The organism is Microbacterium sp. NPDC056052, from assembly GCF_042266785.1.
Classification (GTDB): Bacteria; Actinomycetota; Actinomycetes; order Actinomycetales; family Microbacteriaceae; genus Microbacterium.
In genome coordinates, this window is the sequence record NZ_JBHJWV010000001.1 from 616,191 (window position 1) to 672,337 (window position 56,147).

General features: G+C 69.8%; 54 protein-coding genes and 4 tRNA genes (2 of these 58 cut by a window edge). 33 read left to right on the plus strand and 25 right to left on the minus strand.

Annotated features, from left to right (window positions below; genetic code table 11):
* On the plus strand, positions 1–427 hold the 3' end of the coding sequence (locus ACFC1J_RS03005; RefSeq protein WP_375902322.1) for a PucR family transcriptional regulator. Its footprint begins 1,139 nt before the window's first position; 427 of the gene's 1,566 nt are visible here — the last part of the coding sequence; its start codon lies beyond the left edge, outside the window; it ends in the stop codon at positions 425–427.
* Between the two features lie 101 nt (positions 428–528).
* Here the strand turns inward: ACFC1J_RS03005 and ACFC1J_RS03010 are convergent, their stop codons facing one another.
* Complete coding sequence (locus tag ACFC1J_RS03010) at positions 529–1,014, minus strand: glutathione peroxidase (protein ID WP_375902323.1); 486 nt, start codon at positions 1,012–1,014, stop codon at positions 529–531.
* 94 nt (positions 1,015–1,108) lie between these two features.
* Between ACFC1J_RS03010 and ACFC1J_RS03015 the strand changes: the two genes are divergently transcribed.
* The 15 genes from ACFC1J_RS03015 to ACFC1J_RS03085 all read left to right on the plus strand — a co-directional run bounded on the left by ACFC1J_RS03015 (position 1,109) and on the right by ACFC1J_RS03085 (position 12,811).
* Positions 1,109–1,717 (plus strand): TetR/AcrR family transcriptional regulator, encoded by a 609-nt coding sequence (locus tag ACFC1J_RS03015; protein WP_375902325.1) that lies wholly within the window; start codon positions 1,109–1,111, stop codon positions 1,715–1,717.
* A gap of 288 nt (positions 1,718–2,005) precedes the next feature.
* On the plus strand, positions 2,006–3,190 hold the full coding sequence (gene xerC / locus ACFC1J_RS03020; RefSeq protein ID WP_375902326.1) for a tyrosine recombinase XerC: 1,185 nt from the start codon (positions 2,006–2,008) through the stop codon (positions 3,188–3,190).
* A gap of 316 nt (positions 3,191–3,506) precedes the next feature.
* Entirely contained in the window at positions 3,507–3,719 is a 213-nt protein-coding gene (locus ACFC1J_RS03025) for a helix-turn-helix domain-containing protein (RefSeq protein ID WP_292718759.1), read from the plus strand.
* Between the two features lie 3 nt (positions 3,720–3,722).
* Entirely contained in the window at positions 3,723–4,031 is a 309-nt protein-coding gene (locus ACFC1J_RS03030; RefSeq protein WP_375902328.1) for a hypothetical protein, read from the plus strand.
* A complete protein-coding gene (locus ACFC1J_RS03035) occupies positions 4,028–4,471 on the plus strand; it encodes a hypothetical protein (RefSeq protein ID WP_375902330.1) in 444 nt (147 codons plus the stop codon). The genes ACFC1J_RS03030 and ACFC1J_RS03035 overlap by 4 nt, the downstream gene beginning before the upstream one ends.
* A 480-nt stretch (positions 4,472–4,951) precedes the next feature.
* Positions 4,952–5,488, plus strand: a complete 537-nt coding sequence (locus tag ACFC1J_RS03040) for a hypothetical protein (protein ID WP_375902332.1) — start codon at positions 4,952–4,954, stop codon at positions 5,486–5,488.
* On the plus strand, positions 5,485–5,976 hold the full coding sequence (locus tag ACFC1J_RS03045; RefSeq protein ID WP_375902334.1) for a hypothetical protein: 492 nt from the start codon (positions 5,485–5,487) through the stop codon (positions 5,974–5,976). The genes ACFC1J_RS03040 and ACFC1J_RS03045 overlap by 4 nt, the downstream gene beginning before the upstream one ends.
* Positions 5,973–6,401, plus strand: a complete 429-nt coding sequence (locus ACFC1J_RS03050; RefSeq protein ID WP_375902336.1) for a hypothetical protein — start codon at positions 5,973–5,975, stop codon at positions 6,399–6,401. Before ACFC1J_RS03045 ends, ACFC1J_RS03050 begins: the two co-directional genes overlap by 4 nt.
* 78 nt (positions 6,402–6,479) lie before the next feature.
* Positions 6,480–6,659 carry a hypothetical protein gene (locus ACFC1J_RS03055; protein WP_375902338.1) on the plus strand — a complete coding sequence of 60 codons (180 nt, stop codon included), beginning with the start codon at positions 6,480–6,482 and terminating at the stop codon, positions 6,657–6,659.
* The gene (locus ACFC1J_RS03060) at positions 6,656–6,970 is read left to right on the plus strand and encodes a hypothetical protein (protein ID WP_375902340.1); all 315 of its coding nucleotides are present in this window, start codon (positions 6,656–6,658) and stop codon (positions 6,968–6,970) included. Before ACFC1J_RS03055 ends, ACFC1J_RS03060 begins: the two co-directional genes overlap by 4 nt.
* Before the next feature lie 40 nt (positions 6,971–7,010).
* The gene (locus ACFC1J_RS03065) at positions 7,011–7,313 is read left to right on the plus strand and encodes a hypothetical protein (RefSeq protein WP_375902342.1); all 303 of its coding nucleotides are present in this window, start codon (positions 7,011–7,013) and stop codon (positions 7,311–7,313) included.
* Between the two features lie 27 nt (positions 7,314–7,340).
* Positions 7,341–8,519: a hypothetical protein gene (locus tag ACFC1J_RS03070; protein WP_375902344.1), complete on the plus strand. Its 1,179-nt coding sequence runs from the start codon at positions 7,341–7,343 to the stop codon at positions 8,517–8,519.
* Positions 8,520–8,568: 49 nt separating this feature from the next.
* Entirely contained in the window at positions 8,569–9,117 is a 549-nt protein-coding gene (locus ACFC1J_RS03075; protein WP_375902345.1) for a hypothetical protein, read from the plus strand.
* A 78-nt stretch (positions 9,118–9,195) separates the two neighbouring features.
* A complete protein-coding gene (locus ACFC1J_RS03080) occupies positions 9,196–9,741 on the plus strand; it encodes a hypothetical protein (protein ID WP_375902347.1) in 546 nt (181 codons plus the stop codon).
* Between the two features lie 211 nt (positions 9,742–9,952).
* Positions 9,953–12,811 carry a tape measure protein gene (locus ACFC1J_RS03085; RefSeq protein ID WP_375902349.1) on the plus strand — a complete coding sequence of 953 codons (2,859 nt, stop codon included), beginning with the start codon at positions 9,953–9,955 and terminating at the stop codon, positions 12,809–12,811.
* Positions 12,812–12,984: 173 nt separating this feature from the next.
* Here ACFC1J_RS03085 and ACFC1J_RS03090 read toward each other — a convergent pair.
* The 7 genes from ACFC1J_RS03090 to ACFC1J_RS03120 form a co-directional block, all read right to left on the minus strand.
* Positions 12,985–13,056: transfer RNA gene (locus ACFC1J_RS03090), tRNA-Val, on the minus strand.
* A gap of 30 nt (positions 13,057–13,086) precedes the next feature.
* Positions 13,087–13,157: transfer RNA gene (locus ACFC1J_RS03095), tRNA-Cys, on the minus strand.
* A gap of 48 nt (positions 13,158–13,205) precedes the next feature.
* A tRNA-Gly gene (locus ACFC1J_RS03100) sits at positions 13,206–13,281 on the minus strand.
* Positions 13,282–13,436: 155 nt separating this feature from the next.
* A complete protein-coding gene (locus tag ACFC1J_RS03105; protein ID WP_375902351.1) occupies positions 13,437–14,231 on the minus strand; it encodes an SDR family NAD(P)-dependent oxidoreductase in 795 nt (264 codons plus the stop codon).
* Between the two features lie 95 nt (positions 14,232–14,326).
* Positions 14,327–14,641: an ArsR/SmtB family transcription factor gene (locus ACFC1J_RS03110; protein WP_375902353.1), complete on the minus strand. Its 315-nt coding sequence runs from the start codon at positions 14,639–14,641 to the stop codon at positions 14,327–14,329.
* On the minus strand, positions 14,638–15,111 hold the full coding sequence (locus ACFC1J_RS03115) for an SRPBCC domain-containing protein (RefSeq protein WP_375902355.1): 474 nt from the start codon (positions 15,109–15,111) through the stop codon (positions 14,638–14,640). The genes ACFC1J_RS03110 and ACFC1J_RS03115 overlap by 4 nt, the downstream gene beginning before the upstream one ends.
* Before the next feature lie 127 nt (positions 15,112–15,238).
* Positions 15,239–15,314: transfer RNA gene (locus tag ACFC1J_RS03120), tRNA-Val, on the minus strand.
* 150 nt (positions 15,315–15,464) lie between these two features.
* On the opposite strand from ACFC1J_RS03120, the gene ACFC1J_RS03125 reads away from it, so the two are divergent.
* A complete protein-coding gene (locus ACFC1J_RS03125; protein WP_375902356.1) occupies positions 15,465–17,465 on the plus strand; it encodes an ATP-dependent helicase in 2,001 nt (666 codons plus the stop codon).
* 18 nt (positions 17,466–17,483) lie between these two features.
* Here ACFC1J_RS03125 and ACFC1J_RS03130 read toward each other — a convergent pair whose 3' ends face one another.
* Entirely contained in the window at positions 17,484–18,674 is a 1,191-nt protein-coding gene (locus tag ACFC1J_RS03130; RefSeq protein WP_375902358.1) for an acetate/propionate family kinase, read from the minus strand.
* Positions 18,671–20,809, minus strand: coding sequence for a phosphate acetyltransferase (gene pta / locus ACFC1J_RS03135; protein WP_375902359.1), 2,139 nt, complete (start codon positions 20,807–20,809; stop codon positions 18,671–18,673). Before pta ends, ACFC1J_RS03130 begins: the two co-directional genes overlap by 4 nt.
* A 199-nt stretch (positions 20,810–21,008) precedes the next feature.
* Here pta and ACFC1J_RS03140 point away from each other — a divergent pair, with 199 nt between their 5' ends.
* On the plus strand, positions 21,009–22,166 hold the full coding sequence (locus ACFC1J_RS03140) for a DUF1611 domain-containing protein (protein ID WP_375902361.1): 1,158 nt from the start codon (positions 21,009–21,011) through the stop codon (positions 22,164–22,166).
* A gap of 334 nt (positions 22,167–22,500) precedes the next feature.
* Here the strand turns inward: ACFC1J_RS03140 and ACFC1J_RS03145 are convergent, their stop codons facing one another.
* The 3 genes from ACFC1J_RS03145 to zapE all read right to left on the minus strand — a co-directional run bounded on the left by ACFC1J_RS03145 (position 22,501) and on the right by zapE (position 25,555).
* A complete protein-coding gene (locus tag ACFC1J_RS03145; protein ID WP_375902362.1) occupies positions 22,501–23,094 on the minus strand; it encodes a type II toxin-antitoxin system PemK/MazF family toxin in 594 nt (197 codons plus the stop codon).
* 41 nt (positions 23,095–23,135) lie between these two features.
* Positions 23,136–24,371 carry an ammonium transporter gene (locus tag ACFC1J_RS03150; protein WP_375902363.1) on the minus strand — a complete coding sequence of 412 codons (1,236 nt, stop codon included), beginning with the start codon at positions 24,369–24,371 and terminating at the stop codon, positions 23,136–23,138.
* Between the two features lie 131 nt (positions 24,372–24,502).
* The gene (gene zapE, locus ACFC1J_RS03155; RefSeq protein ID WP_375902365.1) at positions 24,503–25,555 is read right to left on the minus strand and encodes a cell division protein ZapE; all 1,053 of its coding nucleotides are present in this window, start codon (positions 25,553–25,555) and stop codon (positions 24,503–24,505) included.
* A gap of 179 nt (positions 25,556–25,734) precedes the next feature.
* On the opposite strand from zapE, the gene ACFC1J_RS03160 reads away from it, so the two are divergent.
* Positions 25,735–26,628 carry a sulfurtransferase gene (locus ACFC1J_RS03160; protein WP_375902367.1) on the plus strand — a complete coding sequence of 298 codons (894 nt, stop codon included), beginning with the start codon at positions 25,735–25,737 and terminating at the stop codon, positions 26,626–26,628.
* An 18-nt stretch (positions 26,629–26,646) separates the two neighbouring features.
* Positions 26,647–27,096, plus strand: a complete 450-nt coding sequence (locus ACFC1J_RS03165) for a SufE family protein (RefSeq protein ID WP_375902369.1) — start codon at positions 26,647–26,649, stop codon at positions 27,094–27,096.
* 85 nt (positions 27,097–27,181) lie between these two features.
* Here the strand turns inward: ACFC1J_RS03165 and ACFC1J_RS03170 are convergent, their stop codons facing one another.
* Complete coding sequence (locus tag ACFC1J_RS03170) at positions 27,182–28,342, minus strand: alpha/beta hydrolase family protein (protein ID WP_375902371.1); 1,161 nt, start codon at positions 28,340–28,342, stop codon at positions 27,182–27,184.
* Between the two features lie 25 nt (positions 28,343–28,367).
* On the opposite strand from ACFC1J_RS03170, the gene ACFC1J_RS03175 reads away from it, so the two are divergent.
* The 4 genes from ACFC1J_RS03175 to ACFC1J_RS03190 all read left to right on the plus strand — a co-directional run bounded on the left by ACFC1J_RS03175 (position 28,368) and on the right by ACFC1J_RS03190 (position 33,732).
* Positions 28,368–28,949 (plus strand): DUF3000 domain-containing protein, encoded by a 582-nt coding sequence (locus ACFC1J_RS03175; protein WP_375902373.1) that lies wholly within the window; start codon positions 28,368–28,370, stop codon positions 28,947–28,949.
* Positions 28,942–30,138 (plus strand): ribonuclease D, encoded by a 1,197-nt coding sequence (locus tag ACFC1J_RS03180; protein WP_375902375.1) that lies wholly within the window; start codon positions 28,942–28,944, stop codon positions 30,136–30,138. Before ACFC1J_RS03175 ends, ACFC1J_RS03180 begins: the two co-directional genes overlap by 8 nt.
* Before the next feature lie 235 nt (positions 30,139–30,373).
* Complete coding sequence (locus ACFC1J_RS03185) at positions 30,374–31,579, plus strand: thiolase family protein (RefSeq protein ID WP_375902376.1); 1,206 nt, start codon at positions 30,374–30,376, stop codon at positions 31,577–31,579.
* Positions 31,580–31,587: 8 nt separating this feature from the next.
* Positions 31,588–33,732, plus strand: a complete 2,145-nt coding sequence (locus ACFC1J_RS03190) for a 3-hydroxyacyl-CoA dehydrogenase NAD-binding domain-containing protein (RefSeq protein ID WP_375902740.1) — start codon at positions 31,588–31,590, stop codon at positions 33,730–33,732.
* A gap of 152 nt (positions 33,733–33,884) precedes the next feature.
* Here the strand turns inward: ACFC1J_RS03190 and ACFC1J_RS03195 are convergent, their stop codons facing one another.
* From ACFC1J_RS03195 to ACFC1J_RS03205, 3 genes are read right to left on the minus strand one after another with little or no spacing between them, the layout of a single operon-like run.
* Positions 33,885–35,522: a GMC oxidoreductase gene (locus tag ACFC1J_RS03195; RefSeq protein ID WP_375902378.1), complete on the minus strand. Its 1,638-nt coding sequence runs from the start codon at positions 35,520–35,522 to the stop codon at positions 33,885–33,887.
* On the minus strand, positions 35,519–36,406 hold the full coding sequence (locus ACFC1J_RS03200) for a diacylglycerol/lipid kinase family protein (protein WP_375902380.1): 888 nt from the start codon (positions 36,404–36,406) through the stop codon (positions 35,519–35,521). The genes ACFC1J_RS03195 and ACFC1J_RS03200 overlap by 4 nt, the downstream gene beginning before the upstream one ends.
* An 18-nt stretch (positions 36,407–36,424) precedes the next feature.
* Positions 36,425–38,083, minus strand: coding sequence for an FAD-binding oxidoreductase (locus tag ACFC1J_RS03205; protein WP_375902382.1), 1,659 nt, complete (start codon positions 38,081–38,083; stop codon positions 36,425–36,427).
* 71 nt (positions 38,084–38,154) lie between these two features.
* Here ACFC1J_RS03205 and ACFC1J_RS03210 point away from each other — a divergent pair, with 71 nt between their 5' ends.
* The 5 genes from ACFC1J_RS03210 to ACFC1J_RS03230 all read left to right on the plus strand — a co-directional run bounded on the left by ACFC1J_RS03210 (position 38,155) and on the right by ACFC1J_RS03230 (position 42,198).
* Positions 38,155–38,703, plus strand: coding sequence for a TetR/AcrR family transcriptional regulator (locus tag ACFC1J_RS03210; RefSeq protein ID WP_375902384.1), 549 nt, complete (start codon positions 38,155–38,157; stop codon positions 38,701–38,703).
* Positions 38,700–40,226: a glycerol-3-phosphate dehydrogenase/oxidase gene (locus ACFC1J_RS03215; protein WP_375902385.1), complete on the plus strand. Its 1,527-nt coding sequence runs from the start codon at positions 38,700–38,702 to the stop codon at positions 40,224–40,226. Before ACFC1J_RS03210 ends, ACFC1J_RS03215 begins: the two co-directional genes overlap by 4 nt.
* Before the next feature lie 66 nt (positions 40,227–40,292).
* Positions 40,293–40,985, plus strand: a complete 693-nt coding sequence (locus ACFC1J_RS03220) for a TetR family transcriptional regulator (RefSeq protein WP_375902387.1) — start codon at positions 40,293–40,295, stop codon at positions 40,983–40,985.
* Positions 40,982–41,536, plus strand: a complete 555-nt coding sequence (locus ACFC1J_RS03225) for a hypothetical protein (protein ID WP_375902389.1) — start codon at positions 40,982–40,984, stop codon at positions 41,534–41,536. The genes ACFC1J_RS03220 and ACFC1J_RS03225 overlap by 4 nt, the downstream gene beginning before the upstream one ends.
* Positions 41,537–41,631: 95 nt before the next feature.
* Complete coding sequence (locus tag ACFC1J_RS03230; protein WP_375902390.1) at positions 41,632–42,198, plus strand: hypothetical protein; 567 nt, start codon at positions 41,632–41,634, stop codon at positions 42,196–42,198.
* 21 nt (positions 42,199–42,219) lie between these two features.
* Here ACFC1J_RS03230 and dxs read toward each other — a convergent pair whose 3' ends face one another.
* Both dxs and ACFC1J_RS03240 read right to left on the minus strand, forming a co-directional pair.
* Positions 42,220–44,202: a 1-deoxy-D-xylulose-5-phosphate synthase gene (dxs, locus tag ACFC1J_RS03235; protein WP_375902392.1), complete on the minus strand. Its 1,983-nt coding sequence runs from the start codon at positions 44,200–44,202 to the stop codon at positions 42,220–42,222.
* A 61-nt stretch (positions 44,203–44,263) separates the two neighbouring features.
* Positions 44,264–45,568, minus strand: a complete 1,305-nt coding sequence (locus ACFC1J_RS03240; RefSeq protein ID WP_375902394.1) for a citrate/2-methylcitrate synthase — start codon at positions 45,566–45,568, stop codon at positions 44,264–44,266.
* Between the two features lie 129 nt (positions 45,569–45,697).
* On the opposite strand from ACFC1J_RS03240, the gene ACFC1J_RS03245 reads away from it, so the two are divergent.
* Complete coding sequence (locus ACFC1J_RS03245; RefSeq protein ID WP_375902395.1) at positions 45,698–46,858, plus strand: citrate synthase; 1,161 nt, start codon at positions 45,698–45,700, stop codon at positions 46,856–46,858.
* Between the two features lie 210 nt (positions 46,859–47,068).
* Here ACFC1J_RS03245 and acnA read toward each other — a convergent pair whose 3' ends face one another.
* The 4 genes from acnA to dut all read right to left on the minus strand — a co-directional run bounded on the left by acnA (position 47,069) and on the right by dut (position 51,885).
* Positions 47,069–49,888: an aconitate hydratase AcnA gene (gene acnA / locus ACFC1J_RS03250; RefSeq protein ID WP_375902396.1), complete on the minus strand. Its 2,820-nt coding sequence runs from the start codon at positions 49,886–49,888 to the stop codon at positions 47,069–47,071.
* Positions 49,889–50,063: 175 nt separating this feature from the next.
* Complete coding sequence (locus ACFC1J_RS03255) at positions 50,064–50,828, minus strand: DUF3159 domain-containing protein (protein ID WP_375902398.1); 765 nt, start codon at positions 50,826–50,828, stop codon at positions 50,064–50,066.
* On the minus strand, positions 50,825–51,433 hold the full coding sequence (locus ACFC1J_RS03260) for a DUF3710 domain-containing protein (RefSeq protein WP_375902399.1): 609 nt from the start codon (positions 51,431–51,433) through the stop codon (positions 50,825–50,827). Before ACFC1J_RS03260 ends, ACFC1J_RS03255 begins: the two co-directional genes overlap by 4 nt.
* Entirely contained in the window at positions 51,430–51,885 is a 456-nt protein-coding gene (gene dut, locus ACFC1J_RS03265; protein WP_375902401.1) for a dUTP diphosphatase, read from the minus strand. Before dut ends, ACFC1J_RS03260 begins: the two co-directional genes overlap by 4 nt.
* A 12-nt stretch (positions 51,886–51,897) precedes the next feature.
* On the opposite strand from dut, the gene ACFC1J_RS03270 reads away from it, so the two are divergent.
* Positions 51,898–52,395 carry a DUF3093 domain-containing protein gene (locus ACFC1J_RS03270; protein ID WP_375902403.1) on the plus strand — a complete coding sequence of 166 codons (498 nt, stop codon included), beginning with the start codon at positions 51,898–51,900 and terminating at the stop codon, positions 52,393–52,395.
* Between the two features lie 114 nt (positions 52,396–52,509).
* Here ACFC1J_RS03270 and ACFC1J_RS03275 read toward each other — a convergent pair whose 3' ends face one another.
* Positions 52,510–52,803 (minus strand): DUF4193 domain-containing protein, encoded by a 294-nt coding sequence (locus ACFC1J_RS03275; RefSeq protein ID WP_292717846.1) that lies wholly within the window; start codon positions 52,801–52,803, stop codon positions 52,510–52,512.
* A gap of 197 nt (positions 52,804–53,000) precedes the next feature.
* Here ACFC1J_RS03275 and sepH point away from each other — a divergent pair, with 197 nt between their 5' ends.
* Entirely contained in the window at positions 53,001–54,065 is a 1,065-nt protein-coding gene (gene sepH, locus ACFC1J_RS03280) for a septation protein SepH (protein WP_375902405.1), read from the plus strand.
* Positions 54,066–54,119: 54 nt separating this feature from the next.
* On the opposite strand, the gene ACFC1J_RS03285 is transcribed toward sepH, so the two are convergent.
* Positions 54,120–55,247, minus strand: a complete 1,128-nt coding sequence (locus ACFC1J_RS03285) for an alkaline phosphatase family protein (protein ID WP_375902407.1) — start codon at positions 55,245–55,247, stop codon at positions 54,120–54,122.
* An 81-nt stretch (positions 55,248–55,328) separates the two neighbouring features.
* On the opposite strand from ACFC1J_RS03285, the gene ACFC1J_RS03290 reads away from it, so the two are divergent.
* A protein-coding gene (locus tag ACFC1J_RS03290; protein WP_375902409.1) for a DNA topoisomerase (ATP-hydrolyzing) subunit A crosses the window boundary here: on the plus strand, positions 55,329–56,147 show its 5' end (the start). It continues 1,629 nt past the right edge of the window; 819 of the gene's 2,448 nt are visible here — the first part of the coding sequence; its start codon is at positions 55,329–55,331; its stop codon lies beyond the right edge, outside the window.

Genomic DNA, 56,147 nt, shown 5'->3' on the forward strand with positions numbered 1-56,147 from the left:
CGTCGCCGCAGGACGGGCCGTCGCGGAACCAGAGGGGCTCCCGACCAGTGTGAGCGACGCCGTGCACGTCCTCCGCGCGGGGCATACGGGCATCGTCTCCTATGACGACGTATGGCCCGCTCTCGCTGTGGGTCACGCGATGACGGCGCTGCTCCCGTGGGTGCCGGCGCCGCCGATCGAGCTCTCCACCGAGCCGACCGTTCAGGAGCGCGATCTGCTTCGCACTCTGAACGCATGGCTCGACGCGGAGGGCGACATCCCCGCGGCTGCTCGCGCCCTTCGGATCCACCCGAACACAGTGCGACTTCGGCTGACCAAACTCCGCGCGCGGACCGCCCTGGATCTCACCACGCCGGACTCCCGCCTCGTCACGCACCTCTGGGCGCGGGCCGAACTCGCCCGGCTCGAGACTCCGACCTCGTCCTGAGCGCGGAGCCGACCTGCGCCGAATCGAGGCCCGCGCGCCGACAAGAACCCGCCCGTCGCTCCTGGCATGCACCGGCGGTTCCCCGGACGGGGCCCGCAGCGTCAGGCCGGGAGCGATTCCTCGATGAGCGACGTGATCTCGGGGGCGTCCGGCAATGTCGTCGGCCGAAAACGATGCACCGCCCCATCCGGGGTCAGCAGGAACTTCTCGAAGTTCCATTTGACGTTGCCGGCTTTCCCCGTGGCATCCGGGTTCTTGGTCAGTTCGCGGTACAGCGGGTGCGCCGACCGTCCGTTCACACGGACCTTCTCGAACATCGGGAAGGTGACGCCCCACGTCGTCGAGCAGTATTCCGCGATCTTCTCCGCGTCGCTGAGCTCCTGCAGGAACTGATTGCTCGGGAAGCCCAGCACCGTGAATCCCCGGTCCCCATAGGTCCTCTGCAGCTGTTCCAACTGCTCGTACTGCGGGGCCAGGCCGCAGCGCGATGCGACATTCACGATGAGCTTGACAGGAGCGTAGTCGCCGAGCCGCGCCGGCCTCCCGTCGAGCGTGGTCAATCGAATGTCGTTCAGTTCCTCGCTCATGTCCGACCTTTCGTCGATGTAGACTTACTGGTAACTCTATATCGACGCGAGTACGCTCGTAAGCGCCCCGACGAACTCAAAGGAACACGACGACATGACGACCCCGGTCGCAGAAGCTCCCGCAGCCCCCGCACGCGGGATGCGGGAGCGCATCCTGGATGCGGCGAACGAGCTCTTCTATGCGCAGGGGTTCCGGGCAGTGAGTGCGGAGAAGATCGCGGAGCGGGTGGGGATCACGAAGGTGACCTTCTATCGCCATTTCCCGTCGAAGGAGCTGTTGATGATCGCCTACCTCGAGCAGCGCGCTGCTCAGGAACGCGACATCCTGTCCCGACTCATCGACGCCGCTGCGGCCGACCCGACGCACGGGATGCGGCCGGCGCTCGATGCGGTCGCCGCCGGCGACGGAGCAGGCTACAGAGGCTGTCCGTTCATCAACGCGGCCGCGGAGTATTCGGACCCCGCCCACCCTGTCCGCGTCATCGTCGCACGGCATCGCCGATGGCTGGCCGAGAGCTTCGAGCGCTTCCTGCGGTCGCACGGCGTACCCGACGCCGAACTCGCGGACGCCGCGGCCGAATTCATGATCCTTCGCGATGGCGTCGCTGTGAGCTCCTATCTCGACGACCCCGCCGTCGCCCAGAAGGCCCTCTCCACGGCCGCCACCGCGATTCTTCGCGCTCGCGTCCACGCAGCACCATGACTGCCCGTGCACGGGCAGTCACCACGGCTTCCGCGGCGCGAACTGCCGAGACCCCGGTCGCAGCCAATCGACCAACGCAAAAACCCCCGGATGACCGGGGGTTTTTCTGTGCGCGATACTGGGATCGAACCAGTAGCGCCTTCTCGCGCGCACGCGCGCGGATATAGGTGACTCTCCCCCGTGATTACGCCGCTCGCGGTACGCTGTAGGTATCAGGAATGATCATTTGTGATCAAGCGATACGGTGCAGATACGGTGCGCACCGCAAGGCACAGAGGAGACGCCGTTATGACCACCGCCACGACTACGAAGAAGCGCAAGACCCGCGAGGCGTTCGGGCAGATCAAGAGGATGCGCTCGGGGCGGCTCCAGGCGTCCTACATCGGCCCTGACGGAGTCCGCCACTACGCATCTACCACCTTCGACAAGAACGGGCTCACGGCTGCCCGGGAGTTCCTCGCCGGGGTCCGCACCCGCATCGCTGCCGGGACGTGGAAGTCACCGACCGAGGAGAAGGCCGAGCGCGAGCGGCGCGACGTGCTGTTCAGCGTGTTCGCCGAGGACTGGCTGACCAAGCGGCACAATGTGCACGCGGAGCGGTTGAAGGCCACGACCGAGGCCGAGTACCGGCGCCTGATCTCCGGCCCCCTGGCGGCGTTCGCCGACATGGCCATCCCGGCGATCTCCAAGGCCGCCATCATGGACTGGCGTTCAGGACAACTCGATACTGGGCGCGTGACGCAGACTAGCCGCGCCTATTCGCTGCTGCGGTCGATCATGCAGGATGCCGTGGATCGGGAGTTGATCGCCCGGAATCCCTGCCAGATCAAGGGCGCGGGATCCGCCACGTCCAAGAAGTCCGTGAAGCCCCCGACCGCCGACGAACTCGCCATCATCGTCGCCAACCTCCCCGAGCGGTACAAGGCGATGGCGCTGCTCGCTGCGTGGAGCGGGCTCCGCTACGGCGAGTTGACGGAACTCCGCCGTAAGGATGTCCGGATCACTCGGAAGCATGACCACGTCGTGCTGATCACCCTGCACGTGTCGCGGGCCGTGACGCACGTGACCGGCAAGGGCGCCATCGTCGGCAAGCCGAAGACCGCCGCGGGCATCCGCGACGTGAAACTGCCGAACGTCTCCGGGCTGTACGCCACCGTGATCGCGCACCTCGCCAACCAGGTGATCGCGTCGCCCGATGCCCTGTTGTTCCCCTCGGCGGGCGATCCGACTGAGCACATGCGGCAGTCGTCCCTGGCGCGCGTCTGGATGCGCGCACGCGAGAAGGCGGGCCGGAAGGATCTCCCCTGGCACGGGCTCCGGCACTACGCGGCATCGGCATACTCGGCTGCCGGGGCCACGCCGGTCGAAGTCATGGAGCGCCTGGGGCAGGCTTCCCCCGGTATCGCGCTCCGGTACACGCACGGCACGGGCCGCGAGGATGCCCTGCTGGAAAAGATGTCGTCTATCGCCTGACATCCTCCGAACGCCCGTTAGCAATTCCTGCTGGCGGGCGTTCAGCGTTCCCTGCGGACGCGAGGAGAGCATTCAGCCGGTCTGCGGCACGACAGATCACGGAAATCTCACGGCTGTTTCGGCTCGGAAAGAACTCCCTGTTCACAGGGAATATCGTCGCACAACGTATTTGCATTGTGCAGATAGGGACACGCCGTAGCTGTGCGCGCACTTGATCATCGATAGTCATTGGTGCACAATAAGCATCACGAATTAAGCGCTGCTGGTGTCAAGGGCCGGGCGAATTGTCAACATCCCGACGATTCGAGGCCCCTCCATGGCATCCGCCAGCACCACACCCGATGAGCCCGTCTGGCTCTCGATCCCATCCGCCGCTGCCCGTCACGATGTGAGCGTGCTCACGCTCCGGCGCATGATCTCCCGCGGCGAACTCCCCGCTTCGCGCATCGGACCCCGCGGCGGCTACCGCATCCGCGTCTCCGACCTCGACGCCATGATGCGCCCCGTGCGCATCCCCGCGAAGGGCTGAGCCGTGTTGATCTCCACCCGGGAGGCCATCGATGCAGTGACTGCTGCTCTCGCTGCGCGTGGCACGGTCCGCCCCATCGACGGCCCGACCGATCACCACCTGTTCACGGTGCTCCGCGATCTCGATGCTGCCGACGGCGACGTGCTCACGCTGGCGCTCATCGACGTACCCGCCGACCTCATCGAGTCCACGGTGCGCATGCTCCCCTCGCGAACCGCTGCGCGTGCGCTCCAGGCGGCCCGGCTCATCGCTGCACTCGCCGAGATCGAGCGCTACGCGAACGGCGATCCCGGCGAGGTGATCACGGCATGATCCCGACGCGCGAAGAGATCGACGCCTTCCTGCTCGCCGTGATGCGCGACCGCGGGATGCAGTACGGGCACCGCGACATGCGAGTGCTCGATGCCGTGATGTCGCGCCTCGGCGAAGCCGGATTCTGCTGGCACCCGTTCCGCGACATCGCCAACGCTGCCGGAGTCTCGCTCGACGCTCTCGAACGGAGCGTGCGGCGCTGGAGCGGCATGGGCGATGAGCCCCCCGTGCTGGTGCGGATGGAGGCACGATCCGGCCCGCGCGCGGTCCGCCGTCACGTGCTGCTGTACTGCCCGCGGCTGACCGGCATCACGGCACCGGACGGGCTGGGCTTGCTCGAACTCTGCGACCTGCCCGACTGTGAGCCGACGCTGACAATCGCACGTGCCGCGGAAATCGCGCCACGGCTCGGGAGTAGGGAACCCGAGGTGACGCGATGAGCAACCGCGGAACCCTCCCGATGCCCCGCGATCCCTACTCCGGAGCCGTGCCGCGGAAATCGCGCCACGTAGAGGCGACCACCTCGCTCACGCTCAGCGGGCGCCTCTCCGAGGCATCTCACGACCCAGCCGGAGCCGGATCCACGCCGGACGCGAGCGGCGTCCTGACACACCGAATCGACCACGACGCTGCCGCTCCCACATCGCCGCTGCCGCCCTCCGCCCTTCGGGCTCCGGTTGCCGTCGATGAGCCCTGCCGAACTCCCAGCCGCCTCGACCCGATGGAGATCCCGGTGCATCATGCCCGCTCGCTCGCTGACGCTCGCTCGCTCGTACGCGCGAGGCACGGTCGCATCGCCGCGGATTCGCACAGAACGGGCACCAGGGCCACCTAGAACCTCATCCGGGCATCCCGGGAGGTCCACGAAGATCCCAGGCCCGCAGATCGCATTTCTCCGCATCCCCGAAAGGAAACCGACCATGGCCCCCCGAACCCTCAGCACCGCATACGGGGCAGTCCACGACCGCCTGCGCCGCGAGCGCGGTCGTGCATCCGCCCACCCGTGCGCCACGCCAGGATGCGACCGCCCGGCGCGCGACTGGGCATACAACGGATCCGCCCCGTTCGTCATCGGCGACGTGGACGGCGCGCCCCGTACCTGGGGGATGAACGCCGACCAGTACGAACCCCGCTGCCGCCGCTGCCACCTCCGCATGGACCTCGGCGGCACCATCGCCACCTGCCCGAACGGACACGACCGCGCCACACACGGCACCTCCGGCACCGGATGCGCCGAATGCTCCCGAATCCGAGCCCGCAACCGCTACAGGAGGAACCGCATGAACGCTCAGGCACCCGACGTCGCCGCCGCCATCCAGACACTCGACTTCCCCGACCTCGTCGCGTTCCTCGACGGCCTCACGTTCGGGGCGTACGCGGCCCTGGTCCCCCATCTGACCACCACCACCATCCGCCGACTGTTCGACCACTACGCGGCCCTGGAGACGCCCGCATGACCGCCGCGCAAACCACCGAAACGCCCGAGCCGGCTCGTGCTGCGGCCTCAGGCTCCGAAACCCACGGGAACGATGCGCGCGCGCGTGTGCGCGAGCCGTTCAAGCCGGGCAACACGGCTGCGGTGACGCATGGCGCCTACTCGGCGAGCAAGGTCGCGGAGGTGGCCGAGGAGATCGAAGCGGAAGCGATGGACGCATTCCCGCTGCTGAGCCTCGACAAGTTCCGGTGGGCGCGTCGGTCATGGGCTCACGCTGAGGCCCGCTGTCAACTGATCCGCGCCGACCTCGACTCTGTCGGGCTGAAGAACCGTCGTGGCACCTACCGGGCATCGCTGCTCACGCTGCTGCACGCCGAGGAACGTCGCGCGGAGAAGGGCCGCAACGCGCTCGGGCTCTCGCCGGACAGCATCGCCCGCATCGTCATGAACCTGCGTTCGGCTGGGACCGCCGTCCTGAGCCCCGATGAGCAGAAGGAGATCGGGCTGTGAGGCGCCTTCACCGGGCCGCCCACGATCTCGGCGTCAGCGTGGCGCCGCGCTACGACGGGCCGCCCGAGTACACGTCCCCCACGCTGTTCCGCGACGCGCTCGCCGAGCGGAACCGGCTCCCGGCGGCGCTCCGGCGACCGGGCTACTACGGGGAGGATCCGCTGCTGCGGGCCATCGCCCCACTGGTCCGCTCGGAGCCCGGATCGCTCCCCCGCGTCATCGCCCTCGTCGCGTGGTACTTCGAGGATCCGGCGGCTGAGGACTGGCTGATCGACCGGCTCGGCGATGAAGAGGCGGGCTGGCTGTACGACTACGCCGAAAAGGTCGCGCAGGCGCACCTACTGGAGCACGGAGAGGCCGCCGTGCTCGGCGTTACTGATGCAACACCAGGAACCGACGCGGGCGGAGATCCCAATGATCACTGACCACGACGCCCGTGGAAGCCACCACGACACTCCCGTGCACCGCTTCCGCACCGTATCCACCTCCGGAAGGAACGCCCGATGACCACGAACCCGCATGCCGACCTGCTGGTCGCGATGGAGCAGACCGCTATCGCTGCCGAGGCGATGACAGGGCTCCGGCAACAGTTCATCGACCTGGGATGGCCGCCGGAGCAGGCCGGGCAGGCGGTCCTGAACCTGATGGCGCTCGCCGTCGCGCAGGCACAGGGCGCCGCATGAGCCGCCGTCGTGCTCCCCGCCCCATCCCGACCATGGCCGAGGCCGAGACCCGCGCCCGGCTCGCCATCGACGCCCGGCGGACCCGAGACGCCGCCGACCATGCCCGCGCCAACGCCGACCGCGCACGCGCCGCCATGCGGTCCCTGCCGGGCGTGCTGCTCGAACGGCGAGCCGCTGCGGCACGGGCTGAACACGCCGACGCGGCCCGCCGCGCACGGCTAACCCCGGTTCACGAACGCCTCATCGCCGCCGCACGATCCGACGTGCTCGCGGCAGTCCCCGACTCCGTCGAATCGTTCGACTGGTCCTGACCCTGATCCCGACCCCAACCCCCAACCCCGAAGGAATGACATGACCGGCAAGCGCACCAGTAACAGTCCGACGAAGATCCACACCGCTCACGGCGTGAACGGCACCGCCCGCGACCGAGTGCAACGACGGCTGATGGACGCCGTCCGCCAGGACAAGCGCGACACCATCGAACACCCCGACCCCGCCGTCGTGCAGGCCGCGCTCGTACGCTCCCGGCTCATGCCGACGGCGCTTGGCTACGCCTGCCCGCGCTGCGGCACAGAGGCGGGCTCGTACTGCGCGGGGCAGGGTGTCTGCGGCGCCCGCGCCACGCTCGCACGCCGCGCACTCGCCACCGCCTGAGCCCTAACCCCCGATAGGAGACCGACCATGCCCCTGCCGATGTACCGCGGCGAATCCGAGAGCCACATGAACGCCCGCGCCCTCGCCGCGCTGCCGGACCCCGAACCCGACATGCCACCCGCCGACGATGGCGCCAACCGGATCCGCAACGCGGACCCCGCCGCGATCATGCCCGCCCTGCGAGCACTCGGCCAGCGCGCTGAGCGCGAGCGCGAGCAGGCAGCGCGAGAGCAGACCGCGCACCGCGTGCCCGCCGTGGTGCGAAGCGGACGGCTCGCCTCCACCACGTTCGCGATGATGCACCCCATCGGCTGCGCGGACCTCCCCGCCGAGCACATCGCGTGCGGCTACTGCGGCACGCCGACGACCTCGGGCGTGACGTCCAAGCACAACGTGACCGGGCGCATCGTCACGTACGCGGACGGCATGACGCGCGAGGAACCCGCGGGCGGAACCGCCGACTTCGGCACGTGCGACGCCTGCCGCGAGCGACACGACCTTGCCGGAGCTCTGATCGACGCGCACCCGGCAGCGCTGCGCGCCATCGGCTCCCGGTCCATCGCCGTGCACCGGCTCGCTGGGGCTCTCGACGCGCTCGCCGTGCTCGGCGTCGAAACACCCCGCGAGATGACGACCGAGGCGCTGGGCGATCTCATCCGCATCCTGGCGCCCCTCGGCATCGGTGCGCGCTGGTCCGCGCGGTTCTCGCCGATCATCGCCGCCGACGCGGACATGAAGCAGGCAGCGGCGAAGCCGTGGCAGCACGTGCGGCTCGTGCCGCTGCGCGACCTCCGGAAGGCGTACGGGCAATACCTCGCTCACCGGCAGCCGCCCCGGATGATCCCGTGCCCGACCGGCGGATGCATGCTCTGCGGCGTCGCCGCCGTGTTCGCGCGGCGCGTGGATGAGCCGTGGACCGCGGCCAGCCTGAAAGCGAGCGTCGTCCGAGGCCGTAGCGACGCGAGCGGGCACCTGTGCCCCACCTGCTCAGAGGCACGGCGGGAGGCCGGGCACTACGCCCTCGATGCGGCGTACCTCGAAGCCGTGGACCCGACCCACGCGCTGCGCCGCAAGCAACCGGAGCCGCCGCGGTTCGATGACGGGCTCACCGCATGGGTGACAACCGGTCGCGCGCCGAGCGCTGAGCCGTTCGCGTGGACCGACCTCGACCGGATGCGGAAGCTCATGGTCACGAGCGGCTGGTGAGCCCCGATAGGCTCGCGGTCACCCTATGAATCACCTGAGAGGAACTGCCATGACCAACAGCACCGAGACGCCCGCTCCGGGCAAGCCCTGGTATCGACGTGTCCCATGGTGGGGTTGGGTCGCGGGCGTAGCGGCCCTGCTCGTCATCGGAGGGATCTACAACGCGGTGAACCCCAAGGGCGCGGCCACGCCGCAGACCGCCGCGACATCCGCACCGGCGACCGAGGCGCCCGCCCCCACGGCAAGCGTTCCGGCGCCCGCCGTGACCGAGACGAAGCCGGAGCCCACCCCGACGCCGCAGGCGCCCGCGTTCGCGGCGAGCGTGTGGGCGAAGGTCCTGGCCAACTTCTCTGACGGCACTGTCCCGCCGGACAGCCCCCTTGTCGCGGTGACGGGCGTCGAGGACATCTCGTCCGGCACGATCCGCGTGCTCGTGCAGGAGCCGCTGACGAAGCCCGGTCGCGTCGAAGTCGCTCGCCACGTCTTCAACCTCGGCGGCGGGATGGACACCACCGACCTGAAAGTCGTTGTGGTCCGAGACGCGAGCGGCGTGGACTCGAATCACTACCGAAGCGACTTCCCGTATCTGCCGCAGTAGTCCGACCCGCGGCTAGCCCCCGCGCGGCTCGTGAGCCGGAAGCCCCATCCTGACCGCGTATCGGCCAGGATGGGGCCCGTGAAGTTCTCCGACTGGATCTCTCTCATCGCACTCGTCGTGTCGCTCGCAACCGCCGGATGGACCGCGTACAACCGGCTTCGATGGGCGAAGCCGGTTCCGAGAGTGAGCGGCACCCAGTGGATGAGCATCGTGGCGCCTTCGCAGCACAGCACCACAGCGGGATTCAGCATCGACATCACGAACGTCGGCGACCACGCCACGCAGATCACCAAGGCGTATTGGGAAATCGACCGCGGTAACGGCATCGAACTCCGCCTGGTGGCGGGCAGCGTGGCAGGCACGGATTCCCTGTTCGAGGCGCGGAAGGATCCGAGCCTGCGACCGGCCCCAGGATTCCCGTTCACGCTGGAGCGATACCAGAGCAGAGGGTGGGACTACATCGTGTCGATGGACGGGTGGAAAGACCTCCAGAACATCCGCAGAGCCCGCGTCGTAGTCGAGTACACCTCGCGGAAGTCGCACGAGATCATTCGCGGCCCTTGGGAGCCCTCGCAAATCGCCCTCGAAGCGAGGCGGAGCCTGGAGCCGTCGCCCGACGAATAGCGAGAGTTTCGCCGCCCGATGCGGTGCATGTGCGGCGCGCGGGCTTGGCTGCCGCAAGTGAAATCGTGCCTCATCTGGGTGTTTCATTCAGCGCCGAGGCTGGGTAGAAGACAGTACCGCTTCCTCTGGAGGCGCCCCGTTAAGATCGGGACCATACGAAGTGACCTGCTGGTGAAAGGGCCGGGGCTGATCTCTGAAAGAGAGCCCCCGCATGGCAGGAAACGTCGTCGGCGTCGTCACCATTGAGGTAGACGCGGATGCATCGGAAGTCCCCGACAAGGTCAAGAAGTCCGCCACCGGCGGCATGGATGGCGTCGGCGCCGCACTCGGCGCTGCGCTCGGCAAGGGCCTTGCCGCGTCCGCCGTCGTCGCCGGTAGCGCCGTCGCCGGGATCCTCGGCGCGTCCCTGGCCAAGGGATTCAGCCGCCTCGACGCCATCGATCAGGCACAGGCGAAGTTGATCGGCCTCGGCAACTCTGCGGCGGACGTCAAGGCGATCATGAACGCCGCCACGGCGGCCGTGAAAGGCACATCGTTCGGGCTCGGCGAAGCGGCATCGGCGGCGGCACAATTCGCCGCCGCGGGGATCCCCCTGGGCGACATGCAACGGTCCCTCTCGATCCTCGGTTCCACGGCATCCGTCGCGGGCGTCTCGATGAGCGAGATGACCCAGATCTTCGGCAAGGTGGCCGCCACCGGCAAACTCTCCGGCGAAGTCGTCGCGCAGTTGGGCGAGCGCGGCGTGCCGATCCTCTCGATGCTCAGCAAGCAACTCGGCGTGACCACCGAGGACGTCTCCAAGATGGTCTCGTCGGGACAGATCGACTTCCAGACCTTCCAGACGACGCTAGAGGGCGCCCTGGGCCCCGCCGCCCTCGCAATGGGCCAGACGTTCCAGGGCATGCTCTCCAACATCGGCGCGGCGATGGGGCGCATGGGCGCCGCCCTCGAAAAGCCGATCTTCGAGGCACTGAAAAGCGTGCTGCCGTCCGTCATCCACCTGTTCGATGAACTCACCAAGGTGGCTACTCCCATCGGCGAGGCCATCGGGCAGAAGGTCGCCCCGGCGTTCGCGGCGTTCGGGCGGGCGCTGAACTCGATCAACCTCACAGGCTCGCTCTCCGGCGTGCAGGCGTTCGGCGCCGCGCTGGCACCGCTCGCACCGCTCCTCGCCGTGCTCGGCGTGATGGCCGCCGGAGCGCTGTCCAAGATGGCGGTGATCGGCCCCATCCTGCAACCGCTACTCTCGCCGATCACCGCGCTCAGCGCCGCCCTCGGCCCGCTCGGGATCGCGTTCGCTGCTCTCGGCGTGACGCTCGCCGCGGTGAAGCCGGAGACGCTGACCGCCGGATTCACCGCGCTGGTGAACACGCTCCCGGGCATGATCTCCGGCCTGGTCAACGGCGTCGTCTCCGCGGTCGCCACGCTGATCCCGGCGATGGTCTCCAACCTCGTCGGCAACATCCCGATCCTGGTGAGCGGCGTCACCGCGCTGGTCACCGCCATCATCACGACACTCACCGGCGCCCTGCCCGGCGTCATCACCGCGCTGGTGTCGATCCTCCCCGGCATCGTGTCGGCGTTCGCCACGCTGATCCCCAACGTCGTCGGCGCGCTCACCTCCGCGGTGCCGCTGCTCGTCGGCGCCATCGGATCCGCCATCCCCGCAATCATCGGCGCGCTCGCGGGCGCACTGCCTGCGGTGATTCAGGCGGGCGTCGGCATGGTCACCGGCCTGGTGAACGGGATCCTCTCGGTGCTGCCGATGGTCGTCCAGGCGTTCACGACGATGATCCCCCAGATCGTCGCCGCGGTCACCGGCGCCATCCCCGTGCTCGTCAGCGCGCTCACCTCGGCCATCCCGATGCTCGCGCAGGCCGGGATCCAGATGATCACCGGGCTGGTGACCGGGATCACCACGATGATGCCGATGGTCCTCCAAGGGATCATCTCGGCCATCCCGATGCTCATCCAGGCCGTGCTCACGATCATCCCGCAGTTGATCACGGCCATCATCGGCCTGATCCCCGTGGTCGTGCAGGCAGGGATCCAGTTGTTCACCGGCCTGGTGACGGCTCTCGTCACGGCGATCCCGCTGATCATCACGCAACTCGTGACCATGCTCCCCCAGTTGGTCACCTCGCTGGTCTCGATGATCCCGACGCTGATCACGACGGGGCTCCAGTTGTTCCTCTCGCTCGTGCAAGCGATCGTCACCGCGATCCCCCAGATCATCACCGCCGTGGTGAACCTGCTCCCCGACCTCGTCTCGACGCTGCTCGGCATGATCCCGACGCTCATCACCACGGGCATCGACCTGTTCATCTCGCTGGTGACCGCGCTTGCCGAGGCGCTGCCGCAGATCATCTCCGCCGTGGTGGCGATCCTGCCGCAGTTGGTCTCCGCCCTGATCGGCATGATCCCCACGCTGATCAACGCGGGCATCCAACTGTTCATCTCGCTGGTGCAGTCCATCCCCCAGGCGCTCCCCGCGATCCTCAACGCCCTGATCTCGATGGCGCCGCAGTTGGTCTCCGCCATCGTCTCGATGGTCCCGCAGTTGGTCTCCGCGGGCGTCGATCTCATCGGCGGGCTCGTGCAGGGCCTCATGTCCGCCGCGGGCGACGTCGGCGCGGCGCTGCTCCAGATCGCGCAGGATGCCGTCGGCAACTTCCTGTCCTTCCTCGGCATCCACAGCCCCAGCCGCCTGTTCGCGGGCTTCGGCCAAGACACGATGGCGGGCTACGTGAAGGGCGTGGACAAGATGGCGGCGACCGTCTCGGACTCGCTGCTGAACATGGTGAAGCCCATCGCCGCGCGGATGACCGTGGACAACGAAGTGAGCGACGTCCTGAAACCGCTCCGGAACACCGTCAACGTGGACTCGGCCGCGACGACCGCCAACCCGTTCCGCCCGGCTGCGCCACCCGCGGACCCGCGGAGCGGCACCGCTGCGGCCGGTACGACTGTGAACGTGGAGGCGGGCGCCATCGCGATCCACGGCGCCGACGCCTACAAGGCCGCCATCGAGGTCGAAGACCGGTTCGCGGAACTCGGCGCCAAGGGATGATCATGGCTCGCGGCGCCGCATAGACTGGCGCTGTCCTTCGTATCGGCTGAGCCCCTGTCACGTTCATCGTGGCGGGGGCTTCGTCGTCTCCCTGGGAGGCGATGCGGTGCGTATACGGTGCAGGCCACTTCCCCGGATACGAGAAAAGCCCCGTGATCGGGGCTTTTCCTCTGTGCGCGATACTGGGATCGAACCAGTGACCTCTTCCGTGTCAGGGAAGCGCGCTACCGCTGCGCCAATCGCGCCTGTTCAGGCTATTCAGTTTAAAAGAAGCGAGGTGGCGACGGGATTCGAACCCGTGTAAACGGCTTTGCAGGCCGGTGCCTAGCCTCTCGGCCACGCCACCATGTGGATTCGAACCCACATGCCGAAGCCCCCGAAGGGGCTCCTGCACTGGAGCGGATGACGAGACTCGAACTCGCGACCCCAACCTTGGCAAGGTTGTGCGCTACCAACTGCGCTACATCCGCGTTTTGTGTTTCCCCGGTGTCCCGGGCACTTGAAATACATTAGCCGAGGTTCGGGCCTTCGCCAAACCGAGACCCGTTCTCGGGCGTGTCCAGCGGGATTCCGGAGAGGGCACGGGAATCGTGTGCACCATCGGAACGTGCTCCCCCGCTGCGACTCAGTCCACGAGCGCGCCCGCCGACAGGTTCGCGATCGCCCCCGTCATCGACGCGGCGCGGTCGGACGCGGCGAACGCGAGGTACTCCGCCACCTCGCCGAGCACCGGGAGGCTGCCGAGCAGGGTCGACCCGGCGAGCCCCCCGACCCATTCATCCATCGGGACATCGCCGGCAGCGGCGATACGGCCGAACATCTCCCGCGTGTAGGACGTCTCCATCGCGTCGGAGATCGCATGCGGACGCACGCACACCACGCGCACTCCGTCGGGCCCGAGCTCACCGGCGAGTGCCCGGGAGAACCCCTCGAGCCCTGCCGACTGCGCCGCGTTGCCGATCAGTCCACGCCCGGTCAGCCGGGCTCCCGGCGTCGAGATGGTCAGGATGACGCCGCCGCGCTGCGCGATCATGTGCCGTGCCATCGCCTTCGCGGTCACGAAGTTCGTCTGCAGGTACCCCACGACAGGGTGCAGATAGTCATCGAGCGAGGTGTCACCGATCGACAGCCCCTGCACATGGTCGAAGCCGACCGCGTTGAGCGCGACATCGATGCGCCCGACCTCCGCGACGACATCGTCGGCGTGCCGGTCGACGGCAGCCTGATCCATGGCGTCGACGACGGCGACGGATACGTCTCCTCCCTCAGCCCTGGCTGCGGATGCCGCCGCCTCGAGGCGAGGGAGCGACCGGCCGGCCAGGAACAGCCGCGCGCCCTCTCGCGCGAAGACTCTCGCCGCCGCGGCACCGATCGACCCGCCACCGCCGTGGATCACTGCGACCTTGTTCTCGAGCAGCATGATGCCGCCTCCTGTCCCGTGTTGTTGTGCAACGTCAGAATTGCACATCCGGAAGCATTTCTGCAACCTTCTGATTGCAGTAATGGTGCGAAGGGCTACAGCTTCTCGGCGATCTCCTTGATCGCCGCGAGCCGGCTCTCCCACTGACGGCCGATCTCGTCGAGTCGCCGCGCCGTGGCGTTGAGCTCTGCACCGACGACCCGGTAGCGCACCTCGCGTCCCACGCGGACAGGTTCGACCAGGCCGACCTCGGCGAGCACGCTCAGATGCTTCGCGATGGCCTGCCGCGACACGGGGAACCGCGCGGCGAGGGCCGACGCCGAAGCCTCCCCGTCCCCGAGCGCGGCGAGGATGCTCCACCGCGTCTCATCCCCGAGCGCGGCGAAGACCGAGACGAGCGACGGGGTCATTCGTGGGCCCCGAGCAGCGCGACGAGCTTGTCGAGTTCGATGTTCCAGCCTTCGCGGTGGCTCTCGAGGTTCGCGAGCGGATCCGATGTCCGCTCGAAACCGGACTCGACGACAGTGAGCCGCGTCCCCTCCCCCTCGGGCTCCAGCGTGAAGGTGAACACGGTCGAGTTCCCCTCGTCGATCTCGTCCGGCATCCGGCCGAGGGCGTTGTCGTTGCTCCAGCGATAGGTCACCGAGCGCGGCGCATCGATCGACTCGATCCGGATCGGGACGGCGCCGTGATCGTCGAAGGTCATCGTTCCCACACCCGCGCCATCGAGCACGGTGCGACCGAACCAGAGAGAAAGATGCTCCGGGTCGGTGATCGCGCGCCAGACCTTCGCCGTGGGTGCAGCGATGGTGATGCTCCGCGTGACGGAGAACACCCCCTCGTCGGCGACGGCGGGCGGCGTGCGGTCCGCGCTCCCCATGGATATACCTCCTGCGGTGCTCCGGAGAGTCGGCGCAATGACCCTCCTGCAACCCACAGGTTACAGCAGCGGGGGGCGTGACCGCCGAGAACGACGAAAGCCGCTGGTCTCGACCAGGGGCTTTCCGTGGTGGGCGATGCCGGACTCGAACCGACGACCTCTTCCGTGTGAAGGAAGCGCGCTACCAACTGCGCCAATCGCCCCTAGGGGTTTTCCGTGCCAAAGGCACAGGTAAAGAGCATACCCGATCGGCGGGCAGCCCACGGACAGCGCTCGTCGGCCGGGCGTGGCGCATCGCGCATCGTGCTCCCCGAGGAGCGTCGATGTCGGAGGGCGCGGATACCGTCTCATCCGTGAGCAGCGCAGACGCGATCGAAGAGCTGGACGAGATGCAGCGGCGCGCCGTCGAGCACGGCGAGGGGCCGCTCGTCGTCGCCACCGGCGCCGGGACGGGGAAGACCCGCGTGCTCACCAGCAGGGTCGCACGGCTGATCGACACGGGCGTGCCGCCCGAGCGCATACTGCTCCTCACGTTCACCCGGCGCGCGGCCGCCGCGATGACGGCGCGCGCGGCGGCGATGGTCGGCGACACCGCGCTCACCCAGCGCATCGCCGGAGGGACGTTCCACGCCGTGGCGCACCGCGTCGTCGCCGAGTACGCGCAGCATCTGGGGCTGGCCGACATCACGGTGCTCTCACCCGACGACGTCGTCGACCTCCTCGATCTCCTGCGCAGTGAGCACGGCCTGGACGGCACCGATAGGCGGATGCCCACGAGCAGGGCGATGGCCGACATCGCCTCCCGTGCCGTGAGCCTGGAGAAGCCCGGTCGTGAGGTGATCTCGGATCAGTTCCCGTGGGCGCTCGGACATGCCGACGAGATCATGGGGCTCCTCCGCGCCTATGCACAGCGCAAGCGGGCGCGCGGGCTCCTCGACCTGGACGACCTCCTTGTCGCCTGGCGCGCGCTCGTGCGCGATCCCCATGTGGGGGCGAGACTGCGCGCACGGTGGGACTGGGTGCTCGTCGACGAGTATCAGGACGTGAACCGTGTGCAGGCGGACATCGTGCGGGAGCTGACTCCCCACGGTCGCGGGCTGACCGTCGTGGGCGACGATGCACAGGCGATCTACGGCTTCCGCGGCGCCGGCGCCGGGCAGCTGCAGGAGGTCCTCGACGGCCATCCCGATGCCGAGCTCATCCGCCTGGAGCGGAACTTCCGCTCCACCCAGCCGATCCTCGATCTTGCGAACGCCGCACGCCCGGAGGACTTCCCGATCCGGCTCGTCGCGGACCGGGCGGGATCCGCTCCCCGGCCCGAGCTCGTGCGGTGCGAGAACGCCGACGAGGAGGCCCGCACGATCGCCGACCGGATCCTCGCGGTACATGCCGACGGCGTGCCGCTGCGGGAACAGGCCGTGCTGATGCGCACCGGCTCGCACAGTGCGATGCTCGAGGTGGAGCTCAAGGTCCGAGACATCCCCTTCGTCAAGTTCGGCGGCATCGGCTACCTCGAGACCGCACATGTGCGAGACCTCCTGGCCGCGTTCCGGGTCGTGCTCAATCCGGCCGACGAGATCGCGTGGTATCGGCTGCTCACGCGGCACCGCGGCCTCGGGAAGGTCAGCGCGCGGCGACTCGCCGGCATCCTGGCGGATCGGGGCATCGCCGGAGGATCCGAGGCGATCGCCGCGGCGCCCCCGACCGCTCGCGTCGGGCTCGCGACCACGCTCTCCCTGCTCGGCGTCGTCGACGCCGAGTCTCCGGTGTCCGAACTGGTCGAGGCCTGCCATGACGCCATCTCGGGACTGCTGGAGCAGCACTACCCCGATTGGCAGCGCAGGGCCTCCGACGTCCAGGAGATCGCCGAGGCCGCAGGACGCCAGAGCGACCTGCGCACCTTCGTGGGCGAGCAGGCGATCGATCCGGTGACGCGGGCCGGGGACTGGGCCGCGCAGCCGCACCTGGACGAGGACTGGGTGACGCTGTCCACGATCCACTCGGCCAAGGGCCTGGAGTGGTCGCACGTCCACCTTCTCCGAGCCACGGACGGCGCGATGCCGTCCGACATGGCCCTCACCTCCCACTCCGGCCTGGAGGAGGAGCGACGCCTGTTCTACGTCGGGCTCACTCGCGCGCGCGACACCTTGAGCGTCTACGCCCCGGCGACGCTCCCCACGCATCCGACCGCCTTCACCGCCCGTCACGTGCAGGCCAAGCCCAGCCGGTTCCTGACGAGCGAGGCGCTCTCGTGCATGACGGTGCTCGATGCGCGGATCGCCGAGCCGAGCCGGAAGGACGCGGCCTCTGGCCCTCGGGTGAGCCTGGGCGAGCTCGACGCGCTGTTCGCCTGACGCCCGAGTCGTCGCGGTTCAGGCCAGGATCTGCACCGTCTGCCGGGCGATCTCGAGTTCCTCGTTCGTCGGCACCACCAGCACCGTCACCCGGGACGCAGCCGTCGAGATCACGCGGATGCCCGCTCCCGACGCCTCGTTCCGCGCAGGGTCGATCTCGACGCCCGCGAATCCCAGCGTCGCCATCGCCTCGCGCCGCACGAGGGCGTTGTTCTCCCCCACCCCGGCGGTGAACGAGATCACGTCGACGCCGCCGAGCTGCGCGAGGTAGGCGCCGGCGTACGCGCGCAGGCGGTGGATGTACACGTCGAAGGCGAGCGCGGCGGCCTCATCCCCGTCGGCGGCACGGGTGAGGACGTCGCGCATGTCCGAGACGCCCGCGAGCCCCTTGAGTCCGCTGCGGGTGTTCAGCAGCTCGTCGAGATCATGGATCGTCATGTCGGCCCGGCGTGCCAGCGTGAACAGCACCGCGGGGTCGATGTCACCCGAGCGTGTGCCCATCACGAGACCTTCCAGAGGCGTCATGCCCATCGACGTCTCCACCGAACGCCCGCCGCGCACCGCGGCCACAGAGGCGCCGTTGCCGAGGTGGAAGACGATCTGCCGCAGATCCTCGCGCTCACCGCCCACGAACGCGGCAGCCGCCTCCGACACGTACTTGTGCGAGGTGCCGTGGAAGCCGTACCGGCGGATCCGATGCGCCTCGGCCAGCTCACGGTCGATCGCGTAGGTGTACGCCGCAGGGGCGAGGGTCTGGTGGAACGCGGTGTCGAACACCGCGACGTGGGGCACATCAGGGAAGGCGGCCTGCGCGGCACGGATGCCCTGGAGCGCTCCGGGATTGTGCAGCGGCGCGAGCGCCGACAGCTCGTCGATGTTGATCTCGACGAGCGGCGTGATCAGCGTCGGCTCGAAGAAGCGCGCACCGCCGTGCACCACCCTGTGTCCGAGCGCGGCGGGCGGGAACTCCTCGAGCGACGGCCCGTGCGCAGCGAACGCGTCCAGCATCGCCTGGAAGCCGGCCGTGTGATCGGGGATCGGCAGCGTCCGCTCGGTCTCGTCCCCCGCGGCGTCGACGTGCACCGCGCGTCCTTCGGGCTGCCCGATGCGCTCGACGAGTCCCGAGGCGAGGGAGGCGCCGCCGTCGACATCGATGAGCTGGTACTTGAACGAGGACGATCCGCTGTTGATGACCAGGACGATGCTCACGAGGCGCTCCCCTGCTGGGCCTGGATCGCGGTGATCGCGATCGTATTGACGATGTCCTCGACGAGCGCGCCGCGGGAGAGATCGTTGATCGGCTTGTTGAGCCCCTGCAGCACCGGCCCCATGGCGACCGCGCCGGCGGAGCGCTGCACGGCCTTGTACGTGTTGTTGCCGGTGTTCAGATCGGGGAACACGAACACGGTCGCCCGCCCCGCCACCGAAGAGCCGGGAAGCTTCGCCCGGGCGACCGCCGCATCGGCGGCGGCGTCGTACTGGATCGGCCCCTCCACCGGCAACTCCGGCGCGCGCTCGCGCACCAGCTCGGTCGCCGCCCGCACCTTCTCGACCTCGGCTCCGGATCCGGAGTCCCCCGTCGAATACGAGAGCATCGCCACACGGGGATCGATGCCGAACGCGGTCGCCGTCGCAGCGGAGGAGATCGCGATGTCGGCGAGCTGCTCGCTCGTGGGATCCGGGATCACCGCGCAGTCGCCGTAGACGAGGACGCGATCCGCGAGCGCCATCAGGAAGACCGAGGACACCACGGAGACCCCGGGCTTCGTCTTGATGATCTCGAACGCCGGACGGATCGTGTGCGCGGTGGTGTGGGCCGCACCGGACACCATGCCATCCGCGAGGCCGAGGTGCACCATGAGCGTGCCGAAGTACGAGACGTCGGTCACGGTGTCGGCCGCCTGCGCGACGGTGACGCCCTTGTGCGCCCGCAGTCGCGCGTACTCCTCCGCGAACCGCGGCACGAGGACGGGATCCGTCGGAGACACGATGCGCGCCGCGTCCAGATCGACCCCGAGCTCGCGGGCTCGGGCCCGCACCGCGGCCTCCTCGCCGAGGATCACGAGGTCGGCGATCCCGCCCGCGAGGACGGCCCCCGCCGCGCGGAGCACGCGGTCGTCGCCGCCCTCGGGCAGCACGATCGTGCGGCGCTCGGCGCGCGCGCGGTCGAACAGCTCGTACTGGAACATCAGCGGCGTCACGACGTCGGAGCGCGCGACGCCCAGCTGCGCGATGAGCGCCGGCACGTCGACGTTCTGTTCGAACAGCGCGAGGGCCCGGCCCACCCGGTGCGGGGCGTCCACGGAGAGGCGACCCGGGGCGTTCATGATGCGCACGGTCGTGTCGTAGGTGCCGTGATCGGTCGCGATGATCGGCACCCGCGGCCCCAGTCCGTCGAGGAGTCGTTCGATCGGCTCCGGTAGGGCGAACGGGCCGTTCAGCACGATCGCGGCGATCGAGGGGAAGGTTCCCGCCGCCTGCGCCAGCAGCGTGGCCAGCAGCACCTCTTCCCGATCCGCCGGCACGACGACCACGGACGACTCGATCAGCCGAGGCAGCACGTTCACCATCGACATGCCCGCGATCACGACATCGAGCACCTCGCGATCGAGGAGTTCCTCGTCGCCGCGGATCATCCGTCCCTCCAGCGCGGCGCGCACGCCGCTCACGGAGGGGGCGACGAGCGATCGGTCCTCCGGGATCACCCATACGGGCACGTCGTCGGCGGCGCCTGCCGGCCGCTCCGCCAGCACCGCGGAGACCGCCGCGGTGATCTGGTCCCGCTGCGCGGCATCGGCGCGGTTGACAATGATCGCGGACAGCATGGCCCGCTCCTGCACCAGCTCTGCCATGCCGAGTCGGGTGAGCTGGCCCAGCTGCGCGGAAGTGCGCGCCTCGGTGACGCCGAGGCGCTCGCCGTGGCCGGCGGTGTCCCGGCCACCGAGCACGAGCAGCACAGGGGCCCCGAGATTCGCCGCGATCCGCGCGTTGACCCCGAGCTCCGCAGGAGCCGCCACATCCGTATAGTCGCTCCCCAGGATCACGACGGCGTCGCACTGCGCCTCGACCGCCCGATAGCGCTGCAGGATCCGTCCGAGGGCCGCATCGGGATCGGCGTGGAGCTCGTCGTAGCCGACGCCGACGCACTCGGCCGCGCCGAGTCCGACCTCGGTGCGGCTCAGCAGCATCTCCAGCACGTCGTCGGTGCCATCGGTCGTACGCGTGACGGGACGGAACACACCCACCCGGGCCGTCGCCCTGCTCAGTGCGTCGATCACGCCCAGCGCGATCAGCGACTTGCCGGAGTGGCCTTCGATGGACGTGATGAGGATGCTCTTCGCCACGCCCTCAGCTTACGCGCGGTGATCCACGCGCCACGCGCCGTGCGGACCGGCGCCGAGGGAGCGGTTCTCCCAGGCTCCCCTGATATCGTCGCGATGTCGGCGTCTTGCCGGTATCAGGGAAGACTTCTCGTCAACCGACCGGCCGTTTCTCGCCTCTTCGTTCTCCGTCGCCTCCTCTGTCCGATATGAGGAGAATCCCTTGAACGCGCGTCCGACCCTGCCTTTCGCCGACCCCGCATCCACGGGCTGGGGAGCGCCTGCGTCGCTTCCTGTCGGCACCACCGCGATCGTCTACTGCGAGGAGCAGTTCGGCGAACAGGACGGCAAGACCGCGAACGGTCTCGTGCGCCATTCCGAGAAGTACGAGATCCTCAGCATCCTGGACAGCGCGCACGCCGGCGCAGACGCCGGCGTGGTGCTGGACGGCCGCGCCAATGGGATCCCGATACTGGCGACCCTCGCCGAAGCCATCGCGCACGCCGATCGCACCCCCGACTACCTCATCTGCGGCGTCGCCCCCGCGGACGGCCTGCTCTCCCCCGCGCAGCGACTCGTCCTGCTGGACGGGATCGCGCGCGGCATGCACATCATCAACGGGCTGCACGAGTTCCTGAGCGATGACGCGGAGTTCGCGGCCGCCGCTCTGCTCGCGGATGTGACCATCACCGACATCCGACGCCCCCGGGACACGAAGGACCTCCATCTGTTCTCCGGTCGCATCTTCGACGTCACCTGTCCCCGGATAGCGATCCTCGGCACTGACGGCGCGATCGGCAAGCGGACCACCGCGACTCTTCTGGTCCAGGCGCTCCTGGCGCGGGGCGTCCACGCCGTGCTGGTCGGGACCGGGCAGACCACGATCATCCAGGGCGGGCGCTACGGCGTCGCCCTCGATGCGCTCGTCCCGCAGTTCTGCTCCGGCGAGGTCGAGGACCAGATCGTCGCCGCCTTCGAAGGCGAGGATCCGGACGTCATCATCGTCGAAGGCCAGGGCGCGCTCAGCCACCCCGCCTATCTGACATCCGCGCACATCCTCCGAGGCAGCCGACCGGAGGCCGTCATCGTTCAGCACGCCCCGGGTCGGCGCGTGCTCGGCGACTTCCCCATGGTCGCCATGCCCACCGTCGCGAGCGAGGTCGCGCTGATCGAGGCCTTCGCGGACACGCGCGTGATCGGGATCACCGTCAACCACGAGCACCTCACCGACGTGCAGCTCAGCAGTGCCATCGCCGAGATCGAGCAGGAGCTCGGCATCCCCGCGACGGACCCGCTCACGCATCCCCTGGATGCGCTCGCCGACATGGTGCTGCTGGCGCTCCCGCAGCTGCTCCGGGCCCCGGCGCAGCGCCGCGGCTGAAACTCCGAGGACAGGCGAACCCGGAAGGCGTCCATGCGCCAGACCGGGGAGCCGTCGCCCCGGCGACGATCACGACGAGGTTCGGATCGTCGCCCGGGCCCGGGTGCACGGGATCCTGCCGGGTGCACGGGTTCTGCGCGTCAACAGGCCGTGCACGCGACAGCAAGTCGTGCGCTCGCGGGTCAGGGCGGGGACGACGGCATGTGTCGCAGCGAGTGCACGAGATGTCGCCGGGTGCACGGGATCCTGCCGGGTGCACGGGATCCTGCCGAACGCACAGGACCTTTGCGTCACTAAGCCGTGCGCTCGGCACCGAGCCACGCTCGGCCCGCCCTCAGGCGGTCGCGGTCCATCCGAACCGGCGCTCCAGCACGCTCGCCACGCGCTCGAAGCGGCCGCGGTCCAGAGCGGCCGCCTCACGCCGGACGCCCGAGACGTGCACGCTGTAGAGCTGGTCGACGTCGACCCAGCTCTCCCGGCCCTGGCCGTCCCAGGGACCGGATCCGAGCGAGAGGAAGTCGCGATCCCCGTCGTGCGACTTGCTGGTCAGCTTGACCGCGTACACCCGGTCGGCCGACTGCGCGGCGATCACGAGCACGGGCCGGTCCTTGCCCCGGCCGTCCCGCTCGGCGTAGGGCACCCAGGTCCATACGATCTCGCCCGCGTCCGGTGCTCCGTCGCGCTGCGGTGCATACGCGACCCGCAGCGCGCGCACCGAGTGGGGATCCAGCTCGATGGTCGAGGTATCGCCGCCATGGCCCGGTGCCGGCTCGAGCGTCGCGGTCCCGGCCGAGGGTCGCGCTCCCCCGCGATCGGCGTTGTTCTCCCGCGGTGCCGCCGCACGGGAGGACGAGCTCGTGAGAGCCTTCGCGATCGCCGCGACGGCGGCGAAGAGCGCGGACAGGATGCCGTTGCCATTGGTGGTCACAACGACACCCTATCCGCGCCTGTCCCGCATCCCCGCGGGTCTCAGGAGGTGAGCGCGTAGCCCTCCTCGCCGTGCACCACGAGGTCGACGCCGGCGATCTCGTCCTCGCTGGTGACACGGAATCCGATGGTCTTCTCGATGACGAGGCCGATCACCAGCGCCACGACGAAGGAGTAGATCAGCACGCCGCCCGATGCGAGCACCTGCACCACGAGCAGCCGGAGATCGCCGCCCGTGAACAGTCCCTGACCCGTTGCGAAGAAGCCGAGGTAGATCGTGCCGATGAAGCCGCCGACGAGGTGCAGGCCGACCACGTCGAGCGAGTCGTCGAAGCCGAGACGGAACTTCAGCTCCACCGCCAGGGCGCACACCGCGCCGGTCAGGGCGCCCAGCAGCAGCGCCCAACCCGGCGTCAGGTTGGCGCACGCCGGGGTGATCGCGACGAGACCCGCGACGGCGCCGCTGGCCGCGCCGATCGACGTGGCCTTGCCGCCGCGGATCCGCTCCACGAGGATCCAGCCGAGGATGCCCGCGGCCGCCGCGCCGAAGGTGTTGATCGTGATGAGGCCGACGCCGTCCATGCCCTTCGTCGTCCACTGCGCGCCGGCGTTGAACCCGAACCAGCCGAACCACAGCAGCGCGGCGCCGAGAAGGGTGAGCGGCACGTTGTGCGGCTTCTGGATGCCCTTCTGGAATCCGATCCGCTTGCCGAGGACGAGCGCGAGAGCGAAGGCCGCGGCGCCCGCGTTGATGTGCACGGCCGTGCCGCCGGCGTAGTCGATGAACTCGATGCCGCTGTCGGCGCCGAACAGCATCGCGCCCAGGTGCATGATCCAGCCGCCGCCCCAGACCCAGGCGGCGATCGGGAAGTAGCCGACCGTCGCGAAGACCCCGACGAAGATCAGCCAGGGGCCGAACTTCGCGCGGTCCGCGATGGCGCCCGAGATGAGGGCGACCGTGATGATCGCGAACGTGGCGCCGTAGCCGACCGTGAGCAGCGCGACGTTGGATCCCTTGCCGCTCGCGAGAGAGGCGAGACCGAAGTCGGCGAACGGGTCGCCGGCGAACTGGGTGGGCGAGGAGACCGTCGCCATCGACGAGCCGAACAGGATCCACAGCACGGCGACGAGACCGATCGCACCGAAGCTCATCATCATCATGCTGACGACGCTCTTGGCCTTCACGAGACCGCCGTAGAAGAACGCCACCCCCGGTGTCATGAGCAGCACCAGCGCCGTCGCCGTCACTCCCCAGGAGATGTTCCCTGTTGCTTCCATGCTGTGCGCCTCCACCTGATCGCGTCGTGCGTTTCAGTGTGGCGGCGCCGTGTTTCGCGGGAAGGAGGCGCATGTTGCGGCGGTGTTACAGGATCCGCCGCTGTGTGAACAGCGTGTTTCGCGCGCCGGGGTCAGCCGGCGGCGGGGAGCTCGGCGTGCGAGAGCGCGTTCAGACGCGAGATCGCGCGCAGGTACTTCTTGCGGTAGCCGCCGCCGAGCATCTCCTCGCTGAACACCTCGTCGAGGGGGCGACCCGTCGCGAGCACCGGCACCTGCGCGTCGTACGCGCGGTCGACGAAGGCCACGAACCGCAGCGCCTCCGACTGATCGGTGAGCTGGCGCACATCGCGGATCCCGAGCGCCTCGACGCCCGCGATGAGGCGGATGTAGCGCGACGGATGCACCTGCGCGAGATGCTTGACGATGTCGTCGAAGGCGTCGTCCGAGACGCGGTGGCCGGCGCTCAGCGCGGCGAGTCGCGCCGCGTACTCGTCTCCGGTCAACGTGCGGGCGTGCCCGTCCAGCGCGCGCTGGCGGAAGTCGACGCCGTCGATGCGGATCGTCTCGAAGCTGTCCGACATCGCATGGATCTCCCGGAGGAAGTCCTGCGCGGCGAACCGCCCCTCGCCCAGGGCATTCGGCGGGGTGTTGGAGGTGGCCGCGAGCTTCGTGCCGCTGCCGACGAGCTCGCCGAGCAGGCGCGTCATGACCATGGTGTCGCCCGGATCGTCGAGCTCGAACTCGTCGATGCAGAGCAGATCGGATCCGCGGAGCAGGTCGACGGTGTTCCGGTAGCCGAGCGCGCCGACGAGCGCGGTGTACTCGATGAAGGATCCGAAGTACTTCCGCCGGGCGGGCATCGCGTGATAGATCGAGGCGAGCAGATGGGTCTTGCCGACACCGAATCCGCCGTCGAGGTAGACGCCCGGCTTCGCCTGCGGAATCTTCGGCGCCCGCCGGAACAGCCCACCGCGCTTGACCTGCTGCGCCCCCGTGGCGAACGCCATTAGGTGCTGCTTGGCCTCCTCCTGGGAGGGATACGCCGCATCGGAGCGGTAGCTGTCGAACGTCGCGCCGTCGAACTGCGGCGGGGGCACGAGCCCCGTCAGCAGTTCGGTGCCGGTCATCTGCGGCTGGCGGTCGATGAGGTGGACGACGCCGGAGGTGGCGGCCTGATCGGTCATGCGGATCCTGTGTCGAAGTCTTACCCGGCGGGTGCGCAGGGGCGCACGGGGTTCTAGTCTCGAAGAGACGGATCAACCCTACGCCGTCGCCGTCACCGGTTTCACCGCGCGTCATCTCGTGCGACGGACCGCTCACGGACATCGTCGCCCTGCATCACCACCTCCGAGGGAGCCCTCCTGTGACCGTCGACTTCGACACCACGTCCGCATCGTTCGCCGAGTACGCCGAGCCCGGCCGGCTCGTCAGCACCGACTGGCTCGCCGCGCACCTCGGCGAACCGGGCCTGGTCGTGGTGGAGTCCGACGAGGACGTGCTGCTCTACGAGACGGGCCACATCCCCGGTGCGGTGAAGGTCGACTGGCACACCGAGCTCAACGACCCGGTCGTGCGCGACTACGTGGACGGCGCGGGCTTCTCCGCCCTCCTCGGACGCAAGGGGATCTCCCGCGACGACACCGTCGTGATCTACGGCGACAAGAACAACTGGTGGGCCGCCTACGCGCTCTGGGTGTTCTCCCTCTTCGGCCACACGGACGTGCGCCTGCTCGACGGCGGGCGCGACCGCTGGATCTCCGAGGGCCGCGAGATCACCACGGCGCTCCCGGAGCGGGCCGCGACCGACTACCCGGTCGTGGAGCGCGACGACTCGGTGCTGCGCGCCTACAAGGACGACGTCCTCGCGCATCTCGGCAACCCGCTCATCGACGTGCGCTCGCCCGAGGAGTACAACGGCTCGCGCACCTCGGCGCCCGCCTACCCGGAGGAGGGCGCGCTGCGCGCCGGCCACATCCCCACCGCGCAGAACGTGCCGTGGGCGAAGGCCGTCGCCGAGGGGGGCGGGTTCAAGCCCCGCACCGAGCTGGAGGCGATCTACCTCGACGGCGCGGGCCTCAAGGCCGGCGACGACGTCGTGGCGTACTGCCGCATCGGCGAGCGCTCCGCCCACACATGGTTCGTGCTGAAGCACCTGCTCGGCTTCGAGAACGTGCGCAACTACGACGGGTCCTGGACGGAGTGGGGCAGCGCCGTGCGCGTCCCGATCGTCACGGGCGAGGAGCCCGGCACGCTCTGACGTGGGAGAATGGCGGGGATGTCCGACACCCTCGCCTTCGTCCTTCCCGACTCCCTCGCCGAGATCAGGGACGAGTTCCTGGAGCTTCCAGAGTCCGACCGGCTGCAGCTCCTCCTCGAGTTCTCGAACGAACTGCCCGCGGTCTCCGATGAGGTCGCCGCGCACCCCGAGATGACCGAGCGCGTGGCCGAGTGCCAGTCGCCGGTGTACATCTACCTCGAGCTGACCGACGGCGCGGTGAGGATGCACGCCACCGCCCCCGCCGAGGCGCCCACCACCCGCGGGTTCGCGAGCATCCTCGCGCAGGGCATCGCGGGTCTCAGCCCGGAGGCCGTACTCGCGATCCCCGATGACTTCCCCCAGTCGATCGGGCTGACCAGGGTGGTCTCGCCGCTGCGCATCTCCGGCATGACCGGTATGCTCATGCGCGCCAAGCGCCAGGTGCGCGCCCGCCTCGCGGCAGTCTGAGCCGCCGCTTGACCGCGAGACTCCATCTCCGCGGCGAGACAGCACCGCCGGAGCGAAGTCTCGTCGCCCAGGTGGAGTGTCGCTGTCAGTCCGCGAAGCCGTGCTCTCCGAGCCAATCGGTGATCGCGTCGGTCCAGCGGTTCTGGTCGTAGTTCCAGAGCTTGGTGTGGCGCGCTCCGGTGAACGGCGGCATCGTCACCAGATCCGGACGCGCCTCGGCCAGCGCATGCGAGGCGTCGGAGGGCACAAAGCCGTCGTCGTCGCTGTGCATCAGCAGGATCGGCACATCCAGTTCGGCGGAGCGGGCGACCATGTCCAGCGCATCGAAGGCGATCGCCTGGTCCGCGCCGCTGAGCCGCGCCGACCACGGCTGCTCCAGTGCCTCCATCGCGAGCTGCGGAACCGGATCCGGCAGCTTCATCGCCTTCGCCTGGAAGCGCAGCACCGTGCGCCAGTCCACGACCGGCGAATCCAGGATCATGCCGACGACCGCACCGCCGTGGTCCGAGCTCACCAGGGTCTGCAGCGCGATCGCGCCGCCCATCGACCACCCCATGAGCAGGATCCGCTCCGCGCCATGACGCAGCGCATAGGCGATCGCGGTGTCGACGTCGCGCCACTCCGTCGCACCGAGTCCATAAGAGCCAGGGCGCGTGCGCGGTCCCTCCCCGTCGTTGCGGTAGGAGGTGACGAGCACCGGCAGCCCCGCAGCGTGCAGCACCGGGACGGCGCGCAGGCACTCGGAACGGGTGGCGCCGCGGCCGTGCACCTGGATCACCCAGGTCGTCGACTCCGCAGGGAACAGCCACGCCGGGCACGGACCGGCCGGCGTCCCGATCAGCACTGGCTCGTAGGGCAGGTGCAGCTCACCGGGCGCGAGGTAGTAGTAGCCGCTGAAACCGGCTCTGCGGCCTACTTCCGCTCCCGGTTCGATCTGCGTCAGGAGCTTGCGGCGCACGCTGTGCGCGTCCGCGTGCAGCACCGCGCCGAGCTTCACGTAGCCGGGGGTGCCCTCGACATACAGGCCATAGCGCCCCGGCAGCTCGGTGTCCGGCGTGCGCGCGAGTTCGATCGTCTGTGCCCCCGTGTCGACGGCCAGCACGTCGGTGTCGTTCTTGCGCGGAGCAGGGGTGACCACTTCGCGGGCGACGCGCAGCACGAGGGCTCCGCCGATCGCCGCGCCGAGAGCCGCGGCGCCTGCCAGTGCGATCGCGCCGATCGTCGCGGCGTGCCTGAGACTCTTCATCGCCTCCTGACTCTAGTCTGTCCGCGTGAGCGCTCATCCCGGACCCGACGGCGTCTTCGCGCATGCCGCCGAGCAGCTGCGGGCGCTGCGATTCCGCGACGACATCGTGGTGCGCGAGATTCCCGCGCCGTCCGGCCTCGCCCCCGATGCCCTGGCCCTCGCGGCCGACGTGCGCCCTGACGAACACGGCGACTCCCTGTACGGCACAGGACGGTTCGTGCTGCTGCACGATCCCGCGGAGCCGGACGCCTGGGGCGGACCGTGGCGCATCGTCGCGTTCGCGCAGGCGCCGCTCGAGCCCGAGATCGGCACCGATCCGCTGCTGGCGGATGTAGCGTGGTCTTGGCTGATCGACGCGCTCGGCTCGCGCGGCGCGACGCATCATTCCGCATCCGGAACCTCGACGAAAACCCTCTCGAAGGGTTTCGGCGGATTGGCTGCGGAAGGAGACGGCGCGCAGATCGAACTCCGTGCGTCGTGGTCGCCGACCGGCCCCCTCGCCCCGCATGCCGAGGCATGGGCGGAGCTGGTCGGAATGCTGGCGGGACTGCCGCCCGGCTCAGAGGACATCGCCGTGTTCGGCGCCAGGAGAACCATCCGTGACTGACTACGTCGTCATCGACAACGACAAGGACTTCGTCGCAGCGGCTGAGACGCTCGCCGTAGGGCAGGGACCCGTCGCCGTCGACGTGGAGCGTGCCTCCGGCTTCCGCTACTCGCAGCGCGCCTATCTCGTGCAGGCCTTCCGCCGCGACGCCGGCGCGTTCCTGTTCGATCCGATCTCGATCAGCTCCTTCCTCCCTTTGCAGGAGGCGATCGGCGCCGAGGAATGGGTCTTCCACGCCGCCAGCCAGGATCTGCCGTCCCTGCACGAGCTGGGCCTCGACCCCGCGACCGTGTTCGACACCGAACTCGCCGCGCGTCTGCTCGGCTATGAGCGCGTCGGCCTGGCGGCCGTGGTCGAGCGGGCTCTGGGCATCGTGCTGGCCAAGGAGCACTCCGCCGCGGACTGGTCGACCCGACCGCTGCCGAACTCCTGGCTCGAATACGCCGAGCTCGACGTCCTGCATCTGGTCGACGTGCGCGACTTCATCGCCGCAGAACTCGAGGCGACTCACAAGACGGCCTTCGCCGCCGAGGAGTTCGAGGCGACTCGCATCCGCCAGCCCAAGCCCCCGCGCGAGGAGCCGTGGCGGCGCCTGAGCGGTCTGCACCAGGTGCGAGGAGCGAAGAACCTCGCGGTGGCCCGTGAGCTGTGGGAGGCCCGCGAGGAGTTCGCCCGCGAATCCGACGTCTCCCCCGGCCGTCTCGTGCCGGACCGCGCCCTCATCGCCGCGGTGCAGGCGAATCCGCAGAACAAGGGCGCGCTCGCCGCCGTCACAGCCTTCACCGGGCGTGCGAGCCGCAGCCAGCTGGACCGCTGGTGGGCCGCGATCGAGAGAGGCCGTGAGCGCACCGATCTTCCGCGCGAGCGCGTGCCCAGCGATGCACCCCCGCCGCCCCGCGCCTGGGCCGATCGCAACCCCGAGGCCGACGCCCGGCTGAAGGCCGCACGCGCGGTCGTGGAAGCGCACGCCGAAGAGCTCGGGATGCCTACGGAGAACCTGCTGACCCCCGACACTCTGCGCCGGATCGCCTGGGAGCCACCGGTCGAGATCAACGCCGTGACGATCGGATCCGCGCTCGCCGCGCGCGAAGCCAGGGCCTGGCAGATTGAGGAAACCGCACAGCGGATCGCCGATGCTTTTGTGGAAGCAGCCCAAACGGAGGACGAGGCGCCCGGAACCCCTTCGTAGGTTCAGCCCAACCGATTCCTCCCCTGATCCCCTGCCGCTCCTAGGCTGAGGGAACACCCCCTGAAGCGCGCGGACCGAGGTGACACTCGGTCTCACGAATTCGGGAACCGCGTTCCTCGGAACGTGCGAAACTGTAAGTCCGGCGCGCAGCTGCACGCCGGCGACCATCCGTTCCGCGCAGCGGTCCGGATATTGGAGGCCCTGTCCGCGCAGCGGACCGGACATTGGAGGCAGAGTGGCCGAGATCTCGGACGTCTTCTTCGTCGATGGAGTGCGCACCCCCTTCGGGCGCGCCGGCGAGAAGGGCATGTACTGGAACACCCGCGCGGACGACCTGGCCGTCAAGGCCACGATCGGTCTGATGGAGCGGAACGCGAACGTCCCGCTGGACCGGATCGACGACGTCGCCATCGCGGCGACGTCGCAGACGGGTGACCAGGGCCTCACCCTCGGCCGCTCGGTGGCGATCCTCGCCGGACTCCCGCAGACCGTGCCCGGCCTGGCGGTCGAGCGCATGTGCGCGGGCGCCATGACCAGCGTCACCACGATGGGCGCATCGATCGGCGTCGGCATGTACGACCTCGCCCTCGCGGGCGGCGTCGAGCACATGGGCCACCACCCGATCGGCGGCAACGCCGACCCCAACCCGCGCTTCGTCGCGGAGAAGATGGTCGACCCCGGTGCCCTGAACATGGGCGTCACGGCGGAGCGCATCTTCGACCGCTTCCCGCACCTCACCAAGGAGCGCTCCGACCGCTTCGGCATGCTGAGCCAGCACAAGGTCCAGGCCGCCTACGACGCCGGCAAGATCCAGCCCGACCTGGTGCCGATCGCGATCAAGGGCGCCGACGGCGCCTGGGGCCTCGCCACCGAGGACGAGGGCCGTCGCCCGCAGACCACGATGGCGGATCTGGCGGCGCTGAAGACCCCGTTCCGCCCGCACGGCCGCGTCACGGCCGGCACCTCCTCGCCGCTCACCGACGGCGCGACCATGTCGCTGCTCGCCGGCGGCGGAGCGGTCAAGGAGCTCGGGCTCGCCCCGAAGATGCGCATGGTGTCGTTCGCGTTCGCCGGCGTGCAGCCGGAGATCATGGGCATCGGCCCGATCCCGTCCACCGAGAAGGCGCTCAAGAAGGCCGGCCTCTCGATCTCCGACATCGGCCTCTTCGAGCTCAACGAGGCCTTCGCGATCCAGGTCATCTCGCTGCTCGACCACTTCGGCATCGCCGATGACGACCCGCGGGTCAACGCATGGGGCGGCGCGATCGCGATCGGCCACCCGCTCGCCGCGAGCGGCGTGCGCCTGATGATCCAGCTCGCCGCGCAGTTCGCCGAGCGTCCCGACGTCCGCTACGGCCTCACCGCGATGTGCGTGGGCCTCGGCCAGGGCGGCTCGGTCATCTGGGAGAACCCCTACTTCGACGGCAAGAAGCGGAAGTGAGTGCTGGAATGACGAACTACGACGCCATCGATTTCTCGCCCATCACGGCTCTCACCGAGGGCGAGGTCGTCACGCACTCCCCCGTGCGCGACGTGCGCCTGCCCTCGGGCAAGGTGCTCGCCCTCATCACGCTCGACAACGGCCGCGACCACACCCGCCCGAACACGCTCGGCCCCGCGACGCTCACCGAGCTCGGTGAAACGCTCGCCGGTCTCAGGGCTCGCGCCGCGGCCGGTGAGATCCACGCCGTCGGCATCACCGGCAAGCAGTACATCCTCGCGGCGGGCGCCGACCTCTCCGACATCAGCCGGGTCGGATCCCGCGACAACGCGCGCCTCATCGCACAGCTCGGGCACAAGGTGCTGGGATCCCTCAGCACTCTCGGTGTGCCGTCCTTCGCGTTCGTGAACGGCCTCGCCCTCGGCGGCGGCGTCGAGATCGCGCTGAATTCGACGTACCGTACGGTCGACGCCTCGGCGGCGGCCCTCGCGCTGCCCGAGGTGTTCCTCGGGATCATCCCCGGCTGGGGCGGCGCCTATCTGCTGCCGAACCTCATCGGCATCGAGAACGCGCTCGAGGTCGTCATCTCGAACCCGCTCAAGCAGAACCGCATGCTCAAGCCGCAGCAGGCGTTCGAGCTCGGCATGATGGATGCGATCTTCCCGGCCGCGAACTTCCTCGAGGACTCGCTGCGCTGGGCCGATGCGGTGCTCGGCGGCAAGAAGGTCGACCGCAAGAACGAGCCAGGCAAGATCGAGCGTCTCACCAAGTGGCCGATCGCCATCAAGATGGCCCGTGGCATGCTCGAGTCGAAGATCGGCACCGTTCCCCGGTCGCCGTACGTCGCGCTCGACCTGCTCGACAAGGCGAAGAGCGGCACTCGCGAGGAGGGCTTCGCCCGCGAGGACGAGGCGCTCGCCGATCTCGTCACCGGCGACCAGTTCGCCGCGTCGATGTACGCCTTCGACCTCGTGCAGAAGCGTGCCAAGCGCCCGGTCGGTGCCCCGGACAAGGCCCTCGCCAAGAAGGTCACCAAGGTCGGCATCATCGGGGCGGGCCTCATGGCCAGCCAGTTCGCGCTGCTGTTCGTGCGCAAGCTGCAGGTGCCGGTGCTCATCACGGACCTGGACCAGGCGCGCGTCGACAAGGGCGTCGCCTACATCCATGACGAGATCGGCAAGCTCGAGGCGAAGGGCCGGCTCGACGCGGACAGCGCCAACAAGCTGCGCGGTCTGGTCACCGGCACGACCGACAAGTCCCTGTACGCGGACTGCGACTTCGTGATCGAGGCCGTGTTCGAGGAGGTCGGCGTCAAGCAGGCGGTGTTCGGCGAGATCGAGCAGATCGTCGCCGAGGACGCGATCCTCGCGACCAACACCTCGTCCCTCTCGGTCGAGGAGATCGGCTCGAAGCTCGCGCACCCCGAGCGTCTGGTCGGCTTCCACTTCTTCAACCCGGTCGCGGTCATGCCGCTCATCGAGATCGTGAAGACGGCCACCACGACCGAGGCTGCTCTGTCGACCGCGTTCGTGGTCGCGAAGGGCCTGGGCAAGAACGCGGTGCTGACCGCCGACGCCCCCGGCTTCGTCGTGAACCGTCTGCTCGCCAAGGTCATGGGCGAGGCCGCCCGCGCGGTCTACGAGGGCACGCCCGTCGCCGACGTCGAGAAGGCGTTCGCGCCGCTCGGGCTGCCGATGGGTCCGTTCCAGCTCATCGATCTGGTCGGCTGGAAGGTCGCCGCGCACGTGCAGGACACGATGGTGCACGCGTTCCCGGAGCGCTTCTACGCGAACGAGAACTTCCACGCGCTGGCGGATCTGCCCGAGGTCGTCGAGAAGGACAAGGGCGGTCGGGTCACCGGCTTCACCAAGGCCGCGGACAAGCTCGTGAAGCAGGCCGCGGGTTCCACCCCGACGCCGGCCGCGGAGATCCTCCGCCGCGTGCAGGACGGGCTCGCGCACGAGATCAGGCTCATGCTCGACGAGGGCGTGGTCCCCGAGGTCGAGGACATCGACCTGTGCCTCATCCTCGGCGCAGGCTGGCCCTTCATCGACGGCGGCGCCTCGCCGTACCTCGACCGTGAGGGCGCCTCGGAGCGCATGTTCGGTGCGACGTTCCACACGCCGGTGATCCGCGGGATCGCGAACGCCTGATCCTTCGGGCCGTTGAGCGAGGACGCGCGCAACGCGACCGAGACGAAACGCCGCTTCCTCCGGGAAGCGGCGTTTCGTCGCGCACGACCCTCCGGCCGTGCGCGCTCAACCCCCGTGCGCCCAGGTTCAGGTTCAGGTCCTGCCGCGGTCGGTCAACGACCGTGGGGCACCTGAGCCGGCCTCGGATCCGCCTCACCCCGTCGCGGCCAGTACGACATCGCGCGTTCGGCCAGGGCCGTGATCGTGAGAGACGGGTTGACGCCGGGGTTCGCCGGGACGGCGGATCCGTCCACGACCGACAGCCCGGGATGGCCCCACACGCGGTGGTACGGATCGACGACGCCGCGCTCGGGCGCATCCGAAAGCACCGCCCCGCCGAGGAAGTGGGCGGTGAGCGGGATCCCGAAGACCTCGGGCCAGGATCCTCGCGCGGACGCCGGGACGCCGGTCTCCTGCGTCATGCGGGCGGCGATCGCCTCGGCCGCGCGATGCGCCTCGGGCAGATGGCTCGGGTTCGGGGCGCCGTGGCCCTGGGCGCTCGTCAGCACGTCGCGCCCGAATCGACGCCGCAGGGACAGCGTGAGCGAGTTGTCTGCGGTCTGCATCACGAGCGCGATGATGCCCCGCTCGCTCCAGCGCCGCAGCGTGCCGAGCCGGAACTGACGGATCGGATGACGTACGACGGATCCGAGCAGCGCACCCAGCCGTCGGTGCAGTGGTGCGTCCCCCGGCACGAGCACCGTCGCGAGGGCGCCCATGAGGTTGGATCCCGGCCCGTAGCGCACGTTCTCCACGTGGGTGCGCTCGTCGACGTGGAATGAGGTCGTGATGGCGACGCCGTGGGCGAAGCCGGCGGCCTCCGGTACCGCGGTGGAGACCGCGCCGTCCAGAGCCTCGGAGTTGGTGCGGGTGAGTCGGCCGAGCGCGTCCGGGATCCGCGGCAGGGCTCCGGAGGCCTTCATCCGGTGCAGGAGCTGCTGGCTCCCCCAGGTACCCGCGGCGAGCACGACGCGCTCCGCGGTGACGGTGCGCCGACGCCCTCGTCCCCACGCGCCGCTGCGCCGCGTCGTGACGGAGAAACCGCCTCCCACCAGCTCGCGCACCTCGACGACCGTGCGCAGCGCCTCGATCACCGCGCCGCGGCGCTCCGCGAGGGCCAGGTAGTTCTTCATGAGCGTGTTCTTCGCGCCGACCCGACAGCCCACCATGCAGTTCCCGCACAGCGTGCAGCCCGTGCGCGAGGGCCCTTCGCCGCCGAAGAACGGATCCGGCACGGTCTCGCCCGGCGCGCCGAAGTACACGCCGACCGGCGCTCGGCGGAACGTCTTCGCGACGCCCAGGTCCTCCGCGGCACCGGCCATGATCCGTTCCACCGGCCCGGCGTGCGGGTAGTGCTCCACGACGCCGAGCATGCGCTTGGCCGTCGCGTAGTGCGGTGCGAGCTCCTGCTGCCACGGCGCGATGCCGGCCCACTGCGGGTCGTCGAAGAAGGGGGTCCCCGGCTGGTAGAGAGTGTTCGCGTAGTTCAGGGATCCGCCGCCGACGCCTGCGCCCGCGAGGATCATGACGTGCGGAAGCCGGTGGATCCGCTGCACGCCGAAGCAGCCGAGCACGGGCGCCCACAGGTAGCGCCGGACGTTCCAGTTCGTCTTCGCGAAGTCCTCGTCCTCGAAGCGGCGGCCCGCCTCGTACACACGGACCCGGTACCCCTTCTCCACGAGCCGGAGTGCCGCGACAGAACCGCCGAACCCGGATCCGATCACGATGACATCCTCATCGAAGCCGTTCATGCCGTTCCTTCCCTCGGGACCATGACGGTCAGCGCCCCAGGCCGCACCCGGATCGTGCACTCCTTCTCAGCGATCCGCTCGCCGTCGGCGTAGACCACGAGATCCGGCGCCGAGACCGCGATCTCGCCGACCCGCCTGTGCGACACCTCCGGCCGCGCCAGGTGACGCCCGCGCAGCAGCAGCGGGAAGAGCGCCAGCAGTCGCGCACGCCCGAGCGGTGCGACATGCACCACATCCAGCAGGCCGTCGTCGGGGCGCGCCTCGGGGCAGATCGGCATGCCGCCCCCGTAGCTCACGGTGTTGCCCACGGCGACGAGCGTCCCGGGAGCCTCCCGTCCGCTCTCGCCATCGCAGGCCAGCCGGAACCGGGTCGGGCGCAGGCGCACGACCTCGACAAGGATGGCGAGGTAGTAGCGCGCGGCGCCGCGGGGCCACCGCAGCAGATTGGTGCGGTCGCTGACCTTCGCGTCGAACCCGAGCGCCGCCACCGTGAGAAACGGCGTGATCCGCCCGCCGGCCTCGATCTCGCCCACGTCGATGCGGCGACGCACCCCGTGCAGCGCGAGGAGGGCGGCAGCCGCCGGATCGTGCCGCGGCAGGCCCAGGGCGCGCGCGAAGTCGTTCCCGGTGCCGGCCGGCACGAGAGCCAGCGGCACCTCCGTGCCCGCGAGTTCGGACAGGATCTCCGACAGAGTGCCATCTCCGCCGACCACGATGATCGCGTCAGGACGCGCGGCGAGGGCGAGGACGGTGAGACGCCGCGTATCGGCTGCCGATGCCCCGATGTGCACATCGACCTCCGCGCCCGCATCGCCGAGCGCGACGACGGCTGCCTCCGTCGCGGAAGCGCCGCGCCCCTTTCCCGAGCGCGGATTCGCGATCAATGCGATCCTCGGCACGTCTCAGACTCCCGCGGATCGTGCGGGAGCGGGCGTCGCCGCGCCGAGCACTGCTCCGGGGTTCATGATGCCCTGGGGATCGAGCTCACTCTTGACGGCCGAGAGGATCCTGATGCCGACCTCGCCGACCTCCTCGCCGAGCCAGGGCGCATGATCGCGGCCCACCGCATGATGATGGCTGATCGTGCCGCCCGACGCCATGATCGCGTCGCCAGCACGGTGCTTGATGCCGGACCACACCTCCAGCGCATCGGCGCCGAGCGGGGCCAGCACGGTGAAGTAGAGCGACGCACCCGTCGGATACACGTGCGAGACGTGACACATCACGAACGCTTTGCGGCCCTCGTCGGCGAACCCGTTCTTGAGCGCGTGCGTCACCGCTTCGCGCAGTCCCTCGAGCCGCGACCACGTCGTCGCCGTCTCCAGCGTTTCGCAGAGCACTCCGGCGTCGAGCAGCGCATCGCGAAGGTAGGGCCCGTCGAAGCGGGTGCGCAGCCAGTCGTCAGCCGCGCCCTCGCCCAGGGAGGTGCCTCCGGCCGCCTGCAGCAATGCCGCCGTGCGGGCCCGGCGAGCCGCCACATCGTCCCCTTCGAACACGGTGACCGCGCTCGCGCCCCTGGCGAGCGCCTTGCCGATCTTCCCGACCTGGGCGAGGCTCACGCTCGTCTCAGCCTCGTCCGACAGGCGGATCACCGTGGGGCCGCCGCCGTGCTGCGCCACGGCCCGCAGCGCAGCCTCACCGGATGCGAAGTCGGGGAACGCCCACGACTCCATCACGCGCTCCACCGGCACGGGATGCACACGCACCCTGACTTCGGTGATGACGCCGTAGATGCCTTCGGAGCCGAGGAAGAGTCGCACGAGGTCGGGACCCGCCGCGCTAGCCGGCGACCGTCCCAGCTCGACGTCACCGGACGGCGTCGCGACCCGGATCCCCGTGACCATCGTGTCGAACCGTCCGTACCCGGCCGAGTTCTGTCCTGACGACCGGGCCGCGGCGAATCCGCCGATGGTCGCGTAGCGGAAGCTCTGCGGGTAGTGCCCGAGCTCCATGCCGTGCTGCGCGAGAAGCCGTTCGGCCTCCGGACCCGTGGTCCCGGCGGCCAGCACCGCCTCGGCGCTCACGGCGTCGTAGCCCAGCAGCCCGCTCATGCGACCGAGGTCCAGGCTGATGACCGCGCGGTGGCCTCCGCGCTCGGGATCGAGAGCACCCACGACGCTGGTGCCGCCGCCGAACGGGATCACGGCGATGTCGCGCTCGCCGGCGAGCCGCAGGCACGCGACGACCTCCTCGTGATCGCGGGGGCGGAGCACCGCGTCCGGCGCCGCCTGCGCCGCTTCGCGACGGCGCAGCAGATCGGGCGTGGACCGACCACCGGCGTGCCGGATGCGCGACTCCGCATCCGTGCGGACGTCGTCGGCCCCGAGGACCGCGGCGAAGGCTTCCGCATCCTCAGAAGTGAAGGCGGAGGGGCTCAGGCGCACGTCGGCGAGGGCGACCGCAGGCTGGGGACGGCGGATCCGCCCGAGCAGGAGAGGCAGCAGCGACCGCACGGCGAAGGGCAGATCCTCCGCCTTCGCCGGGTCTCCCCAGCCGTTCCAGCGCATCGGCGCCTCGTCAGCGATCGGGTTGTCGGCGCCTCTGCCGCTTTGGTGCATCATGCGTTACAGTGTGACAGATCATGACAAAACGTCAAGTAGTTGCCGAAGTAGCTCTCCCTCTCTGGGATGCCATGCAGACCAAGATCCTGGATGCCGCGGATGCGCTCATCGCGACCCGCGGCGTGCGCGGCATGACGATCGCCGAGCTCGCCCGGCGCGCGGGCGTGAGCCGCCCGACCGTCTACCGGAGCTGGTCCGGCGCGGACGACGTGGTCCGTGCCGCACTGCTGCGCCGCGTGGCCGTCATCCTCGACGAGTTTCCCGCGCCGGCGACGACGCGCGCGGCGATCGTCGACGATGTGCTGCGGTTCGCCGTACTCTTCCGCGCGGACGACGTCTACCGCCACCTGCTGATCGAGGAGCCGGAGGCGTTCACCCGATACACCCTGGAGAGGGTCGGATCCAGTCAGCGTGCGATCCTCGCCTGGCTCGCCGCCGCGATCCGGGCCGCCCAGCACGACGGTTCCGTGCGCGGCGACGACCCGCAGGCGATGGCCGTGATGCTCCTGCTCGTCGCGCAGTCCGCGCTGCTCTCGCACGGGACGGTGAGCGAGCTGATCGACGAGCCCTCCTTCGAACGCGAACTGCGCGCCGCCGTCGAAGGCCTGCTGCGGCCATGAGCGGGTCCTCGCGGTTGACTGCGGCACGGCGGGCGCACGAGCTGCCTTGTTCGGCGGAGGATCGCGTCGATCTGCTCGTGGTAGGTGGCGGGATCACCGGCACAGGTGTGGCCCTGGACGCCGCGAGCCGTGGGCTGTCGGTCGTGCTCGTCGAGGCGGAGGACCTCGCGTACGGCACGAGTCGCTTCAGCTCGAAGCTCGTGCACGGCGGACTGCGCTACCTCGCGACCGGCGATGTCGCCACCGCACGGGAGAGCGCGATCGAGCGCCACCTGCTGATGACCCGCATCGCACCGCACCTCATCCGTCCGATGGCGCAACTGCTCCCCTTCTCCCCCGCTGTCACGATGACCCAGCGCGCCACCGGCGCCGTGGGCTTCGCCCTCGGAGATCTGCTGCGGCTGCGGGCTCGCACGCCGCACGCGGTGCTGCCCGCACCTCGGCTCGTCAGCGCGCGCGCCGCCGTCCGGCTGGCCCCCTCCGTGCAGGCCGATCGCCTGCGCGGCGCGGTGCTCGCCGCCGACGGGCAGCTCGTCGACGATGCCAGGCTCGTCGTCGCCGTGGCGCGGACGGCCGCAGCGCTCGGCGCGCGGATCCTCACCCGGGTGCGCGCGCTCGGACTGCGTCACGACGGCGCATCGGTCGAGGACGCGCTCACCGGAGAGCGATTCGACATCCGCGCTCGCGCCGTCGTGAACGCCACGGGCGTCTGGGCCGGAGCGCTCGACGACTCCATCCGCATGCGGCCGAGTCGCGGCACGCACCTCGTACTCGACGCCGCCGCTCTCGGCAATCCCTCCGCGGCGCTCACCGTCCCGCATCCCGGATCCATCAGCCGGTTCGTCTTCGCGCTGCCGCAGCAGCTCGGCCGCGTCGTCGTGGGCCTCACCGACGAGGACGCACCGGGTCCTGCCCCCTCGGTCGCGACGCCCACGGAGCCGGAGATCGCGTTCCTGTTCCAGGTCCTCAACCGCGCCCTTCGCACGCCGATCCGCCGCGACCAGGTGCGCGGCGCCTATGCCGGGCTTCGACCGCTCGTCGACACGGGCGATGCCTCCACCGCGGACATCTCCCGGCGGCACCTCGTCGCCGTCTCCGAGGGCGGCTTCGTGAACGTCCTGGGCGGCAAACTCACCACCTATCGCCGCATGGCGGAGGATGCGGTGGACCGCGCCGTCGCGCTCGCGAGCCTGCCCGCGGCCCCGTGCCGCACCGCCATCCTGCCCCTGGTAGGTGCGCTGGCCGCTCCCTGCCGCCCCGCGAGCGACCTGGACTGGCGGTACGGCGCCGAGGCGGGACTCGTCCTCGCCGGCGCCCGCTGCGCAGATCCACGGGAGCCCATCGCGGAGGGCATCGCCGTGACGCGGGCGGAGGTCGAGTTCGCGGTGCGGGCGGAAGGCGCGCTGACCGTGGACGACGTCCTGGACCGGCGCACGCGCATCGGGCTCGTGGACGACGACCGCGCGCAGGCCGTGGCCGCGGTCGCGCGGCTCGTCGCAGAGACGCTCGCTGATCCCGCCTGAGCCGTGCGGGACGCGTGCTACGGCGTCGCAGTGGACGGAGGACCCTCTCCGCGCTATTCTTTGAACATGTTCAGTTCAGAGTCGGACAGTACCGCGAAGCCGCTCACCCCGAAGGCCGAGGCGACGAGAGCGCGGATCCGGGCGGCCGCCATGGCCTCGTTCGTGGAGCGCGGGTATCCGGACACCACGATCCGCCTGATCGCCAAGGAGGCAGGGGTCTCGGTCGGGAACGCGTACTACTACTTCCCCTCCAAGGAGCATCTGGTCCAAGAGCTCTACGACCAGCAGCAGCGGGATCACGGCGCCGCCGCACGTCCGCGACTGACGGGGGTGACCGGCCTCGTGGACCGACTGCGGGTGTTCTTCGAGACCGGCCTGGAGACGGTCAGCGCGTATCGCGCGGTCGCACCGGGATTCCTCAGCGCGATGGTCTCCCCCGACTCCCCGATCAATCCGCTCTCCGTGGAGTCGTCTCCCGCCCGTGAGATGACGATCGGTCTGCTCCGCGAAGTCGTCGAAGGCGCGTCGCATCGTGTGCCGGACGACATCGCCGAGCGCCTGCCCGAGGCGATCTTCCCGATGTATCTGGCACTCATCCTCCGGTGGACCTATGACGAGTCGCCCGACCAGGCGAAGACCACCCGCCTCCTCGACACCGGTCTCAGGCTGTTCGCCGTCGCGCTCCCGTTCCTGCGCGTCCCCGGCGTCCGCGGTGTGACCCGCGATCTCCTCGACCAGATCGCGGACGTACGGCCATGAGCGACGAGCGTGCGGCATCGCCGCGGACGGCAGAGAAGCCGATGGCGTTCGACGCGGAGGAGTTCTTCAACGGCGCGCTGCTCGCGTGGGGCCTGACCCTCTTCCTCCTGCCGGCACTGATGTTCGCGGCGCTGAGCATCTTCGGCTGCCCCACCTATGCACCCTCCGTATCGTGCTCGATCTCGGATGTCCCGTCCCGTCTCATCGTGGCGGTGATGCTCGCGGTCGTGGGTGCCGTCCTCAGCATCCCCACATTCCTCCTCTTTGCGCTGCCTGCATATGCGCTCAACCGCATATGCGAACGCTTCGCCTACCCCGCCGGGCACATCGCCGTCAACGCGCTACTCGGTCTCGCCGTCGGCGCGGCGGGTTCCTTCCTCGCGTTGCTGTTCTTGGGAATGGTCGGCTTGTTCACGATCGCCCTCCCGAGCGCCTTGGCCGGAGCGATCGCGTTCCCTCTCGCCTGGAGATTCACCGCGGCGCGGGCGCTGAACGCGGATCGCGGTATCACGGCACGATGCGCGTGGACGTTCCCGGGGGTCGTGGCATGACAGCCCCAGAGCCTCGGCACTCCGCTCGACCGGATCTCGGGCGTGCCGCCATGAGCGGCCCGCGTGCGGCATCGCCGCGGACGCCCGGGGAACCCATGGCGTTCGACGCGGGAGAATTCGCCAGCGGAGCGGCACGTGCCGTTGCACTGCACATCGCGCTGTTCGCGATCGTCTCAGGATTGATCGGCGTCACCATCGGCGTGACGAGCATGATCGATGAACCGGGCCGCGCGAGCTCCGCCCTCTCGGGCGCGTTCAGCGTTTCGATGCTGGTCATGATCTACGCGGTGCCGATCAGTCTTCTCGCCGTGCTGATCGGTGTGACCCCGGCCTACATGCTCGGTCTCGGAATGGTGCGCATACCCGCGTTCCGCACCCACCTTCTGGCCTGGTGCGCGTTCGGCATCGTCTTCTGCGGTGCGGTGTCCGTCGCTGTGGCCTTCATCCTGCACGTGGACAAATTGATGCCGTTGTCGGCCTTCGTCATCGCCGGTTTCGTGTCCGGCGCGATGGCGATCCCCCTGGCCTGGGCGAGAACGGCATCGCTCGCGCTGAGCAAGGATCGCGGGCTCAAGCCGCTGCGGTGGTTCCGGCGCCGGCCACGCGGCTCGGTCAGCGTCGACACCGGCTCGCCAGGAGCTGCTCCGTACCGCGACCGCTGAAGGCGCGACCTCAGGTCGTCCTCAGCGCCGGCGGCGCTCCTCGGCGCCGTGCTCCGCCCGGACGCCCGTCACGATCTCGACCGTCCCCGTGTGCAGGGGCACCTCGCCGGTCGGACGGGCGATCGGCACGCGGGTGCCGAGCACCTGCGCGACCACGTCCTGCGCGATCTTGCCGGCGGTGAGCCCAGCATCCTCCAGGATCTGCTCCCGGCTCGCGTGGTCGATGTACTCGTCCGGCAGGCCCAGCTCGTCCACCGCGGTGTCGATACCCGCTTCGCGGAGAACCTGGCGCACGCGGGTGCCGACGCCGCCCACACGGATGCCGTCCTCGAGCGTGATGACGAGGCGGTGCCGGGCGGCGAGCTCGACGACCGAGGGCTGCACCGGGATGGCCCAGCGGGGGTCGATCACCGTCGCGCCGATGCCCTGCGCCTTGAGTCGCTCCGCCACATCGAGGGCGAGGGCCGCGAACGGCCCGATCCCGATGAGCAGCACATCTTCGCCCTCATCGCGGGACAGCACATCCACCCCGTCGTGCAGGCGCTCGATCGCGGGGATCTCCGGCGCCACGGCGCCCTTCGGATAGCGGATCACCGTGGGCGCGTCGTCGACGGCGACGGCCTCCTCCAGCTCCTCGCGCAGGCGCTCGGCGTCACGGGGCGCCGCGATGCGGATCCCCGGCACGATCTGCAGCATGGAGAGGTCCCACAGGCCATGGTGGCTCGGGCCGTCGGGTCCGGTGACGCCGGCCCGATCCAGCACGAACGTCACTCCGGCGCGGTGCAGCCCGACGTCCATCAGCACCTGATCGAACGCGCGGCCCATGAACGTCGCGTACAGCGCGACGACCGGGTGCAGGCCGCCATAGGCGAGGCCCGCCGCCGCGGTGACCGCATGCTGCTCCGCAATGCCCACGTCATAGACGCGGTCGGGGAAGCGCTCCGCGAACGGCGCGAGCCCGGTGGGACGCAGCATCGCCGCGGTCATCGCGATGACCTCGGGTCTGCGCGCGCCGAGGTCGACGAGTGCATCGGCGAACACGTCGGTCCACCCCGTGCCGCTCGCGGCGAGGGGCGTTCCCGTCTTCGGGTCGATCTTGTTGACCGCGTGGAACTGGTCGGCCTCGTCATCGAGGGCGGGCTGATAGCCGCGGCCCTTCTCGGTGATGACGTGCACGATGACCGGCGCGCCATAGTCCTTCGCGAGCTGCAGCACCTCCATGAGCGACGGGATGTCGTGGCCGTCGACCGGACCCAGGTACTTGATGTCGAGGTTGGAATACAGCTCCTCGTTGTTCGAGAAGCGCGAGAGGAAACCGTGCGTGCCGCCGCGGACACCGCGGTAGAAGGCACGGCCGACAGGTCCGAAGGCTCGGAAGAAGCGATCGGACTTCCGATGCAGGTCGCGGTACACGCCCGCCGTCCGCACGCGGTTCATGTACCGCGCCATCCCGCCGATCGTGGGCGCGTAGGAGCGGCCGTTGTCGTTGACGACGATCACGAGATTGCGCTCGTTGTCGTCGGAGATGTTGTTGAGCGCCTCCCAGGTCATGCCGCCGGTGAGCGCCCCGTCGCCGACGACGGCGACGACGTGACGATCCTCCCGACCCGTCGCGGTGAAGGCGCGGGAGATCCCGTCCGCCCAGCTCAGCGAGCTCGAGGCGTGCGAGGACTCGACGACGTCGTGCGGGCTCTCCGAGCGCTGCGGGTAGCCCGCCAGTCCCCCGCGCGAACGCAGCGCGGAGAAATCCTGGCGCCCGGTGAGCAGCTTGTGCACATAGGACTGATGCCCGGTGTCGAAGATGATCGGGTCGTCCGGCGAGGAGAACACCCGGTGCAGGGCGATCGTGAGCTCCACGACTCCGAGATTCGGTCCCAGGTGTCCGCCGGTGCGCGCGACGTTCTCGATCAGGAACGATCGGACCTCCGCGGCCAGCTCGGCGAGCTGTTCGGGGGTGAGCCGATCGAGGTCGCGGGGACCGGAGATACCGGGAAGGATCGCCACCGTGTCTGCCTCCTGAAGCCAATAGTGGGCGGCGAGCCGGGGCCCGCAGCACCGATCCAGCCTACCGAGCAATACTCCCGGGCCGCTGGAGATCCGCCGCATCCGGGCCGACGTAGTGTCCGATCGGCCGCAGCCGCAACGGGGCGCGGCCGTACTCGTCCTGCGCGTGCGCGCACCAGCCCGCGGAGCGCGCGACCGCGAACACCGTCTCCCCCGCGTCGGCGTGCATCTCCCAGGCCAGCGCCATCACGGCCAGCGCCAGATCGACGCTGGGATGAAGACCGGTCCTGGCGTGCACGACCGCGCTGACCCGATCCGCCACACGGAGTGCGGCCTCGGCCTGCGGATCCGTCGTCTCCCGCATCAGTCCGAGCAGCAGCCGCGCCCGTGGGTCGCCCTCGGGATACAGCAGCTGCCCGAATCCGGGGATCCCCGCGCCGCCCAGACGCGTCGCAGTCGCCACCGCTGCCGCGGGATCCGCACCGTCCCGTACCTGTCGCAGGAGGGCGTGCACCGCGGCGCTCACCGCACCGTGCAGAGCGGAGTCGAGCGCGCCGAACCCCGCCGCCACGACGGCGTAGGGATGCGCACGCGCCGACGCCGCGGCACGCGCGGCGAGGGTCGACGCGGCCATGTCGTGGTCGACGAGGAGAACGAGCGCGGCGTCCAGCACCCGCACGCGGTCAGGCGTCGCGGGCAGCGCGGTGAGACGGGGCCAGAGACGTGCGGCGACAGGCAGGCCGGCCCCCGATGACGCTCCACCGATCCTGCCGTTCTCCGTGCCGAGCAGCGGGAGCGCATCCACGAGCCCGGCGACGAGACGGGGCGCGACCCGGGCCACCGTGTCCGCACGGAGGTCGTAGCGCTCCGGATCTTCCGCCGCGAGGGCCGCCACCGCTGCGAGCAGACGGCTGAACGCTCCGGCTTCGGGCGGCAGCGCTGCGAGCACCCGGCCCGACGCAGCGCTCCTCGGCCCTTCGAGCGGAAGAGCATCCCGCTGCGGCAGGTCCGTGCGCGCGAAGAGCCAGCGCACGACGGCGTCGAACCGCGGAGCCTCGCCCTCCCCCGCGATCAGCTCGTCGATCGGCACGCCGCGGATCCAGAGCTCGCCGTCCTCAATCAGGGCGATGTCGGTGTCGATCACCGCGAGCGGGCTCCCATCGGCTCCGGCCGGACGTGCGGCGCCGTGCGACGGCGAAGTCACCCGGCGACGAGCACGCGCGAAGCGCTCGACTTCGAGGGGGTCGAACAGGGAGCCGTGTGCACCGCGCTCCCGTGCGATCAGCCCCCGGGAGACATAGGCGTACAGCGTCTCGGTCCGCACGCCGAGGCGCGCCGCGGTCTGCGCCGCCGTGAGCGAGTCCATCCCGCCCCTCTCATTGATTCGATCAACATTGACGATATCGGGATCCATTATGCATCGTGAGCGAAGGGCCGCATCGCGGTTCAGAGGAGCACAGAGCCGCCACCCGCGACTCGCCAGAGAGGAGCCGACATGGCCATCACCATCGCGCGCAACGACACGCATCTCATCGACGTCCCGCGAGGGCTCACGAACGTCGTGGTCGCGGAGACCGCGATCGGCGACGTGCGCGGCGAGGAGGGCTTCTTCCACTACCGGGGTGTCTCGGGCGTGGAGCTGGCCGCCGCGGCGCGCTTCGAGGACGCCTGGAGCCTTGTCGCACTCGGCGCGCTGCCCCGGCACGAGGCCGACACCGCCACCTTCCGTGCTCGCACCGCCGCAGCGCGGACGATCCCGGAGAGTCTGCACGGACCGCTGTCGGCGATCGCCGCGTCGGGCCTGGATCCCATGGCCCAGCTGCGCACCGGGCTCGCTCTCGTCTCGGCCGCCGACGGCAGACGCGCCCTCTACGACGAGACGGACGAGGAACGGATCGAGGATGCGATCCGTCTCGCGGCCGTCGCGCCCTCGCTGATCGCCGCGCTGCACCGGTGGAGTCGAGGGCAGGACCCGATCGCACCGGACGCCGATCTCGACCCCGTCTCCGACTACCTGCGCATGCTCACCGACACGACACCCGATGCCAGGCTCGCCACCGCCCTCGGCACGTATCTGACAGCGGCGATCGATCACGGTTTCAACGCCTCGACGTTCACGGCGCGGGTGATCGCATCCACCGGCGCCGATCTCGCCTCGTGCGTCGGCGGCGCACTCGGCGCACTGTCTGGCCCGCTGCACGGCGGTGCGCCCGCGCGCACCCTGGACATGCTGGACGAGATCGGCACCCCCGAGCACGCCGAGGCATGGGTGCGCGATCGTGTCCAGAGCGGCGGGCGGATCATGGGCTTCGGGCACGCGGTCTATCGCACCGAGGATCCCCGTTCGCGTCTGCTGCGCGGCGTCGCCCAGCAGCTGCGTGCCGACGGGCTGGCTTCGGACCGCGTCGACCTCGCCGTGACGGTGGAACAGACCGTGCTGCGCGTGCTGGACGAACTCAAGCCCGGCCGCGCCCTGCGCACCAACGTCGAGCTCTACGCCGCGGTCGTCATGGAGGCGTGCGGGATCCCCCGGGAGCTGTTCACGCCGACGTTCGCCTCTGCCCGTCTGATCGGCTGGGGCGCGCACGCCCGCGAGCAGGTGCAGGACGGCAAGATCCTCCGCCCCTCCTCCCGGTACGTCGGGCCGACTGCCTGAGGTCGGGCCTCGCCCCGGCGAAAGGGCTCTCTCTGCTGCGGAATCGTGCGACGCCGGCGCGGCCGCGCCACGCCGGGGACGATCGGTTCCCGGATCAGCGCCCGCATCGCGAGGTCGCGCAGCCGCGCAGGCGTCGCACGCGCACGCCGCGAGCCGGAGACGCGAACGGGGCCGGCTCCCGAAGGAACCGGCCCCGTTCGTGCGCGTGGATCAGACCAGCGAACGCAGCACGTACTGCAGGATGCCGCCGTTGCGGTAGTAGTCCGCCTCACCGGGGGTGTCGATGCGGACGACCGCGTCGAACTCGATGGGCTGCTTGCCCTCGGGCGAGAACTCGCTCGGGGTCGCGGTGACTTTGACCGTCTTCGGGGTGGTGCCGTTGTTCAGCTCCTCCAGGCCCTCGATCGAGACGATCTCGGTGCCGTCGAGGCCGAGCGACTCCCACGACTCGCCCGCCGGGAACTGCAGCGGGACGACGCCCATGCCGATGAGGTTCGAGCGGTGGATCCGCTCGAAGCTCTCGGTGATGACCGCCTTGACGCCGAGGAGGTTGGTGCCCTTCGCCGCCCAGTCGCGGGAGGATCCGGATCCGTACTCCTTGCCGCCGAAGATGACCAGCGGGGTGCCCTGCTCCTGGTAGTTGGTCGAGGCGTCGAAGATGTACGCCTGCGGACCGCCCGGCTGCGTGAAGTCACGCGTGTAGCCGCCCTCGATCTGCTGACCGTCGTTGACGGCCTTGACCAGCGCGTTCTTCAGGCGGATGTTGGCGAACGTGCCGCGGATCATGACCTCGTGGTTGCCACGGCGCGAGCCGTAGGAGTTGAAGTCCTTCTGCGCGACGCCGTGCTCCGTGAGGTACTGGGCGGCGGGCGTGCCCGCCTTGATGTTGCCGGCCGGCGAGATGTGGTCGGTCGTGACCGAGTCGCCGAGCGTCGCGAGCACGCGGGCGCCGGAGATGTCGGTGACCGGGGCAGGTTCAGCCTGCATGCCGTCGAAGTACGGCGCCTTCCGCACGTAGGTCGAGTCCGCATCCCACTCGAAGATCGGACCGGTCGGGGTGGGCAGGCTCGTCCAGCGCTCGTCGCCATCGAACACGGTGGCGTACTGCTTGATGAACTGGTCGCGCGAGATCGACGAGTCGATGATCTGCTGGACCTCGATCGGGTCCGGCCAGACGTCCTTGAGAAAGACGTCGTTGCCCTCGGGGTCGGTGCCGAGCGCCTGGGTCTCGAAATCGAAGTTCATCGAGCCGGCCAGAGCGTAGGCGACGACAAGCGGCGGACTGGCGAGGTAGTTCATCTTCACGTCGGGGCTGATCCGGCCCTCGAAGTTGCGGTTTCCGGAGAGGACAGCCGTGACCGCGAGGTCGTGCTCGTTGATCGCGGCGGAGACCTCGTCGATCAGCGGACCGGAGTTTCCGATGCAGATCGTGCAGCCGTAGCCGACCGTGTAGAAGCCGAGGCCCTCGAGGTCCTTGTCGAGACCGGACTTCTCGTAGTAGTCGGTGACGACCTTCGAGCCGGGGCCGAGCGTGGTCTTCACCCACGGCTTCTGCTTCAGGCCCTTCTCGCGCGCCTTGCGGGCGAGAAGTCCGGCAGCGATCATGACCGACGGGTTCGACGTGTTGGTGCACGAAGTGATCGCGGCGAGCGTCACCGCACCGTTGTCGAGGATGTACTTCTGCCCGTCCGGGGTCTTCACCTTGACCGGCTTGGACGCGGCCTTCGGGGACCCCGAGGACAGCGTGGGGATCTCGTTGGTCTCGACCTCTTCGCCGGGGACGGACCCCGGGTCCGACGCGGGGAAGGACCCGGAGTCGTTGATGTCGATCGGGCCCGTCACATAGTTCAGGATGTCCTTCTCGAACTGCGCCTTCGACTCGGAGAGCAGGATCCGGTCCTGCGGGCGCTTCGGGCCGGCGATCGACGGCACGACCGTGGACAGGTCGAGCTCGAGGTATTCGCTGAACTTCGGCTCGTGGGCGGCGTCGTGCCAGAGCTTCTGCTCCTTGGCGTACGCCTCGACGAGGGCGACGGCCTGCTCGTCGCGGCCGGTGAGGCGCAGGTAGTCGAGCGTCACGTCGTCGATCGGGAAGATCGCGGCGGTGGAGCCGAACTCCGGCGACATGTTGCCGATCGTGGCGCGGTTCGCGAGAGGGACGGAGGCGACGCCCTCGCCGTAGAACTCGACGAACTTGCCGACCACGCCGTGCTTGCGGAGCATGTCGGTGATCGTGAGCACGACGTCGGTCGCCGTCACGGCGGCCGGAATCGCACCGGTCAGCTTGAAACCGACGACACGCGGGATCAGCATCGAGACGGGCTGACCGAGCATGGCCGCCTCGGCCTCGATGCCGCCGACGCCCCAGCCCAGCACGCCGAGGCCGTTGACCATGGTGGTGTGCGAGTCGGTGCCGACGCAGGTGTCGGGGTAGGCGCGCAGCACGCCGTCGACGGAGCGGTCGTAGATGACCTTGGCCAGGTGCTCGATGTTGACCTGGTGCACGATGCCGGTGCCAGGGGGGACGACCTTGAAGTCGTCGAACGCGGTCTGCCCCCAGCGCAGGAACTGGTAGCGCTCGCCGTTGCGCTCGTACTCGATCTCGACGTTGCGCTCGATCGCGTCCGGGCGTCCGAACAGGTCGGCGATCACGGAGTGGTCGATGACCATCTCGGCCGGAGACAGCGGGTTGATCTTGTTCGGGTCGCCGCCGAGCGCCGTGACGGCCTCGCGCATGGTGGCCAGGTCGACGATGCAGGGCACGCCGGTGAAGTCCTGCATGACGACGCGCGCCGGCGTGAACTGGATCTCCGTGTCGGGCTGCGCCGCCGGGTCCCAGGAGCCGAGAGCCTCGATCTGAGCCTTCGTCACGTTCGCGCCGTCCTCGGTGCGAAGCAGGTTCTCCAGGAGGACCTTGAGGCTGAACGGGAGCCTCTCGAAACCTTCGACCGTGTCGATCCGGAAGATCTCGTAGTCGGTGCTGCCGACCGTCAGGGTGCTCTTGGCACCGAAGCTGTTCACCGTGGACACGGATCCGTCTCCTTCTGTTCGGATGGAAGCGACAGGCGACTCCATCTTGCTCGCCCGCTCCCCCGCGCGGCTAGCAAGGCGGGCCTTACCAGTCTGCTCTCGCGGACAGACGAGCGAAAGGTGTCGATTTATCTTGACGTCAAGATAAATCTAGCATGGCGGGCGGAGCGAGGATTCACTCCTGGCGCGTGCCGGAGTCCTGCTCCGGCGGGTACAGCGCGCGCACCAGCAACCACGTCACCGCGACCATCGGCGCGAACAGCGGAAGCCCCATGACGAGCTTCAACGTGCCCAGCGCCTGCACGTTCCCGGAGAAGTACAGCGGCAGCTGGACGCCCAGCCGCGCGTAGAACAGCGCCGCCCAGGCGACCGTGATCCAGAAGAACGCGCGGCGCTTGCGCTTGTCGGTCCGCCAGCCGCGTACGTCGCCCATGAGGAAGCCCGCGGCGAGGCCGATGAGTGCCCATCCGACGAGCGCCGAGACGAGCAGCACAGTGCCGTAGATCGCATTGGTGAAGAAGCCGGGGACGAAGTTGTCCTGACCGCGGCCGGTCCACAGCGCGAGGCCGGCGGCGACCGCGACCGCGACGAGTCCGCCGAGCGCCGAGGCGGCGGGCGAGCGCTGCAGCAGACGGATCACCGAGAAGACGGCCGCGAGCCCGACCGACACGACCAACGACAGCCAGAGCGGATCCGGTCGCAGCGTGAAGATGACGAGGAATGCGGCGCTGGGCAGCACGGACTCAAGGACCCCGCGCCATCCGCCCATCGCGCTCCACACGACGTGCCCAGTGCTCGCTCCCGACGTCGGGTCGATGCCCAGGCGCTGCGCGGCCCCGCCGAGTGCTGCTCCGAGGCTCTGCGCGGCGTCGGGCGCCGGCGGCGGAGCATACTGCTCCGTGGACGCGCGCTCCGGCTCCTCCGGCCGCGACGCGCTCACGCCGTGCCGGGGGCTGCGGGCATGCGCAGCGGGATGAGGTCGCGCGGTGGCATGGGCGCCCCGCCGCGGACCACGACGATCGAACGGAACAGATCCTCGACGGCGGCGGCCGCGGACTCGTCGGATGCGGCGGCTCCGCCGATCACGCCCCGCAGGAACCAGCGCGGGCCATCGATGCCCACGAACCGGGCGAGCCGGGTCACCGCGGTGTCGCCGGCGACGGCGGGGATCTCGGCCAGCAGCTCGGAACCGAGCGCGCCCTCGCGCTCGGTCACGCTGCCGCCCTGCTGAGCGATCTGCTCCTGGATCTGCGCACGGGTCTCGTCCCAGAGACCGCTCGTTCGCGGCGCCGCGAACGGCTGCACCTGAAGGGTCGAATCGGCGTAGTCGAGGCCCACGGCGACGATGCGCTGGGTCTGCTCCTCCACCTCGAGGCGCAGGTTCAGTCCCTCGCGCGGGAGGATCTTGATCGCGCCGAGGTCGATGTAGGGACGGACCGGGTTGGCCTCGCTCTCATCGAACGGGCCCTCGACCGCGCGGTCGCGGACGGGCGCCTGCAGGGCGTCGTCCACGGGCTCGATCCCGGACGTGGTGTCGTCACTCATGCGTTCTCCTGGCTCTGGGTCTGATAGCCGGTGGATCCGAATCCGCCTGCTCCGCGCACCGACTCGTCCAGCGCGTCGACCGGGATGAACCGGGCTCGGGTGACGGGCATGACGATCAGCTGGGCGATCCGATCACCGACCGCGACATCGTACGCCGCATTGCTGTCCGTGTTCAGCAGGCTCACCTTGATCTCGCCGCGATAGCCCGCGTCGACCGTGCCCGGGGAGTTGACCACGGTGATGCCGTGCTTCGCGGCGAGCCCGCTGCGCGGCACCACGAAGGCCGCGAAACCCTCGGGAAGAGCGATGCTCACGCCGGTGCCCACGAGGGCGCGCTGTCCCGGCTCGAGCCGCAGGGCCTGAGTCGAGACGAGGTCGGCCCCTGCGTCGCCGGGGTGGGCGTAGACGGGAAGCTGGGGCGCGATAATGGGAACGTCCACGGAATCGGTCACGGAAAGAGGCTAATGCAGAACGCAGCACGCGAAGCCGGGGCCCCGTCAGCGGCCGTCCGCTACCGCGAACGTCTCGCACCGAGCCTGTGGCTGTTCCTCGCCGCGGCCCTCGGCGGTCCCATGCTGACGCTCGTCTTCGTGCCGGCGGGGTCCGGGATCGCACTCGTCATCGGCGTCGTCGCGACGCTCGCGATCATCGCCCTGATGATCGCCGGGTCCCCGAGCGTCGCGGTCGAGCAGGACGTGCTGCGCGCCGGCCGCGCCTGGATCGACGCCTCCTGGCTGGGCGAGCCGGAGATCCGCACGGGTGAGGAGGCGCGTCAGGCGCGCGGTCCCGGCCTTCCCGCCCGCGGCTGGCATCTCATCCGCGGCGGCATCGACGGCGTGGTCGTCGTGCCCAACACGGATCCGGCAGACCCCGCGCCGAGTTGGACGATCTCCTCCCGCACGCCGGACCGCCTGGCGGCCGCGATCGACGCGGCCCGCGCCTCGGCGAACCCGCCGGCCTGAACCGAAACCCGCACGACTCCGCCGTCTCGGATCCGCGTTCGCTGACGGCAGACGCCCACGAACGCAGAACGCGCCCGGAACCGAGAAGGTCCGGGCGCGAGCAGCGACGAGGGATCAGGCAGCGCATTCCTTGCAGATCGGGCCGGTCTTGTCCTCGTGGTCGAGCTGCGAACGATGCTTCACGAGGAAGCAGCTGACACAGGTGAACTCGTCTTCCTGCGGGGGCAGCACCACGACGTCGAGCTCGACGTCGGAGAGGTCGGCTCCCGGGAGGTCGAATCCGCCAGGGTTGTCCGAGTCCTCGACGTCGATCGAGCCCGACAGCTTGTCGGGGACGCGCTCCTTGAGAGCCTCGATCGACTCGCTCTCGTCTTCGCTCTTGCGCGGGGCGTCGTAATCGGTTGCCATGGGGTGGATCTCCACTTTCATCCTGCGAGTGGCGGGTGCCGGGGGTGTTCGGCGGCCCATAGTTTGCATGACATGCGTCCAAATCGCAAATGCCACTCTCTCTGCGCATCAGAACTGGCGGCGCGCCCGCGATATTCCCGGCCGTGCACGCCATGCATGACACCATGAACCGACACTCATTCTGAGGGGCTGAAGCCATGGAACACGTCACGATCGTCGGCGCGGAAGACGACGTCCTCGTCCTCGCCACCGAGTCGGGAGAGCGATTCGCCCTCCCGATCGACGAGGTGCTGCGCGCGGAACTGCGCCGGGCCAAGGCGGGTCGCGAGGAGAAGGCGCCGCCGCTGGCCGCGAGTCCTCGCGAGATCCAGGCGCACATCCGCGCCGGGATGTCCGCCGCCGAGGTCGCCGAGCTGCTCGGCGTCGCCCTCGAGGCGGTGCAGCGCTTCGAGAGCCCCGTGCTCGCCGAGCGCGAGCACGTCGTCGGCCAGGCCCTCGCCGTGCCCGTGCTGATCGGCAGCGAGGTCGAGCCGGATGCGCAGCCGACCTTCGGCGTGGCCATCCGCGCCAAGCTCGCCGAGCTCGCCGCCGCCGACGAGCGGTGGGCGAGCTGGAAGGACGACACAGGCTGGGTGATCAAGCTCGAGTTCCGTGCGAACGACGTCGAACACGACGCGCGATGGAGCTTCGACCCACGCCGCAGCGCGCTCGCGCCGCTCAACGCCGACGCCACGCAGCTCTCCCGTCAGGGCGCTCTGCCCGAGGGCCTGATCCCCCGGCTCCGCGCGCTCGACAAGGAGCGCTCGTCTCCGTACAAGGACGACACCCGCTTCGACTCCGGAGCTTTCGGGCCTCGTCTCGTCCCCGCCCCTGCCGCTCCCGCCGCCGTCGAGGACGACGGCGTCGCCGAGGCCCCGGAGCCGCGGTCCGCACGTCACCCGCAGACCTCGTCGAACGCCCAGGAGGCGGCGACGCGCAGCGCGTCCTTCGCCCCGTCGACCCCGTCGGACACGGCGGATCTGCTGGAGGCCCTGCGCCGCCGCCGTGGCCAGCGCGAAGCGCGTCCCTCGGTCGAGGAGGAGCCGGAGGACACCCGCCCGCTCGCCCTGTTCGAGGCGCTCGAGCCCGGCTACGAGCCTGATGCCGAGCCCGAGGAGTCACCCGCCCCCGTGGCGATCGACGCCGACTCGGGACCGCGCCGTCGCCGGCGCGAGATGCCGTCGTGGGACGAGATCGTGTTCGGGGCGCGCAGCGACGACTGACGCGTTCGGGCGCAGCCCGCGGTGGCAGGTGCCCCGCTCTCGGTCGGAGGCCGCTCAGCGCGCGAACGCGCCGAAGCGGAGCAGCGGCACGCGCAGCTCCTCCGGGGTGAGCGAGCCGTGCTGGCCGATCATGCCCTGCGAGCGCTGATCCTCGGCCGTGCCGTCGTACAGCGCCCACAGTCCACGCGCCGGTACGACGAGATCGCCGATCCGCTCCCGTGCCTCGGCGGTGGGCGCGGATCCGAACAACCCGCCCTCGACGGCCTGCGCCCTCGTGTACACGTCCGCGGCGCCTTCGACCCCTGCGGTCCACGTGGCCGCGATCTCGTCGGTGCGGGCGGGATCCTCCAGGTAGACGTGCAGCATGCGCGGCTCCCCCGCGATCGCCGTGACGCCGTCGTGGAGACCGCTGCGCCCCTCGAGGATGAGATGCCGCGTGCGCGGGACGTCGACCATGCCATGGTCGGCGGTGACGAGCACGCCCACGCCGTCGGGCAGGTGCGCGGGGATCGCCGCATCCAGCTCCTCGAGCGCATTCACCCATTCCGCGGAGGCCATGCCGTGCTTGTGCCCAGCCTTGTCGACCTCGGGGAGGTAGCAGTACACGAGTGACCCCTCGTGCTCCTCGGCGAGGCTCAGGGCCAGCGCGACGCGCTCCGCCGCTGTGCGCGCGGACCGGAACGCGGCGCCGCGCAGAGTCGCTGCGGAGAAGCCGCTACCGGAGTACTCGGCGAGTCCCACGGCGAACGCCGGCCGCCCCGCCCCGACCGCGGTCTCGAAGACGGTGGGCGTGCGCTGCCAGTCGGCAGGATCCACGCGCGCCTTCTCCCAGCCGGAGAGCTGGTTCACGAGCACGCCGGTGCGTGGGTCCCTGACCTCGTACCCGACCAGTCCGTGCCGTCCCGGATCCACTCCGGTGAGCAGGCTCGTGAGCGCGGCCGCGGTCGTGGACGGGAACACGCTGGAGAGCACGTCCTTCTTCGTCATCGCGCCGGTCAGCCGCCGGGCATGACCCGCATGACCCCGCAACGGGATCGCGCCGAGGCCGTCCATGACCACGAGCACGACCGACCGCACGGCCGGCAGCACGCCGTCGCGGCCGTCCAGGGCGCCGAACAGGTCGTGCGCCACCCCGGTGATGCTCCGGGACGACGGCGGGATCGCCGGTAGCATGAGGGTCATCCGAGCCAGTCTCCCACAGAGCCCGGCACGGCTCCGGCGTCGAGAACCGCTCCGCCGCCGCCCGAGACCCGCAGGAAGCCCATGCCCCGCACGACCACGCCGCCCGAGCCGATCGAAGAGCGCATCCAGGACATCGATCTGTCGAGCGAGATGCAGGGATCCTTCCTGGAGTACGCGTACTCGGTCATCTACTCCCGCGCCCTCCCCGATGCGCGCGACGGCCTCAAGCCGGTGCAGCGCCGGATCCTGTTCCAGATGGCGGAGATGGGCCTGCGCCCGGATCGCGGCCATGTGAAGAGCGCGCGCGTCGTCGGCGACGTCATGGGCAAGCTGCACCCGCACGGCGACTCCGCGATCTACGACGCCCTCGTGCGCCTCGCGCAGCCGTTCGCGCTGCGTCTGCCCCTCGTCGACGGGCACGGCAACTTCGGATCGCTCGACGACGGCCCCGCCGCCTCCCGGTACACGGAGGCTCGTCTCGCACCGTCCTCTCTCGCGCTCACCGAGAGCCTGGACGAGGACGTGGTCGACTTCGTCCCCAACTACGACGGTCAGTTCCAGCAGCCCTCGGTGCTGCCGGCCGCGTTCCCGAACCTGCTCGTCAACGGCGCGAGCGGGATCGCCGTCGGCATGGCGACCAACATGGCGCCGCACAACCTCATCGAGGTCGTCGCGGCGGCGATCCACCTGCTCGAGCACCCCGAGGCGACGACCGAGGAACTCATGGAGTTCGTCCCGGGCCCCGACTTCCCGTCCGGCGGCATCGTGATGGGCCTCGACGGCGTCCGCGACGCCTATGCGAACGGCCGCGGAGCGTTCAAGGTGCGCGGCAAGGTCTCGATCGAGCCGCTCGGACCGCGCCGCACCGGCATCGTCGTCACCGAGCTGCCGTACATGGTC

What these genes read in the sequence shown, in the direction of transcription:
- ACFC1J_RS03285 (WP_375902407.1), bottom strand. Translation starts at nt 55,247, where the DNA reads ATGACCCTCATGCTACCGGCGATCCCGCCGTCGTCCCGGAGCATCACC.
- ACFC1J_RS03245 (WP_375902395.1), top strand. Translation starts at nt 45,698, where the DNA reads ATGGCCATCACCATCGCGCGCAACGACACGCATCTCATCGACGTCCCG.
- ACFC1J_RS03045 (WP_375902334.1), top strand. Translation starts at nt 5,485, where the DNA reads ATGACCGCCGCGCAAACCACCGAAACGCCCGAGCCGGCTCGTGCTGCG.
- ACFC1J_RS03115 (WP_375902355.1), bottom strand. Translation starts at nt 15,111, where the DNA reads ATGGGGAGCGCGGACCGCACGCCGCCCGCCGTCGCCGACGAGGGGGTG.
- ACFC1J_RS03010 (WP_375902323.1), bottom strand. Translation starts at nt 1,014, where the DNA reads ATGAGCGAGGAACTGAACGACATTCGATTGACCACGCTCGACGGGAGG.
- ACFC1J_RS03035 (WP_375902330.1), top strand. Translation starts at nt 4,028, where the DNA reads ATGATCCCGACGCGCGAAGAGATCGACGCCTTCCTGCTCGCCGTGATG.
- ACFC1J_RS03215 (WP_375902385.1), top strand. Translation starts at nt 38,700, where the DNA reads ATGAGCGGGTCCTCGCGGTTGACTGCGGCACGGCGGGCGCACGAGCTG.
- ACFC1J_RS03055 (WP_375902338.1), top strand. Translation starts at nt 6,480, where the DNA reads ATGACCACGAACCCGCATGCCGACCTGCTGGTCGCGATGGAGCAGACC.
- ACFC1J_RS03060 (WP_375902340.1), top strand. Translation starts at nt 6,656, where the DNA reads ATGAGCCGCCGTCGTGCTCCCCGCCCCATCCCGACCATGGCCGAGGCC.
- ACFC1J_RS03205 (WP_375902382.1), bottom strand. Translation starts at nt 38,083, where the DNA reads ATGATGCACCAAAGCGGCAGAGGCGCCGACAACCCGATCGCTGACGAG.
- ACFC1J_RS03210 (WP_375902384.1), top strand. Translation starts at nt 38,155, where the DNA reads ATGCAGACCAAGATCCTGGATGCCGCGGATGCGCTCATCGCGACCCGC.
- ACFC1J_RS03195 (WP_375902378.1), bottom strand. Translation starts at nt 35,522, where the DNA reads ATGAACGGCTTCGATGAGGATGTCATCGTGATCGGATCCGGGTTCGGC.
- zapE (WP_375902365.1), bottom strand. Translation starts at nt 25,555, where the DNA reads ATGACCGATCAGGCCGCCACCTCCGGCGTCGTCCACCTCATCGACCGC.
- ACFC1J_RS03220 (WP_375902387.1), top strand. Translation starts at nt 40,293, where the DNA reads ATGTTCAGTTCAGAGTCGGACAGTACCGCGAAGCCGCTCACCCCGAAG.
- ACFC1J_RS03065 (WP_375902342.1), top strand. Translation starts at nt 7,011, where the DNA reads ATGACCGGCAAGCGCACCAGTAACAGTCCGACGAAGATCCACACCGCT.
- ACFC1J_RS03190 (WP_375902740.1), top strand. Translation starts at nt 31,588, where the DNA reads ATGACGAACTACGACGCCATCGATTTCTCGCCCATCACGGCTCTCACC.
- ACFC1J_RS03110 (WP_375902353.1), bottom strand. Translation starts at nt 14,641, where the DNA reads ATGACCCCGTCGCTCGTCTCGGTCTTCGCCGCGCTCGGGGATGAGACG.
- ACFC1J_RS03165 (WP_375902369.1), top strand. Translation starts at nt 26,647, where the DNA reads ATGTCCGACACCCTCGCCTTCGTCCTTCCCGACTCCCTCGCCGAGATC.
- ACFC1J_RS03270 (WP_375902403.1), top strand. Translation starts at nt 51,898, where the DNA reads ATGCAGAACGCAGCACGCGAAGCCGGGGCCCCGTCAGCGGCCGTCCGC.
- ACFC1J_RS03240 (WP_375902394.1), bottom strand. Translation starts at nt 45,568, where the DNA reads ATGGACTCGCTCACGGCGGCGCAGACCGCGGCGCGCCTCGGCGTGCGG.
- ACFC1J_RS03275 (WP_292717846.1), bottom strand. Translation starts at nt 52,803, where the DNA reads ATGGCAACCGATTACGACGCCCCGCGCAAGAGCGAAGACGAGAGCGAG.
- ACFC1J_RS03040 (WP_375902332.1), top strand. Translation starts at nt 4,952, where the DNA reads ATGGCCCCCCGAACCCTCAGCACCGCATACGGGGCAGTCCACGACCGC.
- ACFC1J_RS03025 (WP_292718759.1), top strand. Translation starts at nt 3,507, where the DNA reads ATGGCATCCGCCAGCACCACACCCGATGAGCCCGTCTGGCTCTCGATC.
- ACFC1J_RS03260 (WP_375902399.1), bottom strand. Translation starts at nt 51,433, where the DNA reads ATGAGTGACGACACCACGTCCGGGATCGAGCCCGTGGACGACGCCCTG.
- sepH (WP_375902405.1), top strand. Translation starts at nt 53,001, where the DNA reads ATGGAACACGTCACGATCGTCGGCGCGGAAGACGACGTCCTCGTCCTC.
- ACFC1J_RS03070 (WP_375902344.1), top strand. Translation starts at nt 7,341, where the DNA reads ATGCCCCTGCCGATGTACCGCGGCGAATCCGAGAGCCACATGAACGCC.
- ACFC1J_RS03085 (WP_375902349.1), top strand. Translation starts at nt 9,953, where the DNA reads ATGGCAGGAAACGTCGTCGGCGTCGTCACCATTGAGGTAGACGCGGAT.
- ACFC1J_RS03170 (WP_375902371.1), bottom strand. Translation starts at nt 28,342, where the DNA reads ATGAAGAGTCTCAGGCACGCCGCGACGATCGGCGCGATCGCACTGGCA.
- ACFC1J_RS03225 (WP_375902389.1), top strand. Translation starts at nt 40,982, where the DNA reads ATGAGCGACGAGCGTGCGGCATCGCCGCGGACGGCAGAGAAGCCGATG.
- ACFC1J_RS03105 (WP_375902351.1), bottom strand. Translation starts at nt 14,231, where the DNA reads ATGCTGCTCGAGAACAAGGTCGCAGTGATCCACGGCGGTGGCGGGTCG.
- ACFC1J_RS03015 (WP_375902325.1), top strand. Translation starts at nt 1,109, where the DNA reads ATGACGACCCCGGTCGCAGAAGCTCCCGCAGCCCCCGCACGCGGGATG.
- ACFC1J_RS03075 (WP_375902345.1), top strand. Translation starts at nt 8,569, where the DNA reads ATGACCAACAGCACCGAGACGCCCGCTCCGGGCAAGCCCTGGTATCGA.
- ACFC1J_RS03150 (WP_375902363.1), bottom strand. Translation starts at nt 24,371, where the DNA reads ATGGAAGCAACAGGGAACATCTCCTGGGGAGTGACGGCGACGGCGCTG.
- xerC (WP_375902326.1), top strand. Translation starts at nt 2,006, where the DNA reads ATGACCACCGCCACGACTACGAAGAAGCGCAAGACCCGCGAGGCGTTC.
- ACFC1J_RS03230 (WP_375902390.1), top strand. Translation starts at nt 41,632, where the DNA reads ATGGCGTTCGACGCGGGAGAATTCGCCAGCGGAGCGGCACGTGCCGTT.